Raw genomic sequence first — 57,671 nt, forward strand, 5'->3', positions numbered from 1 at the left:
TTTAGATGTTTAGATGTTTAGATGTTTAGATGTTTAGATGTTTAGATGTTTAGATGTTTAGATGTTTAGATGTTTAGATGTTTAGATGTTTAGATGTTTAGATGTTTAGATGTTTAGATGTTTAGATGTTTAGATGTTTAGATGTTTAGATGTTTAGATGTTTAGATGTTTAGATGTTTAGATGTTTAGATGTTTAGATAAAAAATAATCTTTAAGACACATTTTCGCTATTTTTATTTTAATATTTTTTCTTTTTTTATATTTCAGGCAATAAAAAAGGTCTCAACATAAATACTTATGTTGAGACCTTTAACACTAAATAAAATAAATTATTTAGCGCCTGCTTGAGCTGCGGCTACTTCTTCAGCAAAGCTCATTTCTACTTTTTTCTCAATTCCTTCACCCACTTCAAAGCGAACAAATTCTGCAACAGTAGTACCTGTTGATTTTAAGATTTCTGCAACTTTTTTGTCGTTATCAATCACGTACATTTGACGTTCAAGAACAACTTCATTCAAGTATTTTTCTACAGAACCTGTAACCATTTTTTCAACAATGTTGGCAGGCTTACCAGATTCAATTGCTTTTGCTTCAGCAATTTCTTTTTCTTTTGCAACAAGTTCAGCAGGAACTGCTTCAGCGTTGACTGCAACAGGGTTAAATGCCGCAATATGCATTGCCAAGCCTTTACCTGTATCTGCACTGCCTGTGTAAGACACAACAACACCGATTTTCAAGCCATGCTTATACACAGCAAGATTTTCACCTTCAACGATTTTTGCACGGCGAATTTGAATGTTTTCACCAATTTTTTGAACCAATGCAATACGTGCTTCTTCTACTGTTTGAGCATCATCAAATTGAAGTGTCGCAACTTGAGCAACATCAACTGTACCTGTTGATAAAATAATCTCTGCAACTTTTTTAGAGAAGTTTGCAAAGTTTTCATCTTTTGCAACAAAGTCAGTTTGACAGTTTACTTCTAACAACACAGCTTTATTGCCTTCTTGAGCAATTGTAATTGCGCCGTCTGCTGCAATGTTGCCTGCTTTTTTAGCAGCTTTTGCTTGACCAGATTTACGTAGGTTGTCAATTGCAACTTCGACATCACCATTCGCTTCTGTTAAAGCTTTTTTGCATTCCATCATTGCTAGACCAGTACGGTCACGTAACTCTTTTACCATGCTTGCAGTAATTGCAGTCATGCTATTCTCCTAATTTAAGGTAGAAAATAAATCTGTGAAGAAAAACGGCCCAAAAAAGATATGGGCCGTTTGCTTTTCTTGACGCTCAGTATGCCATCATTAGATGTTACAAAAATGACACGCTTGCGTCATTATTTGCATTAAGCCTCAGAAGTTGCTTCTTTTGCAGCTTCGTCAGTTTTTGCTTGAGCATTCGCTTGAGTTTGTGCATATTCTTTACCAGCAAGAATCGCATTCGCCATTGCAGAAGCATAAAGTGTTACAGCACGGATTGCATCGTCATTACCAGGAATAATGTAATCCACATTATCTGGGTTTGAGTTTGTATCTACGATACCGATCACAGGAATACCAAGATTCTTCGCTTCTTTAATAGCAATCGCTTCATGATCAACGTCAATGATGAATAAAGCATCAGGCAAACCGCCCATGTTCTTTACACCACCTAAAGAGCGTTCAAGTTTATCCATCTCACGGGTACGTTCTAATGCTTCACGCTTAGTTAGCTTCGCAAAAGTACCATCTTGAGATTGAGTTTGAAGGTCTTTCAAACGATTGATTGATTGGCGAAGCGTTTTCCAGTTCGTCAACATACCACCTAACCAACGGTGATCTACATACGGTTGGCCTGCACGTTGTGCTTGCTCACGAATGATATTTGACGCTGCACGCTTAGTACCTACGAACAATACTTTGTTCTTTTTGCTTGCAAGCTGGTTTACAAAATTTAACGCATCGTTTAACGCAGGAACAGTATGCTCCAAGTTAATGATGTGAATTTTGTTACGCGCACCAAAGATGTAATCACGCATTTTTGGATTCCAAAAACGTGTTTGGTGACCGAAGTGTGCGCCTGCTTGAAGAAGGTCACGCATGCCTACGTTGTAATCTGCCATTTTAATACCTTAAAATTTGGGTTAAGCCTCCATATATCCTCATTCTCCACCTTATAAAAGGCACCCAGAGTAATGTGTCGACATATGTGCGGATTTATTTAGAACACGTTTTAAACATAAGCCTGAATGAAACAAAATTTATTCATAAAAGCATTTGATAAAACGGGTGCGTATTTATACCATAGTCAGATATAAATTAGCAAAAGTTTTTCAACATCATGAATAGTACTTATCACGCACCCAAACATCTCATCAAAACACCTGAAGAAATTGAAAAAATGCGAACAGCTGGCCGCTTAGCAGCAGACGTTTTAGAGATGATTAAACCGCATATTCAACCTGGCGTAAGTACTTTAGACATTGATAAAATATGTCATGACTATATTGTTAATGTTCAAGACGCCATTCCTGCATGCTTAGGTTATGGTGCAGCACCGGGGCGCGCAGCATTTCAACATGCAACTTGTACATCTGTAAATCATGTGGTTTGTCACGGGATTCCATCGGAAAATAAAATCTTAAAACAAGGCGATATTTTAAATATTGATGTCACCGTGATTAAAGATGGCTACCACGGCGATACAAATATGATGTACATCGTAGGCGGAGAAACCTCAATTTTAGCCAATCGTTTATGTAAGGTCGCACAAGAAGCCCTATATCGTGGGATTGAAGTCGTTAAACCCGGTGCTTATGTTGGCGATATTGGTGCAATCATTCAAAAATATGTCGAATCTGAACGATTTAGTGTTGTGCGTGAATATTGCGGCCACGGCATCGGTTCTACATTTCACGATGAACCACAAATTTTACACTATGGACAAAAAAATACAGGAATGCGTTTAGAAGCAGGTATGACGTTCACGATTGAACCGATGGTTAATGCAGGTGTTTGGCAAACCAAAACACTTGGTGACAAATGGACAGTAGTGACTAAAGACCACAAACTCTCTGCACAATATGAACACACTCTTTTAGTTACCGATACAGGTGTAGATATTTTAACACCTAGACCCGATGAAGATTTGACACGTTTTATACAATCATAATCAAAAAAAGAAGGGTGATTTTTATCACCCTTCTTTTTTATGAATGAATGAACAGTTCATTACACCATTATGCAAATACTTTAAAACGACTTTCGTCTTCCATAAATTCTTTACTTTGAGCATCTGCTTCAATTGAACCAAATACTAGCTGTGCACGTAGTTTCCAAGATGCAGGTATATCAAAAAGCTTAGCAACTTCTTCATCTGCAATTGGGTTGTAGTGCTGTAATGATGCGCCCACTTTTTGCTCTGACAATGCGGTCCACACTGCAAACTGTGCAATGGCTGTCGAATGTTCAGACCAAATTGGGAAATTTTCAGCATACGTTGCAAATTGTTCTTGTAGACCTTTAACAACATCTTGGTCTTCATAAAACAGTACAGTCCCCTTTCCTGCAGCAAAGCTGTCCATACGTTGTGCAGTAGATTCAAACTTATCTTCAGGAATCATTTTACGTAATGTTTCTTTTACGATTTCCCAAAATTTAAGATGAGATGCATCAAACAAAACCACTGCACGAGAAGATTGTGAATTAAAAGCAGATGGGCTTAAACGTACAGCTTTTTTAATTAATGTTTCTAGTTCACCATTAGATAATTCTGTTGTTTTTCCAAGGGCATAAATACTACGACGTGTTTCGATTTCTTGAATAAATGACATGTTACATCGCTCCGTAATAAATATCATTCTATGATATTAGTGAAATAGTTTTACTGTGACAGTATAAGTAAAGTAATCAATATAAATATATGTCATTTTTTCAACAGATCATTGCATTATTGAAACGATATATTCTGAATATGTAACTTAGATCAAGCAATGTTATAATATGTAAAAGCTGTTTAAAATATCATCTTTTTTGAGATGATTAACAACCTTAGCAATCACAAGTCACCGAAAAACACCTCATTATTTTCAATGCAAAACATATCATTTCCCATGCAGAGGCCTTTATGAAAAAATATCAATGTATTGTATGCGATTTTATTTACAATGAAGCGGAAGGGTGGCCAGAAGAAGGAATTCAAGCAGGTACAGCATGGGAAGATGTGCCCGAAGATTGGACCTGTCCCGATTGTGGTATGACCAAATCATCTTTTGAAATGATAGAAATCTAAACAGCGCAGACACGATTGAACTCAAAGAAAAAGAAATCATATGCTCACAGGACTTCTCACTAAAGATATGTTAATGTGACGAAGATGTACTCTATGATTGATACAAGTGACGTGACTATATAATACAATGAGCCATACGACAGATCATTTACGCCCCTCACCGTATTCAACGATGTTTCAAGAAACATCTGTACAGCTTAAAAATGGTTTAAATATACATTTAGAGGTCGCAGGCAATCCTACACACCCATGTATTGTCCTTATTATGGGATTAGGTTGCCAATTGGTTCATTGGCCCCTGCCTTTTTGTGAATATTTAGTAAAACAAGGCTTTTATGTGGTACGTTTTGATAATCGAGACATTGGATTGTCTTCAAAATTTGAATACTTAGATACTCCTCCAAATATATTACAACTGATGCTTCGTTTTAAATTAGGCTTAAAAAATAAACCATTATGCTACACACTCGTTGATATGGCTGAAGATACAGCCTCCTTATTAGCACATTTAGGCATCGAAAAATATGCTGTACTTGGTGCATCAATGGGCGGTATGATTGCACAAATATTGGCAGCAACATATCCTCAACATGTGCAAAAAGTTGGTTTATTATTTACCAGTAATAACCAAGCATTTTTACCTGCGCCACACCTGAAACAATTACGTGTATTTTTCAGTCGTGCTCAATCCACTCAAAAAGTAGATGTCGTGGCGCATAACATTAAAGTCAATGCAACCATTGGTTCACCACATTATGTGAACACAAAACAGGTGCAAGAAATTTCAGAAATTGCCTATGATCGTTGTTATATGCCTAGTGGCATATTACGACAATTATTCGCTATACTATGTACAGGTTCCTTACGAAAGTGGGATCAAAAAATTACTCAACCAACTCTTGTCGTTCATGGTGACTGTGACAAACTCCTCCCTGCAAGGCATGGAAAGGCCGTCGTGAATGCAATAAAAGGCGCAAAGTTTAAACTCATCTCAGGTATGGGGCACGATATTCCAGATGAATATATTGCACACTTGGGCACTTTGTTTACACAACATTTTAAATCTTAAAAGTAATAATATATTATGGCCGCACTACCTTCACTAAGACAGCTTTCTTATTTAGTTACTCTGTCTGAAACACTGCACTTCACCGAAGCAGCTCGCAGATCTTTCGTGACACAATCCACTTTATCTGGTGGTATTATGGAACTTGAGAGGTTACTAAGTGGGGTTTTAGTTGAACGAGACAGGCAAAATGTCCGCTTAACACCTCTTGGTGAGCAAGTGGTTGCTCGAGCGCGAGTTCTTCTTGCAGATGCACAAGATTTAATGCGTTTAAGCCGTGAGATGAGCGAGCCACTGACCGGTGACTTACACCTTGGAATCATTCCAACGATTGCCCCGTTTATTTTAACGCAACTTTTAGATGAAGTTCATCAACAATTGCCAAAAATTCAGTTGCACTTACATGAAGCTCAAACTGAAAAAATTGTCGAAAAACTTGAACATGGCAGTTTAGACATGATCATTTTGGCACTGCCATTTGACATTCGTGGTTTAAAAGTTGCAGAAATTTTTGAAGAAGAATTGGTACTGACCTACAACAAAGAAGATCAAAAATGTGCCGAAGCAAATAGTTTAGATGATTTAGACAATGCTCGACTCATGCTTTTAGAAGAAGGGCATTGTTTACGTGATCACGTACTCAGCGCATGTCCTATTGGTGATCGAAAAACAGACCACCGTATTAAAGCAAGCTCACTACCAACGTTAGTGGAAATGGTTTCTTCAAACCTAGGTTATACCCTCTTGCCTGAAATTTCTTTACACAAACAGGTATTACAATATAACCGCGAGTTAAAAACCAAACATATTGAAAATGCACCTAACCGTACAATTTCTTTAGTCACACGTAAAAGTACCCCTTTACTTAAAGAGTTTGAAGTACTGACTGAAATTTTGAAAAAAATTACTCAGCGAACAACTTAAAACACATAAAAAAGGAAGCCTAGGCTTCCTTTTTTATGAATGATACTTTGTCATTAATCAGAGACCGTCTGAACATCATCCGTTACAATTTCAGCGTCTAGTTCAAGTACATCATCTTCAATCACTGCCTCCACTGAAACCACTTTCACAAGTGTTTCATCGGTCAAACGAATTAGACGTACACCTTGTGCATTACGACCCGTGGTTGCCACTTCAGATGCGCGTGTACGAACCATTGTTCCAGCATTAGAAATAAGTAACATTTCTTTACTTTCATCAATTGCAACAGCACCGACAAGTTCACCATTACGCTCACTGGTCTTAATGGCAATAATTCCTTTACCACCACGTTTTTTGGTTGGAAAGTCATCTACCGATGTTCGTTTGCCGTACCCATTTTCACAAGCACATAACACTTCACCGTGTTCAGGCACAACAACCAAAGATACAATACGGCTAATAATGTTCAATGCAGAATCATGATCTTCCGTTGGTTCATCTTGTTCAGGTTCTATCTCATCTACATCAATCGCGCCAGATGATGCAAAACTTACGCGCATTCCTCGAACACCACGTGCTGTACGCCCCATTGCACGTACATCTGTTTCTGCAAAACGAATGGCTTTACCTTCGTTAGAAAACAACATAATTTGTTTTTGGCCATCGGTAATCGAAACACCAATTAACGTATCTTCTTCATTTAACTCAATCGCACGTAAACCATTTGAACGCACATTGCTAAACTGAGCAAGTTCTACACGTTTTACCGTACCTGATGCAGTTGCCATAAAGACATAATGATCAGCAGGAAAATCTTTTACAGGTAAAATTGCAGTAATTGTTTCATGTTGCTCTAATGGCAACAAATTAATCATTGGACGACCTTTTGCACCACGTGAGGCTTGAGGCACCTCATAAGCTTTTAGTCGATACACTTTACCTACATTGGTAAAACATAAAACCGTCGCATGATTAGAAGTTACAATTAAGTGCTGAATAATATCATCGCTTTTCATAGAGGTTGCAGATTTACCACGACCACCACGACGCTGTGCTTGATAATCAGACAGTGGTTGTGTTTTTGCATAGCCTGTTTGCGAAACGGTTAGTACTATTTGCTCTTCTGGAATTAAATCTTCACGGCTAAAATCAATACGTGATTCAACAATATCTGTCGAACGTGCATCACCATACTGGTGTAATACTTGCGCCAACTCATCTCGAATCACAGCCATGAGTAAATTAAAGTCATTGAGTATTGCTGTTAATTCTGCGATTTGACTCAGAATATCGCTATATTCCGCATGTAGTTTATCTTGCTCTAAACCAGTTAAGCGATGTAGTCTCAATTCTAAAATTGCATTGACTTGTACAGGCGACAAACGATAGATTTGATTCGAAAGGCCAAAAGGACGTGCAAGGTCTTCACCCTCTATGATTTCTGGGCGAACAGAAACAGAGCCTGCTTTTTCTAGCAAAGAGATTACACCACCACCTGACCATTCGCTTTCAATCAAGCGTTTACGTGCTTCACTTGGATTAGGCGACGTTTTAATGGTTTCGATCACTACATCAATATTTGCTAAAGCAACCGTTAAACCTTCTAAAATATGACCACGCTCACGAGCTTTACGCAACTCAAACATGGTACGGCGCGTTACCACTTCTTGACGATGTCGAATAAATGCCGCAATAATATCCTTCAAATTCATTAATTTAGGTTGACCATTATCTAGGCAAACCATATTAATACTAAATGAATTTTCAAGCTGTGTATTTAAAAATAGGTTGTTTACAATAACTTCAGCATTTTCCCCACGCTTTAAGTCAATCGCAATACGCATACCTTCTTTATCAGATTCATCACGTAATTCAGAGATTCCTTCAAGCTTTTTTTCTTTAACCAATTCTGCAATACGCTCAATCACACGTGCTTTATTGACTTGATATGGAATTTCTGTAAATACAATTGTTGTGCGATGCGTTTTTGCATCTTCTTCAAAGTGGTATTTACCACGAATATGCAATCGGCCTTTACCTGTACGGTAAGCATCGACAATACCCGCTTTTCCGTAAATAATACCGCCTGTTGGAAAGTCTGGCCCACTAATATGTTCCATGAGTCCTTCAATGGAAATATTGGGATTATCTGCATAGGCTAAACACGCATGAACCACTTCGGTCATATTATGCGGTGCCATATTTGTTGCCATACCTACAGCAATACCTGCAGTACCATTAATCAATAGATTAGGGATACGTGTGGGTAGCACTTGAGGAATACGCTCAGAACCGTCGTAGTTGTCTTCCCAATCGACTGTATCTTTTTCAAGGTCTGCTAACAACTCGTGTGCTAAACGTGTCATTCGTACTTCGGTATAACGCATGGCAGCTGCACTATCGCCATCAATAGAACCAAAGTTTCCTTGACCATCAACAAGTCGATAACGCAAACTAAAATCTTGCGCCATGCGTACAATGGTTTCATACACTGCAGAATCACCATGTGGGTGATATTTACCAATCACATCACCCACAACACGAGCAGATTTCTTATAGGCTTTATTATAGTCATTGCCTAACTCATGCATTGCAAACAATACACGGCGGTGAACGGGTTTCAGGCCATCTCTCACATCAGGCAATGCACGAGAAACGATGACACTCATCGCATAGTCTAAATACGAATGCTTGAGTTCGTCCTCAATGGCAATCGGTCTTATTTCCGATACGCTCATGCATACTCCTTATTCTTTGGATTAACCAATTTTACTAATCTTAGACATAACATACAGAATAAATTAGTTGAAAAAAATCAAACTAAAACGAGATAAAATTTAACGTTTTATTATATCACATTTTGCATATTAAACATGTTCTAAGCAGTAAACGATTGCGATTTTTGTGGGTGATCTTCATATCTCACTCAACCTCAAAAAAGTAAATCTTCGATCTTTAAAATAACGCCTACATTTAAAACAGCCCTGAAAACATAAAAAAAACGCCTCTAAAGTTAGAGGCATTTTTGAAGTTCGAAACTTATATTTTAGAGGTCAACTCAGGGATTACAGTATTTAAATCACCAACTAACCAATAGTCTGCGACTGCATTAATTGGTGCTTCTTCATCTTTGTTAATAGCAACGATGACTTTAGAATCTTTCATACCAGCCAAGTGCTGAATTGCACCAGAAATACCCGCGGCAATATACAAGTCTGGCGCAACAATTTTTCCTGTTTGCCCCACTTGCATATCATTTGGTACAAAGCCTGCATCTACAGCAGCACGAGACGCACCTTGCGCTGCACCCAATTTATCAGCCAATGGATCTAATACCGCATGATAGTTCTCTGCTGAACCTACACCACGGCCACCTGAAACCACAACACGAGCAGCTGAAAGTTCTGGACGTGCAGTCTTGATGATCTGTTCAGCCACAAAACGAGATACTTTAGCATCTTCAGCCAATGTAATCGTATCTACAGCTGCAGAACCACCTGTATTTGCAACAGCATCAAATGCAGTTGTACGTACTGTTGCTACAACAATGCGTTCATCTGATTGAACTGTTGCAATGGCATTACCTGCATAAATTGCACGTTTAAATGTGTTTTCAGACACCACAGAAATAATATCTGTCACCATACTTACATCAAGTAAGGCTGCAACACGCGGTAAGATGTTTTTTCCCATCGTGGTTGATGGCGCTAAAACATGACGATAATTTTGTGCAAGCTCGGCCACCAAAGCAGATACATTTTCGGCCAATTGATGCGCATATACAGCATGATCGGCAACCAATACTTTCGCTACACCAGATACATCTTTTGCTTGATCTGCAACTGCAGCGACATGCTCACCTACAACCAACAACGTAATCTCTGCACCAATTTTTTGAGCCGCTGCCACCACATGTAAAGTAGCACTATTTAAAGCCACATTATCATGTTCAGCAAGAACTAAAATACTCATTGATTTTTCCTTTTCGTATCAGATCACTTTAGCTTCATTTTTAAGCTTATCAACCAACTCATCCACCGAAGTCACTTGCACACCTGTTTGACGTTCAGCAGGACTATCTACACGTACAGTTTTCAGTTTTGTACCTGCTGTGATGCCATAATCAGCCAAAGTTTTGACCACTAAAGGTTTTTTGCGTGCTTTCATGATGTCAGGTAGTTTGACATAACGTGGCTCATTTAAACGCAAATCTGCAGTAATTACTGCAGGAAGTGTTAATGCTATTGTTTGCAAACCACCATCAACTTCACGCACGACTTGCACTTGGTTTGATTCGACTTGAATTTCTGACGCAAATGTCGCTTGCCCTGAACCTAGTAGAGCACTTAACATTTGTCCTACTTGATTAGAATCGTCGTCTATGGCTTGCTTACCCAGTAAGATCAGCTCAGGTTGCTCTTCTTGTACAATCGCTTTGAGCACTTTAGCAACTTCTAGTGCACCAATTTCGTCATTTGTTTCAACCAAAATTGAACGATCGCCACCTAGTGCCATAGATGAGCGAAGTTGCTCTTGAGATTCTTTCCCACCTACAGAAACAATCACAATTTCAGAGACAATACCCTTTTCTTTTAAACGTACTGCTTCTTCCACAGCAATTTCGCAAAATGGGTTAATTGACATTTTTACGTTGGTCAAATCAACACCACTATTGTCTTGCTTAATGCGAACCTTCACATTAGCATCTACTACACGTTTGACTGCAACCAGAGCCTTCATGTCGTCCTCGGCTATATGTTTAAATAATACAAAAGGAAAAGCAAAATGCTTTTCAAGTTTATTTTCGGTGCTTATCTTGCATTGATGTGCCCAATTTGGTCAAGCAACAATTATGTATCGATGATGTTTTTTTTATTAAAATATGATCTTAATCTAAGATTTCCATCTCAAAGTCCAATAAAAACCAAGCAAAAAAACAAAATAAGTAAAATAAAAACATAGACCTACATGCGTAAACTCAAAAAAATTTATATAATATTTACTGATATATAACATAAAAAATATTCAGTTTGCTGATATGTTGATTTTTCATATTTTGACCACTTGGTTTTAATATTCACCACCTCAATCCTAGATTAATTTGAAAGCATCCAAGTTGCAGCCAACATAATTAAACCACCTGACCCTAAATCAATCCATTTTTGTTGTTTGGCTTGAATATTTCTTCCTTGCACAAAGCGAGCACACACTACACTCAATACACTATACACAACAAAACACAAGCCAATAAAAATAAAAGAGAGTGTTAAACCTTGTAAAACAGTATTTCCTTGTCGATCGATAAACTGTGGTAAAATTGCAAAGTAAATTAGCATGCCTTTAGGGTTTAAAAGCGCAGTAAAAAAACCTTTTTTAATCGGATGTTTTGTCACCTTACTATTCAAGCTTAAATTATTGCCTTGCGTTAGCGCTGTTCGAAAGAGTGAAAAAGCGAGGAACAATAAATACATAACCCCAATATAACGAATAATTTCAAACAAAATTGGGTACGCCATAATAATGGCAGAAATTCCTAACGCCACTAAAACAGAATGAACCATATATCCCAAACACACTCCAGACGTTGCCATTACGCCTGTTCTAGGCCCCTTACCCATCGCTTGCGATAAAATAAACAACATATCAGGGCCAGGTGTAAAAATCAGTGGAATAATAGTCAACGCAAATATTGTAAAATCAGACACTTGTGGAACACTCTATTTAGATTCATACGATGACAATATTATCTAAATTTTGTCATAAAATTAGCTATCAAATATTTTATAATTACTTTAATTTTTAGAATTTAATTTTAATTTATGAAACTTAATTCATCAGATATTCGAGTAAAGCTCGATAGAATAGATAAAAATATTATTAGACTATTACAAAAAAATGGTCGTATTCAAAATAATGATTTGGCCAAAGAGATTGGACTATCGCCATCTTCTTGTTTACGGCGAGTCAAACTCCTTGAAGATGCTGGCGTGATCGAAAGCTACACTACTTTAGTGAATCCACAAAAAGTGGGACTTCAGTTAATTTTATTTTCAAGAATTTGGCTTATTGGACAAGATGCTGAAACCATTAATATATTTATAGAAGCAATGAAAGAACTTCCTCAAGTCATGGATTGCTACATTATTTTGGGGGAATGCGATGCAATGTTAAAAGTAGTAGTGACAGATTTAGACAGTTATCGTAAATTTCAGTCTAGCCATTTGACTAAAAAAAATGGTATTACTAGCGTGAAGACTGACTTACCTAGTCAAATTATTAAACAAAGTTACCAACTACCATTATAAATGAGAAAAATATGTCTTTTGTACAACCTGTTCAGTTATCAAAACATGGTGTTTTGCTCGAACCACTTACACATGAACATTTGTATGGCCTCACTGCAGCCTGTCAAGATGGAGAACTTTGGAAAATTAGAGTGACATCCACCCCTAAGGCAGATGAAGTAAAACAATATATTAATACTGCATGTAATCAAGGCCTACTTGGGCATCGTTTTGCGTTTGCTGTCATTGAAAAAGATACAGGGCAAGTAATAGGCACCACCAGCTACCACGATATTTTAGCAGATGTAAAACGTGTAGAAATTGGCTATACATGGTATGCACAATCTGTACAACGCACTCATGTAAACACCACCTGTAAATTGTTACTTTTAGAGCATGCATTTGAAACTTTAAATTGTAATACCGTGGCTTTTCGCACCGATATTTTCAACTTTAAAAGCCAACGTGCGATTGAACGTTTAGGTGCCAAAAAAGACGGAATTATTCGGGGGAATGCCTTTAGAAAAGACAACACCATCAGAGATACTGTTATGTATAGTATCAGCTCTAGTGAATGGCCAGATATCAAAGCACACATAACAGATTTATTATCACGGCATGGTTTAAACGCCTGATTTTTTTCGTTATGATGAAATATAGCCAAATGAAAGATTTTTCGCCATGTTTCAGCCGCCACAATATCAAGAAAATGATTTAAAAACATTACAGCAATTCATTCAGCAACATAATTTTGCAACGCTCATGAGTTATAATTCAACTCATGAGCGGATTGAAGCAGATCACTTACCTTTTCTATTCGACCCCAAGCAGGGGCTTTACGGCACACTAACTGCACATATTGCAAAAGAAAATCCACTCTATACGCACATCAAACACGGTCAGTCAGTATTGATTAGCTTTCAAGGCGACCAACACTACATTAGCCCGCATTGGTATCCAAGTAAAAAACAGCATCAACGTACGGTTCCTACATGGAATTATATGGTCGTGCACGTCAGAGGTTACTTACGCTGTATAGATGATAAAAAATCGCTTCTGGCTTTGCTTGGGCGCTTAACACGCCAACATGAATCTACTCAAGCCATGCCTTGGAAAATGAAAGACGCGCCTGCCGAATATATCAATGCTTTACTCAATGACATTGCCGTCATTTCGATTGACATTGAAAGCATGACAGGTCAATTTAAAACGAGCCAAGATCGCCCACAAGAAGATAAAATATCTGTTGCAAAGGCACTTAAAAATACAGCGCCACATATGTCTCAACATATTCAACAACACACAGATTAGTTTTTTTGTGCTCTAGGGTGAGCTTGATCATATACCGTAGCTAAACGCTCAAAATCTAAGTGCGTATAAATTTGCGTTGTTGATAAATTACTGTGTCCCAACATTTCTTGTACTGCTCTTAAATCTCCACTTGCAGACAACATATGACTTGCAAAACAGTGTCGAAGTAAGTGGGGATGTAAGTTAATATTTACCCCTGCTCGGTGTGCCTGAAATTTCACTCGATTTTCAATCTGTCTGTGACTTAAAGCAGATCCTTTTTGAGAAATGAATACGGCATCTGTGGCTTTAAATCCTCCTTGCCATATTCGATATACTTTTAACCACTCAATCAATGCATGTTTTGCTTTTTCACCAAAAGGAATAATACGTTCTTTACTTCCCTTACCCATCACCCTCAATAAGCGTCTATTAAAATCAAGGTCTTGAAAAGATAGTCGCTGTATTTCAGACAAGCGTATGCCACTTGTATATAAAAGCTCTAAAATGGCTTTATCGCGCAGCCAAAGTTGTTGATCTATTGGGTTTTCAGGGGTAGGTTGATCTAAAATTTGTATGATTGTTTCAGCATCGACAAGACCAGGTAGTGCTCTTGCCTGACGCTTAAGATGAAAATCTGCAGAAAAATTTTGGACAATAAGATGGTTTTCAGTGACCCATTTCATAAACTGACGGATTGCACTCAACTGACGTTGTAAACTACTTGAACTCAAACGCCCATGTTCAACCCTAAAAGTCAAATACTCTCGTAAATCTGAGGCCTCAATATCAAGCAATGCCAAATTTTTTTTATCACAAAACTCAACAAAAGCGGTGAGATCTCGTCGATATGCAGCCAAGGTGTGTTCAGATTGATTTTGTCTTTGCCGAACATTCAACCAACTGTCTAGCCAGTACCACGTATCCATGATAGTTACTCAAAAATATGCCAAGCCTGTAAGCAAACACGCTTGGCATAGGCTGTTAATGTTGAAAATAACTTAAATCCAAGCGACCTTCATATACTGTTGCCGTTGGACCTGTCATATAAACCACGCCACCTTCTTGCCATGCAATATGTAGTCGGCCACCTGCAAGCTCAATCTCAACATCATCACCCAACAAGCCACGGCGCATTGCACTTACTGCAGCAGCACATGCCCCTGTACCACATGCTAATGTTTCACCAACACCACGCTCAAATACACGTAAACGCGCCTGTTTTTCATTAAGGATTTGTAAAAACCCTGCATTGACTCGATTAGGAAACTTAACATGTTTCTCAATTTGAGGGCCCAAGCGTGCAACATCGACCTGTAATACATCATGTACAACTGTTACAGCATGGGGATTTCCCATATTCACAACATCAATTTTAATTGTGAGTTGATCTGCAAGCTCCAAGTCATATAAAACATCACTAGGTTGTGCATTAAATGGAATATCATGCGGTAAAAATTTAGGTTGCCCCATATTAACGCGTACCCAACCATTCACGCCAAGTTCAGGCTCAACTACGCCTGATTTTGTTTGTACTTTGATTTTGGTTTTACGCGTTAATTTACGATCATGCACAAATCGAGCAAAACAGCGCACTCCATTACCGCACTGCTCCACCTCAGATCCATCTGCATTAAAAATACGATATTTAAAATCGACATTTGGTAAATCTGGTGGCTCAACAATTAAAAGTTGATCAAACCCAATGCCAAAATGACGATCTGCTAAACGCTGAATTGTCAATGGATCAAAATGAGCTTGTTGGCTAATCAGGTCAACCACCATAAAGTCATTACCCAGGCCATGCATTTTACTAAATTCAAGCAACATGATTATTCCTCAGGTAAAAAATGCTCTTTTTCCCATAATGATGCAATGGTTTCACGATCACGTATAATGTGTGATTGGGTTCCATCCACCATAATTTCAGCTGCACGTGCTCGTGTATTGTAATTTGAACTCATCACAAAACCGTATGCCCCTGCCCCAAAAATAGCTAAAGTATCATTAGGTTGTAAGTTCAAATCACGATCTTTCGCTAAAAAATCACCTGTTTCGCAAATTGCACCAACAACATCCCAAGTTTTCGTTTCACCTTCTAGACGAGGGGTAACAGGCTGTACATTCATCCAGGCTTGATACAACGATGGGCGAATTAAATCATTCATTGCCGCATCAACAATAGCAAAGTTGCGATGATTGGTTGGTTTAAGTAAGTCTACTTTGGTTAATAAAATTCCTGCATTTGCGCTAATACTACGACCCGGCTCCATATATACTGTAAGGCCTAAACGCTCAAGCGATGGGCGTAATGCCTGTGCAAACTGAACAACACTGGGTGGAGTTTCATCTTTATAAACCACACCTAAACCACCACCGATATCAATATGCTGTAGCTCAATACCAATGTCTTTAAGCTCGGTGATCATCAGTTCTAAACGCGCTAAAGCATCTTCAAAAGGCTGTGTTTCAGTCAATTGTGAGCCAATGTGACAGTCTATACCAATCACATTTAAATGCGGTAAACTATGGGCATAACGATAGGTTTCTAAAACAGCATCACTTTGTATACCAAATTTATTTTCTTTTAGACCTGTTGAAATATATGGATGCGTATTGGCATCTACATCTGGATTTACTCGTAGAGAAATAGGAGCTTTCAGGTTGAGTTTTGCAGCAACTTTTTCAATACGATCTAATTCTGCGTACGATTCCACATTAAAACATGCAATGCCAACTTGTAATGCTTTTTCGATATCTGCTTCTGATTTACCCAAACCTGAAAAAACAATCTTTTTTGCATCACCCCCTGCAGCCAATACACGTGCAAGCTCACCACCTGTCACAATGTCAAACCCCGCCCCTATTTTAGATAACAGACGAAGAACAGCCAAGTTAGAGTTTGACTTAACTGCATAACATACCTGATGTGGTATATAAGAAAATGCCTGATCTAATTCAAGAAAATGCTTTTCAAACGTGGCTTTAGAATATACATATAAAGGTGTGCCAAATTGCTGGGCTAATTGTTCTAAATTACATTGTTCTGCATGTAAAATCCCATCTATACGGGTGAAACTCATAAATCATCCTTATCTAGAAATAGATCAAATGTCTTTAATATTACATCATGTCATCGCTTAGTGTTTCGAAGAGACATTTGAATCTTTTTGATCGTTAAGCGTGCTGTCTGATGGATGCCAAAGTAAATACTTAGGGCGAGTATCTAAATCAGGGTCATTGGTCAGTTGTAGTGCACCAGACTGCCCACAACCCACTAGACTACCCAGTAAGATCAACCCGATCATATATTTTACTGTATGCATAGCCTGCTCTTCTTCATTTGTGACTTTGAATTAAGTATAACGTGATGTAGATCACTTGGAAATGAAATAATCAAAGATGTTGGTTTTTTTAAAAGTGACTCTAAAAAAGCTAAGTATCTAAATTATATAAAAATATTCAAAAAATATTATTATGAAACACAATAGCACAATGCACCACAATGGGTACAAAAAAGCACCAAGTCAGAACTTTAATTCAACTAAAGTTCCAACTTGGTGCAAAATACATCAATTTAGCTTCAATAAAAACGATTCATGAATTAAAATTGTTTTTTATCTGACTGTCCTTTTAATCTTGGTTTATAAAAACCATAGTAACCAATTGCCAATACAATCAGCCAAATCGGACTCACAATTAAAGATTTTCGCGTATCATCTTCTAAACTTAAAATACCAATCGTAAATAAGAAGAAAATAATGACCGCATAACACATCGCAATACCACCTGGCATTTTGAATTTTGATTTTGCATGTAATTCTGGACGTAATTTACGATAACGAATATAACAAACTAAAATAATGATCCAAACAGACAAGAATAAAATCGTACATAACGTTCCCGCAAGGGTAAACGCTTCGATAGTATTAGGTACAAAATATTGTAGTAATGAACCACCCATAATACATGCACATGAGAAAATCAAACCGTTTGCAGGTACGCCATTTTTTGTTAAAAAGCTCAAAAGTTTAGGTGCTTGACCATCTTTTGCCAAACCAAACATCATACGACTTGTTGAAAATACACCACTATTCATTGATGACATAACTGAAGACAAGACCACCAAATTCATGATAATCGCTGCAGTTGGAATTCCTGCCATTAAAAATAGCTCAACGAATGGGCTACGATCTGCTTTTACTTCAGTCCATGGTGTCACAGACATTACAACAACAAGTGACAATACATAAAATAAAATGACACGAATTGGAATAGAGTTAATTGCTTTTGGTAAGTTTTTCTCTGGATCTTTTGTTTCAGCCGCTGTGGTACCGACCAACTCAACACCCATAAAAGCAAAGATGGCAATTTGGAATCCTGCTAAAAAGCCATTCATACCATGTGGGAACATACCACCATGATTCCAAATATTACTAAACGATGCTGTTGTTCCATTTGGTGATTGGAAGCTGGTCACTACCATATAGATACCAATCAACACTAAGGCAATAATTGCAACAATCTTAATAATCGCAAACCAAAATTCGACTTCCCCAAACAACTTAACGGTCAGCAAATTAAGAACGAATAAAAATAATACACAACCTGCACTGATCATTGCCTGATCTATAGGAGAAAATGTGGCACCCGGAGGGAGCCAAAATGTTAAATAACTGACGACAGCGGTTAAGTCCGCCATGCCCACAAGTACCCAACCAATCCAATAGGTCCAACCAACATAAAACCCAATGCCAGGACCCAGTAGATCATATGCCATGTCTACAAATGATTTATAATTTAAATTTGAAAGTAATAGCTCACCTAATGCACGCATGAGAAAGAAAATCATGGTACCGATGATCATATAAATAAATAAAATCGATGGACCTGCCAACGAAATTGTTTTTCCCGACCCCATAAACAAACCCGTACCAATTGCACCACCAATGGCAATCAACTGTAAATGACGGTTTGTTAAATTACGTTGTAAATCTGAAGAATGTTCATTTTGTACAGTCATTCAGTGTCTTCCTAAAATATAGTATACATTTTTTATTATAAGCAAAAACCATTCCAATTAAACAGAAAAGTCTCGAGTTATTTCTATATTCGTGCAATAAAAAGCATGAGATAATCTAATTCACTTACACAAATATCGACGTTATGAGTAAAGTAAAGACCGTATATCGTTGTCAACAATGTGGTACAGATCACTCTAAATGGGCAGGACAATGCACTGACTGTGGTGAATGGAATTCTCTTCTTGAAGTACGTTTAGACCATGCAACCACTCACCGTGCCAAACCTAAAATCAATGGCTATGCAGGTCAGATTTCAGATATCACCACACTCAATCAAATTTCTATTTCTCACGAATCTAGATTAAATACAGGTATTGATGAGTTCGACCGTGTTTTAGGTGGTGGACTTGTGACTGGTTCAGTCGTTTTGATTGGTGGTGATCCAGGAATTGGTAAATCGACCATTTTGCTACAAACAGCAACCTATATGGCAAGCCAACAACAAGCTGCATTGTATGTCACAGGTGAAGAATCTTTATCTCAAGTTGCTTTACGTGCACAGCGTTTAGAATTAAATACAGCACATCTTAAAGTCATGGCAGAAACATGTGTGGAACGTATTTGTGAAGCCTTGGCACAACAACGACCTGCTGTTGCTATTTTAGACTCCATTCAAACACTGTATACAGAAACCATTCAATCTGCACCCGGCGGTGTTTCACAAATTCGTGAATCTGCCGCTTTACTCACTCGTTTTGCAAAACACAGTGGTACAGCACTATTTCTTGTTGGACACGTGACCAAAGAAGGTGCGCTAGCAGGGCCTCGTGTTCTTGAACATATGGTCGACTGTGTTTTGTATTTTGAAGGTCAATCTGACTCAAGATACCGTATGATTCGTGCAGTCAAAAACCGTTTTGGTGCAGTCAATGAACTCGGCGTGTTTGGCATGACAGATCGAGGTTTAAAAGAAGTGTCTAATCCGTCTGCGATTTTTTTAAGCCGTTATGATGAACCAATTGCAGGTTCTGTGGTGATGGTCAGTCGAGAAGGTACACGCCCTCTTTTAGTCGAGGTTCAAGCCTTAGTCGATGACGCACACGGACAAGCACGCAGAGTGTCCTTAGGTTTAGATCAAAATAGACTCAATATGCTATTAGCAGTGATGCATCGTCATGGTGGCATTCAAACTACAGGGCAAGATGTGTACGTGAATATTGTTGGTGGATTAAAAATTACCGAAACAGGATCTGATCTCGCTGTATTATTGGCCTGCGCTTCAAGTTTACGTGGTAAAGCCTTTCCACAACAACTCGCTGTTTTCGGAGAAGTTGGCTTATCAGGTGAAATTCGACCTGTACCCAATGGGCAAGAACGATTAAAAGAAGCCGTTAAACATGGTTTTGAATATATTATTTTACCTAGAGCCAATGCACCACAAAAAACCATGAAAGGAATTAAAGTGATTGCTGTTGCTCGCTTACATGAAGCTTTGGCTGAAGCATTACAACTAGAGCAATAATCTGAGACTATTCTTCCGAAAAACCATGGTATTTTGTTATTTTTTACCCCTAGCTATTGAATTTTTGAATATTTACTGCATAAATGTACTCTTAACTTTGTTTAATTTTCATAGGAAAAATTAATGAAATTACGCCAACGTGGCTTAGTTGCTACTATTTTAATGGCAACTTTGGTGGTTTCACCGTTAGTAGAAGCAAAGCGTGCTGGTAATGGCAAAAGCCAAGGTATGCAACGCTCTGTCGCTCCAAGTCAGTCAAGACAGCAACAAGTACCTGCTCAACAACGTGCACCACAGCAAGCACCTGTTACAGCGCCACAGCAAAACACTGGTTCAAATACAGGTAGAATGGTTGCAGCTGGTGTTGCAGGTGCGGCGGTGGGTGCAATTGCAGCCAATGCTTTAGCCGATGACAAAACATCATCACATCAAAATGCAAACAGCCAAGCAACAGCAAGTGCCTCCCAACCTGCTGAAGTGAAACAAGAACCAGTTCAACAAGCTCAACAACCTGAAGAGAAAAAATCAGGTATTCCTTCGTGGATTTGGTTAATTCTTATTGCTGGTGCTGCTTTTTTTATCTTCAGAAAAATGGGGGCAAAAAAAAAATTAGAGGCCAATAAGAGTAATCCATATGCACCAAATAGTGGTGGTACAGCAACACCACCTTTTGGGCAAAATACGGCATCTAACTCAAATAGTAATATTTACGGTCAAAGTGTTGGTGGTTCTACAAACAATCAGCAGCAGGCACCATTTTCAACGAACAATAACAGTACGTTGCCCGATGGTACTGAGCAATCTGCATTTTTACGTGTGGCGCGCCAACGCTTTAACCATATTCAATCCATGAATACAGCAAGCAATATTGAAGAAATTCGTCGTTACTTAACTAACGACCTATATAACTCAATGCATCAAGACATTATGGCAAATCGTGATCAAGATGTGGCAGAGTTTCAAAATCTCAATGCTGAACTTGCAGATGCTGCCACTGAAAATGGTCAATATGTTGCAAGCGTTCGCTTTAGCGGTTTGGTTTCAGAAGACTTAAATAGCACTGCACAACCTTTTACAGAAGTATGGCACTTTGTTAAAGGCACCAATGGCCAACAAGATTGGTTAGTTGCTGGTATTCAAGTTGAACATTAATCTCTTTTAAAAAAAACAGCCTCACATTGAGGCTGTTTTTTTTATCTATTTGGCAAAGGAATATATTCAGACTGACTACGTTTCTTTTGTCTCTCTCCTACGATCACCATCAACGTTAAAGGTTGCATGTTTCTTAATAACTCAAGCTTTACTGTGGTACCTGGTGCTTGAAGAGCAACATAATTAATTAAATGTGATGCTGACGTAATCTCCACACCATTTACACGAAGAATATGGTCGCCCTGACGTACCCCTGCTTGCGCACTTGGGCCAGAAGCAGATACGCTTGCAACTTCAATCCCCTCTTCTTTATTGCCAACCACATCACCACTATATTGCGTAGGCACTAAACTTAGGCCTAACCAACCACGTATGACTTTACCTTGCTTTAAAATAGAGTCGAACACGTGCTGACAAACTTTTGCAGGAATTGCAAAACCAATACCTAAAGAACCACCCGATTGAGAAAATATGGCTGTGTTTAGACCAATTAATTGGCCTTTAACATCAACTAAAGCCCCTCCAGAATTACCAGGGTTAATCGCTGCATCTGTTTGAATAAAGTCTTCATAGGTATTAATCCCAAGATCTGAACGACCCAAAGCTGAAATAATTCCCTGCGTGACCGTTTGCCCTACACCAAACGGATTACCAATCGCGAGCACCACATCACCCACATCATTGCCTTCTGTTTTAAAAGACATGATAGGCAATTGCGTTAAATCGATCTTAATGACAGCCAAATCAGTATCGGGATCTATACCAACCACACTCGCCACTGCACGGCGACCATCTTTGAGTGCCACAATAATTTGATCAGCTTGAGTAATCACATGATTATTGGTTAATATATAACCATCTTCACGCATAATGACCCCTGAACCCAAATTGTTTTCATTCTTATTTTTTAATTCAGGAATTTGATTTCTAAAAAAATCTCTAATGCCATTTTCATTGGACAACACTCTATTTTGATTCTTGATTTTTTGTGTAGTAAAAATATTAACTACAGCAGGTGCTGCTATATTTACAGCCTCACGGTAGGACGTCATCATTGGTGGCACATCATGTTTTACAGATGCTTTATCCTGTGTTTGTGTTACATCAGATGAAGTCACAGATTGAGGTGTTAATTTAGATGTACCTAGCTTTTGTGATTGCCAAAATAAAAAGATCACGATCACCACTATTGCCCATGGCAACCACTTCAATGCTTTACTCACAAAAAATGCCCTCATTGAACGACTTTAAGGTATTGATACCTATTATTTTATCATTTATTTTCAATCTAGATTTTACGAGACCAAATATCTAATCTACCATATTGCGACCATCAACATCATATTTAACCTAACATTACCTTCAAGAGGCGTATAGGCAATGGCACAACTTCACAACATTATCACATGGTGCGACCACACGTTAAAAAGCCATGAGTTTAAAGATTATGCACCGAATGGTTTACAAATTGAAGGATGTAAAGAAACCACATCTATCACCTGTGCAGTCACTGCCTCAATGGACGCTATAGAGGCATGTATCAAAAATGGCTCTAAACTACTTTTAGTACATCATGGGTATTTTTGGAAAGGTGAAGCCTATCCTATTAAAGGCATGCGTGGCAACCGCATAAAAAAACTCATTGAACATCAAATTTCTTTGGTGGCTTACCATTTACCGCTAGATGCTCATCCTACTTTAGGAAATAATGCTGCAATTGCTGACCTTTTAGAGTTAACTGATATTACTGCATTAGACCCAACGCAAAAACATCCGATTGGTAATATTGGAACACTCCCCATTGCACTGACTGCAGAGGAATTTAAAAATAAATTAGCTCAAGTCATTCAACCCAAGATTCTACATTTACCTGCGAATAAAACACATATTAAAAAAGTTGGTTTTTGTACAGGGGCTGCCCAAGACTTCATTGAACATGCTGAAAAACAAGCATGTGACGCCTACTTATCTGGTGAAGTGAGTGAACGAACATTTTATGAAGCCAAAGAACTGAATGTACATTATTATGCATGTGGACATCACTCCACCGAACGTTATGGTGTTCAACGTTTAGGACAAGCCATGTGTAAACAATTTGATTTAGATTATCATTATTTTGAACAAAATAATCCTGTATAAACTCCACAGAACGCTTACTCATCTTTTAATGATCAATACATTTCATATGCCAACATCTTCCATATGATCTCAAGAGACCAAAACCATCAAGTGGTATAAATATTTATACCACTAACCAATGTATACTCGTTCAAAGCATCATTTTATTGACTTTTACACACGCTTTTAGCAGGCACAATCGTATACATAACATCTAAGTGCACAGCGAGTAACATACTCGTACAGAATATATTTTTACTTATTCAATCATTGATCAGATTAAACCACTATCAATGATAGATCAGAATTTCTTCGAACAACCGCCCTGAGATCATTGATCAACCGAAACTTTTAAACATTCTTAAAGTCATCCAACCTAAAAGATTATCAATTTTGTTGATAAAATATGCTTCATTTAAAGTATCAATTGGTTTGTAATCTGATTTTTGATTTAGATTATGTCAATAAAGATTTAATACATATCTACATCGAGTCGATAAAACCCTGACTTAAAAACATTCATTTTAACTCTTGCGAATTTCATCATTTTTTATGAAAAAATGAGATGCAACATAGAAAAAGCCAATATTTTTCAAATTTTGAACATATACCACCTATTCATAGTAGATCGTTCATGCACTATTTCTCTTTTTTATCAGAGTTATCTCTATAAAAACACCACATATTGTTCAAATAAAAACCTACAATATTGATTTTGCTCATAAAAAATACAAACGATGGCTTTAAATTAAATATTTTCTTGACGACTTAACAGATCACCCATAAAATGCGCAACAGATTCTCCAATAGCTCAGTCGGTAGAGCGACGGACTGTTAATCCGCAGGTCCCTGGTTCGAGCCCAGGTTGGAGAGCCAAAACTTATTCTCCCATAGCTCAGTTGGTAGAGCGACGGACTGTTAATCCGCAGGTCCCTGGTTCGAGCCCAGGTGGGAGAGCCAAGATTCTAAAACCCCCTAAAGTATCTTAAAACTTTAGGGGGTTTTTTTATGCTTATTTATAAAAATAATCACCACGGCTGAAACGCTGTAAGATTAAATGATTGGCTTTAGGAAAATTTAATGCATCCATTTTATCAAACGCCACCCAAAACCAAGGTAAGTTTATTTTTTGAGCCTGCATTTTAGAAATCTCAGTAAGATATACATGCAAATTTACAATGACATCGTCATATTCATGATGAATACAATCGACTTGTTGATAATCTATAAGATTGATACCCACCTCTTCTAACACCTCTCGTTGACATGCCTGATCGGGCGTTTCACCTTGTTCTAACTTTCCTCCAGGAAATTCATTCTTATTGCCTTGATGTTGATGTTGCTCTCGTAAACCCACGAGAACAGATTGCTCATGAATAATTAAAGCAATGGCTACGTTTATTTCTGTTTTCAACATACTTCTTCACTCACATCACATTTAGTTTCTTTTATGTATACAAACTTTTTCATAAAAAGATGATTTTCCCATTGACAGCATTATTCGATAATGATTATCATTTATACCGTTAGCTAACGCCACGGAGAAGCAACCACATGAACGCACCTTTTAACTTATTTACACGCAGTACAAACACTGAAAACACACAAACTTTGCCAATGCTACATTCCAATAATCTTTTTGCCTTAGGTCGCGAAATTCGCATTATGCACGCAGGTGAAGAATATCGCTTACGTCTCACTCGTAATAATCGCCTTATCTTAACAAAGTGAAAACATTTAGCTTAACTTAGCCATAATTTTCATAAAAATAAACGTGGACAAAAGTAGTCTCAAAATAGAGACTACTTTTTTACAACGAATTGAATCAATGCATATTCTTTTTCAGTATGTCAAACACCCGTTGATCTAAACAATGCGACACATTAAAACGTATAAATTGATCTGCATTGTCCGATTGACTAAACACACAACCCGTCACCAAAATTAAACCATCATCACGACATTGTTTTGCCAATACATGTGCAGAGATGTGTGTAGGTAGTTTGCACCACAAAAACATCCCAGCTTTAGGAATAATCCAAGGTTCAATTCCAAGAAGTTTCAACTGTTGAACGGTATGCGTTTTTGCATAACTGAGTCGATGTTGCATCGCCTCTAAATGACGGCGATATTGAACATCTTTTAATATATGATGAACCAACACAGCATTTAACTGACTATTATTAAAATTACTTGCGATCTTTATTTTGGCCAATACTGCAATATGTTCGGGTTTTGCAATGATATATCCGCAGCGAAATGATGCAGATAACGACTTTGAAAAACTGCCAATTTGTATAACGTGTTCAAAATTTGATAACAATGCATACCTTGGCGCAGGTACTCTTTCAAAATCACAATATACATCGTCTTCAACAATCAACATGTGGTGCTCTTCAGCAATCTTTAATACTTTATGTGCTGTCCCAATATTAATAGACGCTCCTGTTGGATTATGCACTCCTGAGCTAGTAATATACATTTTGGGAGATTGTTTCATTGCTCGTAAGAATTGCTCTACATCTGGCCCATGTTGAGTAAAAGGTATGCTAATGACATGAATACCATGCAAGTTCATCAAACTAAAAAAATTAAAATAACATGGATCATCGACAAGTACCGTATCGCCTGCTTTAAGCCATACACGGCAAATCATGTCTAATGCCTGTGTTGCACTGTCTGTGAGTAATATGTGGTCATGATGAGTAAACGCACCTAGATCATTGCTCTTTTTGCTCAGAAGCTTTCTTAAGGGAGTATAGCCCAATACAGAGCTATAGCTTAATAAGAGTTCAGAAGAACTCTGTGAAAGCTCTTTCAATGATTTTTTGATGTGTGACTCTGGTAACCAATCCAACGGCAACCACCCACATGATGGGGTTAAACATTCTTTTGTTGCCATGAGCGATTGATGAGCCACCCAAAATGGATCGCTTTCTATGTGTTCAAATGTGGTTGAATGATTTATGGCAATATAAGAAGTATTTTTCACAAAATAACCCGAACCATGACGTACTTCAAGCTGACCATCTGCAAGCATTCTTTCGTAAGCTTCAAGTACCGTAGAAACAGATAGGTTCAACTGTTTTGCTAAAACACGTAAAGATGGCAACTTACTACCGGGGAGTATTTCATACGTCTTTATTTTTTCAGAAATAAACTGAATAACTTGGTTTATCTTTGTTTTTTTGCGATCCATCACAGTTAATATTTTCACTACATAACAGTTTATTTATCATATGCATTTATCTTTATTTTTTCTATGCATTTGTTTTATCAATACAAAAAATTTTATCTTATGAAATATTTAACATAGCAAGCCAGCAGATTGATTTTATAAGCACGTAAAAGCATAAATCTATCTGACAATCTATTCATGTATTTAGTGGTATGCGTTTTTCAATAAGCTTATCTCACGATCTGAAATATGATTGATTTACCGAGGATCACCCTAATGTTTTCATCTGCTTTTGATGCTCTGTTACCACGTGATTCTCTTATTTTCGTTATTTTGCAAAATTTTAGCGCCTATAGTCTTAATTTATATTTATGATCTCTAACATGGCGTAAATATTGTCTATAGAAAAAACCAATCGTATTGAAAATTATATAATATTTAGCCACCTGATGATTCAAGTTTCAAAATCATAGTGCATAAAAAAGACCGATATTAAATCAGTCTTTTTTCATCTATGTTGTCATCTTATTACCACTGTAATGGCTTATCACTTGACCCAGGCGTCATTTCAAAACCAGGCGATGTATCCACCGAGCCTGCATTAGATTTACCTGTTTGTAGTTTCAAACCAATTAAAATATCTTGGTAAAGCTCTTGAGCTACACGATCAGCAGTGGTGTTTTCTTGTCCAGACACTAAGTTCTGTGTAGAAAAACCTGAAAATGTTTTATTTAATGTACCTGCAGCAGCAACTTTGCTGGTATTTGCTTCAATCACACGCCACGTTAAACGTACTTGTTCAGCATTATCATTCAAACCGTACATCGATTGTGATGCTTTACCAATTTGAGTAATTTTACCAACCACTAAATAGTCTACACCAACTTTTTGCCCCAAACGTGCCAATTCTTGCGGTGCGCCATCCCAATTTAAAACATCATTTTCTTGTTGCATTTCACTGAAATATTGACGATCTAATACGCTCAGTTTTCCTGATTGAGTAATATGTGTACCTACTAAATCAGCCACTTCTGCACTAAATTCATCATCATACGATGCACCACGGGTCACGCGAAACGGTAAAATTGCAATTCGACTCATATGTTGATCTTTCACATTTGATTCAAATTTATTCACATATACGCGTACTTTAGCATGATAACTATTCGGTTTACCGGTCAAGCTCAATACTTGATAACGATTGACCGAACCAGATCCTGTCGTGTCTACACTAAACACGGGAGAAACTTGACTTTGGTAGTTCCACTCACTTCGGCTCATGCTTGTTTTGACAGTTGCTTGATAATCTACACGAGATGAAACTGAAGTACCATTTACAGATTGCACTGCTGTCAGTAGAGCTTGAGCAATCGCTTGTTGTTGCGTAGGGCCTGTACCTGAAGTGTCTTTCACCACTTCTTTTAGTCCAGCAAAAGTTGAAGATGTGGCAAAGCCAAAGAGCATTAAAAATGCATAAATATATTTTTTCATAATAAAAAATTTAGGTCGCGTAAAGATGGCATGTACTGATTGCCATCTTTACAAATAAAAATTACAGACCAAACGCAGCGCGTTTAGAAGCCTTACGAATTTCTTTTTCACCTGTCCACTCTACAATACCTGTTTGTAGATTAGTGAGTTTTAAAGTGAATTTATAATATACATCGCTCTTACCACCTGCATTTTTCACAATACTTGATAAGTTACCGTTGAGCATATATTCAGCACCCACTTGACCACCCGTACGTACAGATGTTGCTTGGTTAACCATACCACTTTGTTTTTGATAGGCAATCTGTTGTGCAACAGCACCTACTGATGTCATATCAACAAAACGGAATTTTCCTGAATTAATCAATTTATTTTGAATGGTATCTGTAACAGATTCTGTATCGATATGTTCTTGTGTTTTATTTTTAATACGATCAACAAACATCACTGGACGGCGACTTTGTGTCATTTGAATCACAGGTGGAAATGTCAACAAATCATCGACCATTTTATTGGCAATCATTTGTAAATCTGTAGAACCAAAATCTTTAGTTAATGTTTCTACAGACTGTGCATCGCCATAGCTTACATTTCCCGTTGTTGCACAACCACCGAGTAAAGCTGTCCCTAAAACAAGACCTGTAACGAGTTTCAATTTCATGTTTTTCTCTCAATTATTTCTTTAAATAAACAACAGCATCTACAGCTGATGGATTTGGAGCCAACGATTGAACGTTTTTTATTTCACGCCCTGTGAGTTGAATAGGTTTCCAAATAGCGCCTTCTGGATTAACCTCAATACCTTGAGCATCGACCCAAACAATCTTGTATAAAAAGTTTTTGGTATTGAAGCGTTGATTTTTAATTGCAATGGCAATTTTTTTGAGTGAACCCACCTCAACAATATTAACTCGATCTACCCCAATTTCAGTTAACAATACAGGGTTATTGGTTCGTGTCATGGCTGAGGTCGAGCCTGAGCTATCGGTATGTGTCATAAGTGCATTGGGTGCAGTACATGCACAAAGCACCGATAAAACACATGTTGTAAGTAATGCTTGGTAAAATTTCATACTAACCCTCTATTGATCTATTGCGCATTCGTTGCACTTGCAATCACATTACTTGTTAAAGATATTTTGTTATTAATATCGTAGGCATATACAAATATTGGTTGTGTTGTTCCTGCTGGAATGAGAATAGGTACACTATCACTTGATAAACCTGTCATTTGACTTAATTTCAGCTGATATGTTCCTGGTTTTAAATTTAAGCGAGCAATTTGCGTGTTACTTGGTAACGTTGACCATGAGCGTAAATCTGCATGCTCTGTAGCAACATTCATTAAGTTACCTGCCAATTGCCCCAAAGTACCCAATTGTTGACCAAGCTGTTGCTGAACAGCATATTTTGCAATCACACGTGCCGCTTGGCTTGATACTGTAGAAACCGTTTGCTCTTTCAGTTGTTTTACAGCCAATGCCCCAATATCACTCATCACATAGCTACGCTGTGACACTCGACCATCCACAGACACTTGAATTGGTTTTGGTGTTTGATAGGTAGAAGGATCATACATAGCAAATGCAATGCTCGTTAAGCCATTAGGTACAGGTAACGTAATTTTCTGCTCTATTTTTTGTGGCACTAACCCCTGTTCAATAAAAACAATCACAGGTACGGTTGCCATATTATGTTGTGCGCCCATCTGATCTACACGTTGAATATCTTGACCGATTTGCTGATCAGGTTGTAATTCATAGGCTTTTTTATAATCAACCAAAGCATCATTATACTCACCCATGGCTTCCCAAACATTGGCAGCCATATAAAATGCATAACTATTTTGATACGTATTTTTAATTTTCCCTGCAATTTGATCTAAACCAGATAAAGCATCATTTAGTTGAGATGGTGTTTCTGCACTGTCAAATTCTTCATTATCTGTGGCTTGTTTCTGAGGGTTTTTTGATTTTTCTTTTTCTACTTTTTTCGCCAATTCTTTTTCATGATTTAATTCAATATCACGTTGAAGTTGTTGTGCAACGCGCATTTCTATACCCGCAGCTTGCAAATCATGAATAAAAATATAATTTTTTGCTTGTGAAATATGAGCAAGTACTTGCTCATATGGTGCAACTAAATACGGTACAACTGAATCATTACTCAGCATAGACAGTGCTTTAAACCCCATACGGCTTACACTCACCACCGCACGATTATTTTGCTTGTCTAGCAGCTCAAAGGCTTTTTTGTATGCCTCTATGCTTTCTTGATACTTTTGGTCAACTTGATAAATTCGCGCTTTTTCTAACGTATACAAAACAGCATCTTTGCCTGTTTCTTTGTCTTTTAATTTTGCAGGGAGTGTCTCAGTACTCTCTAAATTCATGACCCCTCGAAAGTGATTACTTTCTTCTGTATATGTTTTAAAAGTACTTGCATGTGTAACTTGTGTCGTTAAGCATAGCAAAATACAGTAAATACCAGCACGTTTTGCATACGTTATTAATGCCATTTTCGTTCATCTTTTTATACTATAAAACGAAATGTATTATAATTGTATAGTTTGTATTTACAAGTGTAAAATATTACAAAATCTCGCTATTTTATAAAAATAATACTTGTGTCACTAAATTTGATTTAAATTAGGGGAACCACACGTAATACTTCATCTAGCGAGGTTAGTCCTTGCATAATTTTACGCGCACCTGCGATTCTAAGTGGTTCTACTCCATCTACTTTCGCCTGATGACGAATACGAGCAAGTGATTCATCTTGACTAATCATCTCTTTAATGGCCAATGATACAGGCATAAACTCATAAATCCCCATACGTCCTTTATACCCAGTATAACGACATGTTTCACACCCTACGGCACAATACGCCTGTGCAGGTACGCTGACGGTATAACCTGCGGTTAACTTCTTCCACGCTTGCTCATCAATTTCATCTCGTCGCTTACATACAGGACATAAAGTACGTAATAATCGCTGTGCCAACACACCAAGTAATGTAGAAGCAGTGAGAAAGGGTTGAACACCTAAATCATGCAATCGAATTAGACTTGAGGGGGCATCATTGGTATGTAGCGTAGAAAGTACCAAGTGTCCTGTCAGTGCTGCTTGAATAGCCATGTCTGCGGTATCTTGATCACGTATTTCCCCCACCATAATCACATCTGGATCTTGACGCATTAAAGCACGAATACCATCTACAAAACCCAAGTCAATGACATTATTCACCTGCATTTGATTAAAACTGGCTTCGATCATCTCAATTGGATCTTCAATGGTACATACGTTTACTTCTTCTGTTGCCAAATGCTTTAATGATGAATATAAAGTGGTGGTTTTTCCTGACCCTGTAGGCCCTGTCACCAAAATAATACCGTGGGTATTTTTGGTCATCTCTTGCCATTTTTGATATAGTTTTCGATCAAATCCTAATTGTTCAAACCCTCTGTCAAGCACCTCTGGATCAAAAATACGCATGACCATTTTCTCACCAAAAGCTGTTGGTAATGTGGCCAATCGGAGCTCTGTTTCTAGTCCTTTTATTGTTCTAGTTTTTAAGCGACCATCTTGTGGCTTACGTTTTTCTGCCACATTCATACGTCCTAATATTTTAATTCGTGCAATGACCGCAGTCATTGTATTGGTTGGCATTTGATAAATCGTATGCAAAATACCATCTATACGAAAACGAATGTTACTTTTGTCTTTACGAGGTTCTAAATGAATGTCACTTGCACCTTGCTCAAAGGCAAACTCTAAAACCCAATCTACGAGTTTAACAATATGCTGATCATTGGCATCAGGTTGATTTGATTGCCCAATTTCAAGTAATGCTTCTACACTATGCGTATCAAAGCGTTGTTGTTTTTTTTCTGACAAATAAACTGCACGACTCACCTGATAATATTCAGCAAGATAACGCTTTAATTGTTCAGGACTTAGTAAAACACGCTCAATCGTTCGTGGTTTAACACTTTGTTCAAGTGTACGCTGCCAATCATTAAAAAAAGGTTGATCCGTTGCAATCGTTACTGTTTCAGCTGTAGTTGCTACAGCCAAGATATTATTTTTAAACGCAAATTCTTGCGACATGACTTGCGTTAAGTTAGCGACATCTGCATTAAGTGGATCTATTGTAAATAAGGCCAAACCACTTTTATCTGACAACCAACTCATCAGTACAGATAAACTTAACTCTTGCTCTTTGTTATGTTGATGTTTTACTTTAAAGGTTGCAATCCATTGTAATGGATGCATGTGCATATTTTTTTTCTGACGTGGTGTGGTTTGTATGAGAATTTTATCGCGCTCACTCATCACGCCATCAGTCACAAGAGTTTGTAAACACCATTGTAAATCAATCAAAAAAGAATATTGAGATTGTTTCATGCGCAAATAACACCCACTAAATATATGACTATTCTATACTATTTTCCACATCAGATCTGTGTAATCTCCATGTATTACAACATATCAACACCTTGTAAATTAATAATAAAAACACCTGTTTCTGCCACTTTAAACTTTACATTTAAATTTGAAAATCTCAGACCATAAATACGTTCAGCGTCTTGTTGATATGCAGGCCGAGGATCAAGTGCCAATAGTTGCTCTAAACAGTATAGCTCTTGATTTGATGTATGGTTTTTACACAATAATTCTGCACGCTGATTGACTGCGTCAGATTGCCAAAAAATAGGTTTTTGCACAGGCGCATCCATAGCATATCCAGATTTTGCCTCAGGTATAGCATCTGAATACGCAATATACGGCTTAATATCTAAAATCGGTGTGCCATCTAATAAGTCACTGCCACTCACACACAAACGAACTGTGCCATTTTGTTGTTCAATCCCGACCAATTTTACGACAGACAACCCAATATTTGCAGGCCGATACATACTACGAGTGGCAAAAACACCCATTTTTTCATTCCCTCCTAAACGAGGTGGGCGTACTTGAGGCTTAAAATTAAGCTGTTTTTTATTGCCATGAAAAACCCATAAAATCCAAATATGGCTAAATTCAATAATCCCATCAAAAGCACAAATGTCATCATACGGCGCCAAAAAATCAACATACGACCGTACATCGACCAAATTAGGCTGTCTAGGTATACCAAATTTTTCTTTAAATGGTGATGTCATGGTGGCAATAATTGGGAAGTTTACAGATTCTTTCATCACTTTTTCTTATAAAGACCATTAAATATATTCAGTTTATAGACATTGAATTTAGATTAAAATAGAAGGTAATATTTATTCTTTGTAATTGGATTTTTGCATGGCTGCTTTTAACGTTGAACGTATTACAGAAGTTCACCACTGGAACGATACTTTATTTAGCTTCAAAACAACGCGTGATCAAGCTTTACGTTATAAAAATGGTCAGTTTGTCATGATTGGTTTAGAAGTTAATGGCAAACCTCTCATGCGCGCCTACTCTATTGCAAGTGCCAATTACGAAGAAGAGCTTGAATTTTTTTCAATTAAAGTACAAGACGGCCCACTTACTTCAATCTTGCAAAAAGTACAAGTAGGTGATGAAATTCTCATTTCTAAAAAACCGACAGGTACGCTTGTACACGATGATTTACTGCCAGGTAAAAATCTATATTTATTGTCTTCAGGTACAGGACTAGCACCATTTTTATCTATTATTCGTGACCCAGAAACTTACGAACGCTTTGAAAAAGTGATTGTTGTTCATGGTACACGTTTTGTCAGTGAATTGGCTTACCAAGATTTGATCTTAAATGAACTACCAAACCACGAATTCTTTGAAGAATTAGGTATTAAAGAAAAATTGGTTTACTACCCAACTGTTACTCGTGAAGAATTTCATACACAAGGTCGTGTAACTACGGCCATTGAAAGTGGTGAAATATTTGAAAAAATTGGTCTACCACGTTTTAATCGTGAAACCGATCGTGCCATGCTATGTGGTAGCCCATCATTTTTGAAAGATGTAGCTGCATTACTAGACCAACATGGTTTAAAAGAGTCACCACGTATGGGTGAAATGGGCGACTATGTGATTGAACGTGCGTTCGTAGAAAAATAATTTTACATCCTTCATATTAGCCGATGCACCTTGCATCGGCTTTTCATTTTCAATGTGAGCTATGTTATGATGGCTTGCGATTTCACGCAATTTTATGCACAATCCTTTCGTTTCACACCAACATTGACTAGCCACATGAGTTTAGACTTCTCCCTCATCCAGCAAATTGATGCCCATCTACCACAAACGCAGTGTGGTTTATGTGGCCATAGAGATGGCTGCTTACCGTATGCCCAAGCCATTAGCCAAGGCGAAGATGCAAACAAATGTATTCCCGGTGGTCAACCCGTTGCAGATGCACTCGCTACACTTTTAAATCGCCCAAAAATCGGTGCCTTAAACAGCGCGTGGCCCATCCAAGCCAATGGACGCCCGCAACGAATGAAAGCGGTTATTCGAGAAGATGAGTGTATTGGTTGTACAAAATGTATTAGTGCTTGCCCTGTAGATGCAATTATTGGCAGTGGTAAACAAATGCATACCATCTTTAGTGATTTATGCACTGGTTGTGAGCTGTGTATTGCCCCTTGTCCTGTTGATTGTATTGACCTGATTCCAGATTCAATGCTACTTAACCCAGACCAACAACAACGTGAACAAGATGATTTACGTGGTCGATATTACGCCCATATTCAACGAGAAGAACAACAACGCTTTGCACGGCGTGGCCCAATTGTAAAAGCAGAAATTAATACCCAGTTATTTGCTGAGTTTTCATCGCATATACAATCTGTCCCACAAATAAAATTACAACAAATTCCAGAAGAAAAACCAACGGCTGACCCACAAACGACCATTCAAATGGCACGCTTACGCACTCAAATTAAAAAATTAGAAAAGCAGCTTAGTGTACGAGAAGATGCTAAAAAGCGTATGCAATTAGAGCAACTTACACACCAAATGACAAATATAGAGACCATGTCATGACACGTAAAAACATGACCAAAAAAGACATTCAAATATTTTTTGAACGTCTTAAAATACAACGTCCCTCTCCAAAAACCGAACTTAACTATCAGTCTCATTTTGAGCTGTTAATTGCTGTTATGCTTTCAGCACAAGCTACAGATGTGAGTGTAAACAAAGCCACTGACAAACTATACCCTATCGCAAACACCCCCGAAGCTATTTATGCTATGGGTGTAGATGGATTAAAAGAATACATTAAAACCATTGGTCTATATAACGCAAAAGCTGAAAATGTCATTAAAACCTGTAAAATTTTAATCGAACAACATCAAAGCCAAGTTCCAAATACTCGAACTGCTCTTGAAGCTTTACCTGGTGTTGGCAGAAAAACAGCAAATGTGGTTCTAAATACAGCCTTTGGGCAACCTGTTATGGCTGTTGATACACATATTTTTCGAGTAGGCAATCGTACGGGCTTAGCCATTGGTAAAGACGTACTTGAAGTGGAACAACGTTTAATCAAAGTCATTCCTAAAGCGTACATACTCGATGCACATCACTGGTTAATTCTACATGGTCGTTACTGCTGTATTGCCCGAAAACCCAAATGTGGTGAATGCATTGTCTCCGATGTGTGTCGTTGGCCAGATCGCTTTGAATTTGGCGCCAATCAAATCACCTAAGTTATTTTTTATCTTTGGTTTTTTGTTGTAATTTTGGGTGTATCTGTCTTTCTCTAGCTTGCTTAGGTCGCTTGTTGTTTTCTTCTACCACTTGTTTTAACATTTTACGACTTTGCCATGCTAAACCTAGCAATAACAAAATACTCAATACAGCAAAAATCAGTAGTAAAACCTTCATACACCTTACTCACTTCACAATAAAAGAGCCTAAAAGGCTCTTTTATAAAAACAGTTTAATCAGACTATTGATCTAAAATTGCAAATAAGTCTGTTTGAACTGCATCAATTGCACGCAAGCCATCTAACTTGTTATAAGATGCGCTATTTTGCAAATGCGTACGTGATTGATAAAACTCAACCAATTGTGCTGTTTCTGCATGATATGCAGTCAAACGCTTACGAATGGTCTCTTCTTGATCATCTGGACGTTGGATCAAATCCTCTCCAGTGACATCATCTTTACCTTCTTGCTTAGGTGGGTTATATACCACATGATACACTCGACCCGATGCAGCATGCTGACGACGACCCGATAAACGTTGTACAATTTCTTCATCAGGTACAGCAATTTCGATCACATGATCAATCGTAATCCCTTCTTTTTCCAAGGCTTCTGCTTGTGGGATTGTACGAGGAAAACCATCAAAAATACAACCATTTACACAATCAGGTTGTGCAATACGTTCTTTGACTAAACCTAAAATAAGCGCATCAGACACAAGACCACCTGCATCCATGACACTCTTTGCTTGTAGACCAAGTTCAGTTCCTTCACGAATTGCAGCACGGAGCATATCACCGGTTGAAATTTGTGGGATATCATAGCGCTTACAGATCAGCTGAGCTTGTGTACCTTTACCTGCTCCAGGTGGTCCGAGTAAGATAATGCGCATTATAAATCCTCATTTAACAATAAATTTTACCAAGATATTCTGCCCAAGTAAGTTTAAAGCAGAACAACATCATATTATAAAAAAGCAACAAACAAATGTATTGTACCTGCAATAAAGCCTGTGACTCCACCAAGTACAATTAAAATCCACTCATCCTCTTGAAATGCAGGACGCAACAAGTTTTGAAACTCGTAGGGAGTAAGATCACGAATACGATCTCTAAACATCGTAAATATTTTACGTGCACGACTTGCATTAAATGCAGGATCGCTTACGGGCACCATCGTAATTTCTATTGAGCGGTCAATCAAGTCTGTTTTCAGCTTTGCGTACTCTTTTGGACCTAAAGATAATTGCAATGTGGTTCTGACAAGAGGTGTATCTGTAATATAGTTAATATGTTTTTTAACAATTTGTCTGGTTTTTTCTTTCTGTCCACCATACATCATTTCGGTCATAATCGTCTTTAAAGTAATGAGCTCTTCAGTAACGACTTTTGCAAACACATCAGACACTTCAAGTTGACGTTTCATAAACGCCCCTTGAATATTATACGTTCCCACACGTGGTCGGACAGGTATAATCCAAGGAAATCCATGATTCTTTGTCCGTTTAAACCACTGTGGATATTTGACATAGTGTGGATGCAACGGATTAAATACCATCCAAACTGCAATCCAATTGGTGAGTAACCCCCAAATCGCTGCCCAAAAAGGAACCGTCCAGTGCCAGGGTACAATAAACCATACCAACATTTGAATAAGACCAAAGAAGCATCCAATCAAGGCACTAATGTGCCAAATAAAATCAATTTCTTTTTGTCCGACTTTTAAAAACATTTTGACCATGAGTTTTCGGTCATTTTCCATTTGATGAACGACCATTTCTCGCATATCGACCAAATCTTCGACATGATCAGTCAAATCAACTACCAAATCATGTAACAACTGTGGCAGTTGTTTATGCGCATGCTCATAAATACGTCTTTTTATTGCAAAAGGTATGTTTTCCCATAATATTGCATTACGTTCGTACATCACCTCATCAATCAGGTGTTCTAGTTCAGCATTGATCTGTTTTCCAATAATCTCTGCCATTTCATCGGGATCCATGGCATCTAAAAACTCAGCCAACGAACCAATCTTTTTTAGCGTATTGTCAGTAATAATGCCTGAAATACGACCCGCTTTTCGAGGTACGATGCCCTGCCAACCGAGAGGAATCGGCCCAATATGAATCCCCCAAAACTTTACAGGATAAAACACCATGCGCAATGCCATCCATACATGCGCCCATGTTACAAAAGCAGTCACAGGAATAATACTTAATACCGCCCAATGATCCGGCCTAAGCCAAAACACATTCCAAAGATGACTGATATAATCCAACATGTATCCACTCTCTAGTCGTTTACTTACAGATTTTTTGATCTGAATTAAAGAACTTTAACTTCAAATACCTAAGTTTGATACATGAAAAGAAATCACCATCAAAACAGTATAAAATCTTATATTACGCATGCATAAACTATACTAACACGCAACTCAACTTCAATCCTAAATAAAAGATGAGTAGAATTTTAGACTTTTTAGCATCTATGTGCATTACACGCCTAAAATAACATCATCTTTATAAGGGTCAGAAAATACAATATTTTCTATTTTACTTAAACTTTAATACTATTTTAATATTTATATTAATTGAGGTACATTGTTGCGACCTCACATGCCTTAGTTCATCATGAACAATTGCATGATTGCGGTAAACACCAATCGTGATCTAAAAAGTAAGGATTTACACCTTGAAATACAATAATCTTCAAGCCTTCTTAAGCACTGTAGAACAGCGTAACCCACATCAACCAGAATTTCTACAAGCTGTAGAAGAAGTGATGGCAAGCTTATGGCCTTTTATTGAGAAAAACCCTCAGTATACTCAACAAGGTTTGTTAGATCGCTTAGTAGAACCTGAGCGTGTGATTCAATTTCGTGTTGCTTGGGTGGATGATCAAGGTGAAACACAAGTCAACCGCGCATTTAGAGTTCAATATAACTCAGCACTTGGCCCATTTAAGGGGGGCATGCGATTTCATCCTTCTGTAAATTTATCGATTTTAAAGTTTTTAGGTTTTGAACAAGTCTTTAAAAACTCACTGACCACCTTACCAATGGGTGGTGGCAAAGGTGGTTCTGATTTTAATCCAAAAGGAAAATCAGAACATGAAATTATGCGATTTTGTCAGGCGCTGATGATTGAACTATATCGCCATTTAGGTGCCAATACAGATATTCCTGCTGGCGATATTGGCGTTGGTGGCCGAGAAGTAGGCTACATGGCTGGCATGATGAAAAAATTAAGCAACGACACTGCGGCTGTTTTTACAGGGAAAGGCATTTCATTTGGTGGTAGCCTCGTTCGACCTGAAGCGACAGGCTATGGTACAGTATACTTTGCACAAGAAATGCTAAAAACGAAACAACAAAGCTTTCAAAATAAAAAAGTTTCTATTTCAGGCTCAGGAAATGTTGCCCAATTTGCCGCTGAAAAAGCCATTGCTTTAGGTGCCACAGTCGTCACGCTTTCAGATTCACAAGGAATGGTTTACATTCCAAATGGCTTGACCCTCGACCTACTTCAAAGTCTCATGAAAATTAAAAATGAGAAGCGTGGGCGTATTGCAGATTTTGCTCAAGAATATCATCTTCAATACTTTGAGAAACAAACACCATGGCATATTCCAGTAGATATTGCACTACCTTGTGCAACTCAAAACGAACTCAGTGGTAAAGACGCTGAAGTATTGATTAAAAATGGTGTCATGTGCATTGCAGAAGGTGCAAATATGCCATGTACTTTAGAAGCAGTAGAAAAGTTTATTTGTGCAAAAGTATTATATGCCCCCGGCAAAGCATCTAATGCAGGGGGTGTGGCAACTTCAGGATTTGAGATGTCACAAAATGCGATACGTTTGTCATGGTCTCATGATGAAGTAGATACTCGCTTAAAGCATGTTATGCATGACATTCATCAAAACTGTGTCAAATACGGTACGAAAGCAGATGGTTTTGTCAATTATGTAGATGGTGCAAATATTGCAGGATTTGTAAAAGTTGCAGATGCTATGTTAGCGCAAGGCGTTTTCTAAGCACGTTTTATGTAATGATCCTCAAACCAATGTCGTTTGAGGATCATTATAAAGCTACGCCATATCACTCAAAAATCAGTAAACATCGCGGATATATCATCATTTTTTCCATGCAGCATACCGCTGATGTGTAAAATATTTACACAATAAACGTATTTTAGTCTTTATTCATCCTAAGCTTCGGTTAAAATAGCACACTTTTCACCTCCCCTTTTGCTGATGTCGTCTATATGAAGCAACACTTTCCGCTCAAAAATGTGCAACAAGAAAGAAAGATTTATCGGAATCGTGTATTTATTGCCGTAGGAATCGTGATATTTTGCTTTGCAATTTTAATTTCACGTTATATCTACTTACAAGTCGTTCATCATAAAGACTTTGTGACAGCATCAGACAACAACCGTATTCGCTTACAACCAATTGCGCCTACTCGTGGTTATATTTACGATCGTAATGGGATTTTGCTTGCAGACAACTACCCCGTATTTACAGCAACCTTGAGTAAAGCAGATGTCGATGATATTGCAGATACTGTTACTCGTTTAACCACTGTACTTAATCTCAATCAAGATGATATTGATAAATTTACTGCACGTATAAAAACAGCCAAAAAAACTGAACGTGTTGCATTAAAATTGAATTTAAATGAAGCCGAGATTGCTCGCTTTAGTGAAGCAAAGTATTTATTCCCAGGTGTGCAAATTGAAACACAAATGACTCGCTATTATCCTTATGGTGAGCTTTTTGCGCATGTAATTGGTTATGTTGGGCGAATTAACGATAAAGAACTTAAAAATATTGATAAAGACCTATACGCAGGCACAAACCTGATTGGTAAAATTGGTGTAGAACGCCAATACGAATCGTTATTACATGGTACACCGGGTAACGAATCTGTCGAGGCAGATGCCCACGGTAATATTTTACGCCATCTTGGACAAAAACAACCCACTCAAGGGGATGACCTTTATTTATCGATTGATTATGGATTACAAGTTGTTGCCTCTGAACAACTGGCAGGGAAACGAGGAGCCATTGTTGCAATTAACCCAAAAACAGGAGAAATCTTGGCTTTGGTGTCGAGTCCAAGCTTCAACCCTAACTTATTTGTTACAGGGATCAGTGGCCCAGACTATGCATCCTTAAGGGACAATCTAGATCAACCTTTATATAACCGTGCCGTGCAAGGTACTTACCCACCCGGTTCAACCATCAAGCCTATGGAAGGTTTAGGTGGTATTCATTTTGGTGTTGTCGATTGGGGGACAGCAATTCATGATCCGGGTTACTTTCAACTCCCAGGCGACTCACATAAATTTAGAGATTGGAAAAAAACAGGCCATGGTGTGGTCAATATGAGTAAAGCCATTCAAGAATCTTGCGATACTTACTTTTATGTTTTATCTAACCAAATGGGTATTGATCGCATGAATGAATGGATGCGTCAGTTTGGTTTTGGTGCTAAAACAGGCTTAGATTTACCCAGCGAAAGTTCAGGTATTTACCCAAACCCCGAGTGGAAACAAAAAGCATATAAGTCAAAATGGCTCAAAGGTGAAACAATTTCGGTCAGTATTGGCCAAGGTGCTTTCACTGCAACACCTGTTCAACTTGCCATGGCAACAGCCATTGTTTCTAATCAGGGCAAACACATTACCCCACATGTTCTATATAATGTAAAAGGCGCTAAACCACATACTGTTTTAAATGAACCAGATGGCGAAGTTAAATTTAATGGCTCGCCCGATGATTGGGTAAAAATGCGAAATGCCATGATTGATGTGATTAATCAAGGGACAGGACGTAGTATTCGTACCAATGCATACCAAATTGCTGGAAAAACAGGAACAGCACAGGTCAAAAGTATTGCACAAGGTAAAAAATATAATGAAGCATTATTAACGCATAGACAATATGACCATGGTTTATTTGTTGGCTTTGCACCTGCCGATGATCCTGAAATTGCCATTGCAGTCATATGGGAAAATGGTCGTCACGGGGGGGCAGCTGCACATATTGCCAAACCAATCTTAGATTATTGGATGGTTCAACGTAAAAACAACCCAATACAACCGACAGCTCAACAGGTTAACGGTGGTCTAATGACCGCAGGCATTCGACCAAGCCAACTGCCGAGTGGTGGACGTATTTTAGAGGCCGACCCAAATGCTCTCCCAAACAACTCAACCGCACGTCGCCCTCAGCGAACAAACACGCCAAACAATAGCCCACCTGCACCAACTGCATCTAATCCAGCCGATGATAGTGATATAAGTGATTAAAGAAAATGAAAAATAAATTACGCATTATTGGTGGTCAGTGGAAACGTCACCAGCTTAGTTTTGCAAGTATTGACGGTCTGCGCCCTACGCCTGATCGTGTGCGAGAAACACTTTTTAATTGGTTAATGTGGGATATTCAACACGCTCGTGTACTTGATGTTTGTACAGGTTCTGGTGCCTTGGCATTTGAAGCACTATCACGCGGTGCTCAATCTGTGTGTATGATTGAACCCAATGTAACTCAAGTAAAGCATCTGCAACAAAATATTGATTTACTCGATGCCAAAGCACAGTGCTCATTACATGTCGGTACAGCTCAGGTTATACTCAATAAAATAACCGATACATTTGATGTTGTGTTCTTGGATCCACCGTATAGTCTTGATTTGTGGCAAACACTTGCAGAACATATCGAACCTAGACTCTCAGAAGGTGCTTTTATTTATATTGAAGCAGATCGTGACTTAAGCACGTTACAACTTCCTCATGATTGGATACAAAAAAAACAGTTAAAAGCAGGTACTATTCGAGCAGGGTTATATCAAAAATCATCGTATTAAATCAGCATCATGTTTTCAATGCATTGGCTCATGTTAAATACGTCTATGTACTACTGTCATCATCACAAGTAGTACATATTTTACTGTAGATATGATTCAAATTATTAGCCAATATTTATAATTAGCAAAATAATCAATCATTTGAGCTTTTTCTAAATAAATTCTCATCGAATTTAAATCTAAAGCGAAGATATGCCCCTTGAAGGGTCGTATCACTTTCTACCAAATCATCGTCTTTATAACCCGAAAAATTATACCCTGCCGAAAGCCATAAATTTGCAGCGAGTAAATATCCAGCTTCGGCACCAAGTAAAATACGTTGGCCCGATGTTACATTCGACCATAATGCACCTGTATGTACACCCGCATCCCAACGATCATTAATATCGTACATCATACGGGCATTTAACATATGTGTGACACCACTAGACTCTAAACTAGAAAAAGTCATATTCACACGTTTAACAGCATATTGACCAGACAGTGTTAATTCTTTTGTTGGATGATAATTAACATGATTCGATAAAATATAAACATGCTTTAGATAAGCATTCGTCAAATCTGTTTGATTATGATCATACCGATATTCAACCTTTGATAAAGCATCAAATCGATTTCGCTCAGTATCTCGGTATGCCCATCCCAATTGAAAACGATTAATTAAACGATCTCCACTGGTCTTCGTTTGACTATCGGTTTGACTCAAAATATTCTTGGCCAAAAATGTAACGTCATCAGAATATTTATACGCTAATCCAAGTGTATTTAAAAAGGTGTTGGCCTGATCTGCTAAACGCCCTTCAATACGCGCCACTGTTTTCCAAAGAGGATTTTTTAAATATTCAATCCCTAATGTTGCAGCTGTACTTTCTGAATTACTGCTATTGGTGGCAGATAAAGCTTTGGTTTGCTCAAAACTTGCATTGGCATAAAAGCCTTTTTCAAGCTCCCAACGATTACGTAAGCCTATGGCTGCCTCCGCCTCACGGGCACTCATGCCGTCACGTACTCGATACTCACTAAATGCCGTACCGTTGTTGTTATATTTACTATCAAGACCAAACACGGTGACATTTTTACGTTCACTGCTATTTAAATCATATAGTCCATTTAAGCTTGAAATCAGTTCATGACGGCCATACGCTCTTAATTTAGAATTGATTTGGTAGTTTGCCCCTAATGCAAAATTTCTACGTGCTGCGTCTGTCGCATCTTGTTCATACTCCACAAACACATTAGACCCTTGCCAAGGCAATTGACTGGTTAATTTGGTTCGTAAAGTTACTCCATGATAAGGTGTGGTTTTTGTCGTACTTGATGAGTCAACCACTTCTGATTTATCGTAATATTTCACACCAAGCTCTAATGCAAGAATTCGATGAATGGCTCGCTCTATACTTGCAGAGATGCCTTGATTGACGCCATTGATTTGATCTTCTGTTCGAATGGCTTCTAATTTTGCAAGACCTACTTTTTTAAATTGAACACGGCCTTTTACACCACTTTCTTTGCGTCCTGCCGTAATCGGTGCAGCCGTATTATAAAATCCACGATCTGCCTGATTATGATACAGTTTTAGATCTACATCTTTATCTGCATAGGTGACTTCAACACGCCCTGCATTGCCTGAAACTTTTCCAGATGCATCAGGCTCAACTTTTGTTTGTGTGGTGCTGATTAAATCACTATAAATATTTTCTGAACGAGCCACTTCGGTAATTAATTTACCTTTTTCATTGGCAAACTTCACCACTGTGTTAACACTTGCCAGTTGATCTTGCGTCAATGGATTATCGCTTTTCACATAAGCTGCGCCTACTTTGGCTTGCTGTGTTACTTTCATTGACGCAGAGGTTCCAGCGACTGTATATGTTTCACCACCTTGGTCAGACTCTACAGTGATTCGTAAATAAACTGGATTTAAGTCTGCATCAACGCTTGCCACAGGTTCTTTTAAGTAAATACTATTACTAAATGAATCCACCTCATAGTCAGTAAAACGATTTAATGTTGTACGTGTAATAATTAACCCAGAGTTATTACGATCACGCGTAATAATTTCCACTTTTTCACTATTATCACGAATATCTTCTACACTCAGCCCGCCTAAACTATAAGGACCTGAAATTCCCATTGCACGTTGTTCATTAACAACCTGTTGGGTATTTGTACGGGCTGCAAACGCGGTCACTTTATATCGATCACTCTCTAAAGCGCCACGAACCCCTGTTAAAGATCGATTATATTGCCCTAAAGCAAGCCCTTCATCATTTTCAGTTCGTGTGACGTAATCGCCATACATTACATACGAACGTCCCTTATCTACACGCACATACAATTTACTGGTCGATTGTGCATCAAAACCTTTGGTTGCAGAATCACCATAGACTGGATAATATTCATCTGGGCGAATATCACGAAACAGGCGCTGATTTTTATCTTTGTCAGAGTCATATGCCAAGGTCAGTAAATATTCACCTTTAACTTGACCTTTTAAAAACAGTGCAGCTCGACCATTAATACTACGCTCGCCGTTGTGAGAAGATGAAATTTCACTCAGCTCTTCTTCAAAACCATCATTTGAATGATTCAACCCCCCATGTTTTGGATCAAATTTTTTAAAGTTGATTGATCCTTCTAACATACCTACAGCAATAATCGGTCTTAAATCGGGTAGAAAACGTATTGGTGTATTCGCATGAAAAATACCACTTTCTACCGACAATACCCCTTCGCCTGCTTCAATCGGAGCAATAATCGGTACAACTAAACGACCACCTTCAACAAAAACTTGTGTACCTGACTGTTTAGGATCTAAATCAACTAAATCAATTTTCCCAATAGAACTGTCTAGAGTAACAGGGGTACGGCTTGAAACTGGTGTGCCATGACGATCCACAATATTTAAAATCACATTAAAACGATCATAACCATTGGCCTGTACAGCCACAGAACTTGGTTCAAGACGTAACTGATCCAATTGGTCAGGCGCAATAACCTCAATTCGTTTTTTTTCTCGAATATTTCCCATCATATCGACTTGACGTGCTTCAATTGTATTACGCCCCACTTGAAGATCGATGCCAATAAAGTCAAGACCTGCCACTTGAAAGCTTGGTAATACCGCTCGTTTACCCACACGTTTTTCTGATACTTTCTGATCATTGACCCATAGCTCTAACTGCGTGCCCGCAGTACCTTTAAGCTGAATAGATGTTTGAGGATATGCAAGCACTTGTCCATCTTTGAGATTCAGAATATCTAACTGATGATTGGTTGCATTTTCTAAAGCAGTCTCTAAATTGACCATTTTAGTCACATCACTCGAACCCTCTCCAACATGCGTGTTTAATTCTGCATCTGTTTTTGATGGATCAGGTTGAAACTGTACTTGTTTTAATTCTTTTGCTTGTTCTTTAGAAAAATCAAGATTACAGTTTGCAGAAAATCCTTGAGTTGCAATACACCCACTAGCAGGTTGGCTACGCACATCAGTCACTTTAGAAAATACAGGATCTAAGGTAAGATCTGAACGTAAAATTTGATCTAAGTTAATATCTTGTTCAACTTTCTTTTTTCGCTCAGTGACTTTTTGTATCAATGATTGCGAACATGTCAAATCACTGTCCACCAAAGCAAAGTCTGCTCGATGTAATTCGCCACGTTTTAAGTCGACAAAGCGACTCTGAGCATCGCCCGCTTGACGATTACTGATTACCAACAACTTAGATGCTGTTGGCAAACTTGTACTGTCGACTTTTAATACATGTGTTTTTGCACTAATGCCATAAAAATCATATTTACCTTCACCATCGGTAATAATATAACTACCATCTTCAAGATAAATACGTACACCAGGTACTCCCATTTCTCCGGGATCTTGAATGCCATTTTTATTACAGTCAGTAAATACTTTACCGACAATAAAACCATCAGATATCATTGCACCAGGCGTGACATCGACTACAGCAAATGCTTCGTTAGATTCTGTGCCTTGTTCATCTTTTGCACGAACACGATTAATTCCGTCACCATTGAGTGCATTTGGCCCAATGTACACTCGATACTGTACTTTTACTTCTTTATTGGGATTAAGTGTTCCTAGCCCAAGTTTAAGATAAGGCCCTTTGCCACCAATAGGGTCAGCAACTTTTGTCCCATCAACACGCATCGACCCTTTCATGTAGACGAATCCTCTTGGCAACGTATCTGTTATCGCAACATTCGTTGAATCTACTGCACCACGATTCGCAACAGTCACTGTATATTCTTCAAACTCACCAATTTCTGCAGTTTTACTTGATGCTGCCTTTTTCACAAACAAAGATGAATTCGTAATTGAAATTTTAGGATCAATCGGAATATCAACATTAAGCGCAGGATCGCCCTCATTTAACGTAAATTGGCCAGCATAAGACCACTTCAAATCTACAGCTTTATCTGCGCCAAAATTCGGATATACCGATCGATCACTGACAAAACTGTACGTTGTATTCCCCGGGATCGTTTGGGTATCAACAGATATACTATACGTACCTGCTTTTAAATGAGGATACGCAAATTCACCTGTACTATTGGTCACCTGTGTTGCAGGAATGGAAATGAGCTCACCCGTTTTTTCATCATTTTTAAATGCAGTATTATCTTTAATCGGTTGACCATTTTGATCTAACAATGTGACCGTTGCACCTGCTACAGGTAAGCCTGTTTTTGCATCAAATACAATACCGTATGGGTCTATTAATACATTGGCACTGACGTTTTCAAAAATTTCAGTGGATTGACCTTGTACGTCTGAACAGTCTGTTAAACGAATATCAACACTGTCTCGCTTCGTTGTTTGTAAAACAAAATCGTGTGCTATGCCCTTATTTGACAGTGCTGTAGGCAAAGTATAGCGAAATATTCCTGTATTTTCGCCCGTTTCAATCCCAAAAACTTCTTCAATATCCCCTGTTTTTTTAGATGTAATTCTAATTTTTACTCGATCCACCGTATCACGATGTACATTACAACTCGAGCTTTTTGCTTCTATATTGAGTGAATTACCAACAACACCTGTTAATACCACATTTTTAAAATCAGTTGAATTGTTGGAAATTTGCGTTAATCCAGATACCACCGTAGATGCGATGTTAGAGCTGACATCTTTAGAGCCATTAGATCCTGCATAAGATACTTTATAGGTATTTTTTACCGTTGTTTTTGCAATGTACGTATCCATGGTCACAACCAAATCAATCAGCTCTGACGTATTTGGAGCAACACGTGGAAATCCAACCACCAGTTGGCTCACTTGGGTTAAATCATTCGGTACAACGCTACTATATGTATTATTAGTTAATTTATATAATATTTTAGCTTGAGGGTTTTGCACACTGGCTGATTTAAACACAGTATTTGGAGGAATATCATCGACCAATAGTACTAATTTTTCGGTTTGGCCATCTACCACTACATCAATAGGTTGCGCTGTTTTTTTGCTTGGATTGGTCAAATTTAACGTATAATTTAAGTCATGGTTTGCTGTTGTCGATGGTGTAAATGTCTTTTGTTGCACATCTATATTTGCCACAAGACTTGCACTATGGTTTATTGCACTGTCTGTAGTTGTAGCAACGACGTTTGAGTCTTCTAACACTTTTGCCTGAATGGGTAAATCGTATTGCTTACCCTCTACTAAATTGGCCTGAGTGGTTGCAACAACCCATAGATTTACACTTTGCCCCATTTGTAAAGGCACATGTGTCGTTATCGCTTGATCTGTTGTATCAAATTGACCATTTTGATTACTATCGATGTAAATTTTAACATCATTAAATTCATTTGTTGTAGCTGCTTCTAACTGAACATTAACAGCGGCATTACTATGGTTTATTAAAGAGTTTGCCCAAATCACACGTGTATTTGGTTCAGTATCAAGTATTGATGATTGCGTCAATGCAATAGCATACAATGCAGATACATTCACCTCTACCGCATTAGAAATAGACTGTTGTGGTTTATTATTGATATCAATAAAATTTGCATAAGCAACATTTTGAATTGTAGTGCCCGCGCTCGGAATGCTCGACGCATGACTATACTGGGCGGACAATATAGATATTGTTAACGTAGATAACATAAAAGATATGTTTTGACATACTTTAATTTTATTCTGTCGTAGCACAGTATTTTACCATTCAACCAAATCATTTAAATAAAAAATTGTATGTGGGCACTTGCTCAGTGCAATTGCCCACAAACCCAATTCATTCATTTTGAACAAGAAAAATTGTTCATTGAATATTAATTATTTACTTTGATTACAAACTCTAATACAGCATTTGAGTTTGGTACAAGCGGGGTTTTTTCCGCAGCTACTGTACCGGTTGAACCATCACCTAACGCCTTTGTTGACGGACTTAAGTCGGCATTGGTTGCTAATGGAGATACACCACTAATCACTTTTAATGTAGTGTATGCAGGGGTTGCATCACTAATCACAACATTAGTGACATTTGCATTACCTTCGTTATATGCGGTGATTTTATATTTCACGCACTCACCCGGTTTCGCAGACACTGTGTTTTGCGTATAGCTAGATGATTTAATAGCACCTGTTGAACAATCTGCCAACACTTGCTCTTTCACCAAACGAACCTGACCACTAGTGACTGTGGTTGAGTCTGTATTCACAAGATCTGCTACTGTTTGACCACCAACAACGGTTGGCTTAATCGTCAATGTTACGCCACTTGTTGTACCTGCAGTTGCACTGGTTGGTGACTGTACTTTAATAAGCAAGTTGACAGACTTACCACGAGCAATACTTCCCGTCACGGCAGCAAGATCATTACCTGTGACTAATTCATTGGCTTGACCCTCTCCATCATTGTTCAAGTCGACAAATAAACTGGTCACCCAACCATTTGCTGCCTGATCATTGACCAACGTGAACGGTAAGCTACCTGCTGTAGCGCCTTCAGTAATGTTACTGTTGTTGGTCAGTGTATGTGTATAAACCACTGTACCACCTTGCGCCACTTGGCCAGTACGGTCATTTTGCAAGCTTATTTTACGTACCGTTTCTACAATAACACGATCAGACATGACATCTGTCAAACCTGTTGCAGGTGATGCCACCTTAAATAAAACTTCTTGATTACCCGCTTCAGCTTGGCTTGGTGGCGTAACCAACGCAACCAATTGCACACTACTACCGCTTGGAATATTACCTGTATTGGTAATTGGCCCGCCTGTTGGATTACCCGAGAGATCTGTTAAGTAATATTGAACTGTCCAACCTTCTGGCAATGCAACAGCGGTCGATAAATTGTAGTTATCTCCGATTGCACCGCTATTTTTTACAGCCAATGGAAAGCTTATAGCTTGGCCTGGTTTCGTTGATTTAGTATCAATATATTGTGCTGTATCTTGACCAGATGCACCTGGTGTTGTTCCTTTACTATCAGTTGAGTCACCATTTGACAAATCGACAGTAGATGCAACAACCTGACTGATCACCAACTTAATGGTATCTGTCGCTGACGCACTACTATTACTTACAGGTGCAGAGGTTAGTACTGCATTAATTGGTGTTGCTGGTGCAGGTGTTGGCGTAAAGTAACTTGAAGGAAGCGTAACTTTAGACACCACTTGATAAGTTGCACCGCTTGCCACAGGCCCTGTATCTAAAACACCATCACCGTTGGTATCGGTTAACGGTGTAACACCATCGGCTTTAAATAGCTCAACAATACTACCTGTAGGTAAAGCATCTTTATTAATTGTAATATTATATGCTTCGGTCACATTACCTGTATTATGAATGACAATTGGTTCACCACTATCATTGGTTAAACCAAAGCTTACAGGAGTGCCTTGTGTCGTTGATCGTGTGATTACATCGGGTGTTGGTGTATTAGTGGCTTGTCCATCGGCAAAGGCATCTGAAAGACTATCGTTCATTGTCCCTTTTTTAACACCAAGCACAGTCACATCATTGGCATTAGATGATGTTTGACCTTCAGGGCCAGATCCATCTGGATCCACATACGCCACGTTTGTAATTTTACCTGCTGAAGTGTTTTGAACAACTTGTACTTTAAATTTCAATACACCTGAGCTGTTTGCAGCAACCGTTGGTAGCACTAATGTTGCTTTACCTGATGCAAAGTTATAACCGTCAGTATCTGTGTTTGAGTCATTCAGCGCAGTGCCATTTAACGTAGCAGATCCTGCAACATAAGTTAAACCTGTTGGCAAGATATCCGTGATCGTCACATCTTTTGCTGTGGTATTACCAGTGTTTTGATACGCTAAACTATATTCTACTTCACGTGATGTTGCGCTTTCTTTAGTTGCATCTACATTTTGTACACTTGCAGATTTAACCAAACTGATCACAGCACCATTGGTAATTTTTACAGTATCTACATTTTTTGCATTAATACTTGTATCAAAACCACTAGTTGCAGAGACGGTCAGTTTACCAAGATCACCTGCAGTCACATTACTGCTCGCTGTTGTGGCTTGTACAATTAAATTAACTGATTCACCCGCTGCAATATTTACACTTGTGATTGGGGTTTGACTGTCTGGAACACCATCTTTATTGGCATCTAGATAGACTTTTAGACCACTAAAATCATAGTTATCTGTTGAATTGTCACGGCCATCATTGTTCGTCACACCCACGGTAAAGGTATCAGAACCATTACCTGTGTTAGTTAAGGTATGCGATAAAGATACCTGACCATTGGCATTGGCTGTTTGTGTTTGATCGGCAGTTAAAGTAAAACTTGCAACTTGTAACACGGTCGTTGTAACCACGTTAGATGTCACAGTTTTACTAGATCCATTACTGTCTGTATAACTTGCAGATGCAATGTTACTAATATTGGTTCCTGCGCTTGGCGCAGCAGCATTTGTGGCTGAAACAAATGCTGTACCACCTGCAATAAATGCAATTGAAGTGGCAAGTTTGGTCAACTTTAAACGTTGTGTTTGACTAAACATTTGGAAATTTCCCCGATTGAAATACTCAATATGTTTAACAAGCGTTCCTGACAAAAACACTTGTTAAAAGTAATACGTTAATACACGATGAACTTACAAAACTAAAATCGCTTTTGACCATATCTGATCAAACATAAATAAACACACATACTCATCCCTTAACCCAAAGTTTAGATCATTTTCATCTGTCATCATTTGGGTTATTTGGCTTGAGGTTTCTCAGTATTCACACGTGTTTGTGCTGACACTGTAATTGATTTACCCGCCGGAAGCACGGCAATTGTCCAGCGTAATGCTCGGTAGTCTTTGAGTGAAACATTAACTACTTGTTCGCCTTCTTTACGTTTTAAAGGCATTGGGGAGAAATTTATACCGTCTATACTTGCTGTTGCATTTTCTGGCTGAGCTTTCGCCAAAAAATGGGTCTCTACAGGTAGTGGCAACGTAGCCACTAAGTTTTTAATATCACCTGATGTATTGTTCATGTAGGTTGCACGATACTCAACCACATCATTTGGCTTAACATTCGTGACTAATTTGGCAGTTTGTTTCCCATCATTACCTGTACTCATAAGATAGGTTTTTAGCTCAACAGAAACAGGCTCTTTTGTCAGCTTTGCTTCAGCAGAAGCATGGCTCACTAAAACCATGCTCACTACACCAATCAGTCCTTTTACCCAATCCTTTTTCGAATGCACCTTATTTGCCCCTAAATTCAATACAAAGCACTTCTTTGCTTGAATAGTTTCTCACATATTATTCAAACAATCACTATATTGTATACATACAATACACTATTGTGTATATTTTTGTTTCAAATTTAACTTTATTTAAAAAACATCTACTGTGGTACAAAAATGTAAATAAAGACAATATATTTTTTAAAATAATGTCATTTAGAAGATTAGGCGCATAAATGACTATAAAGTTTGACATAGATATCTTATTTATACCCAGATCACTTTATTTATGCAGATAGAGCTTTTTATTTTAAGAATAATCTCAATTCAATAAAATAACATATTATTCAAATCAATTCACTTTTACCTTCACATTCAATCAAATACCTCACATGAAAACACATCACTCTTTTTATTTTTATCTATAGTTCTTATTAAAAATATTCAAAATTGATTGACTCAGAAAAATAAAGGCATATACGATGGGATATCTCATACATACTTACACCTAAGTAAACAATACCCCACTCAAACTCACCGATAATCAATGATGCAATCATCACAAGCAGTTACGTTCATTGGGTTCATATCTCTTGATTATTTTTGTGTATAGTCAAACTACTCAAAACCACATACACTTAAAAATCACTAAATACAGCGACATAAGGCTTTAGTGTGATTAGCTGTATGAACAATTAAATGGTTTTCTCTATACACCTCAATATCCTTTTAAGGTGTATATCTCAAATCAATAAAATGTATGGTGGTTATTGTGAAACACAAAACCGCAATGTTCCCGAAGCAGATGGAGGTAAAAGACCCGTTAAAGCCCATTCTAACGCGTCTCCAGCTTGGTTGGTACTACACGTATTTCCATTCGGTGTTACGCCACATTTTATACTGCCAAAGCGTGTTCCTAGAGGTAAACTATCTTTTATTTTCACATTTTGAAGTTTTTTAAGGCTGTTATTTTTATAAGTGATTTCGTACTCTAAATTGTCTTTTTTAGCCGCCTGATTCATTATTGCAAATGTATTTATATCAGATGATGTTGAAGGACAAGTTGCAACCGCACGGACTTTTTTGGTCAATGTTAACCCAGCGCTACCAATAAGCGTCACATCTTGGCGTTTAACGGTTTGACCTGAGACCGTTTCAGTCGGGTTATTTAACACAAATTGATAACTTACTTGCATTTGCCCAATATGTTGAGCACCTGCCACAACATTTGTAGGTACATGTACACGCTGTACTAAACAGATTTCTGTATTGGGTTGCAAGGTAATCGGGCTAGATGTTGTTGGATTAAATATTTTTTCACCTGAATCTAGCTGACCATTGCAATTGGTATCTCGGTAAACCAATGCCTGCCAAGGTTGATCTATCTCTGAATTGGGTTGCTGCATTTGTGTTTGAGTTAACTGATTGAGTTGTACTGGCATTTGTGCGATCAAACGATGAGGATAATCAGTAACATCTCCTGCAATTGCAGTGTGCTGACCGTCTTCATTAAAGACCACATTTGCAATCACATCTCCAAAATTATTACCCATGTAACTTGTTGCATTGGTTTTCTTTAATGTAATTGTATCTGTAGATCTGCTGTATCCTGTCGTTCCACTGACAGAGGTATACTCTGGTAAATTTTGCTGAACAATACAAAAAGATGAAGGTAAAATACTTTGATCAATTACAAAGGCGTAATCCCCATTGGCATTGGTCATCGATGATGCCAACTGGGTTGTACTACAGTTATTTAATCGAATGGTACTATTTGCAATCCCAAGTTCACCTTCCTCTTGAGTTCCATTGTATGCCTGACTTGCATCTAACGTTGTACCACTATTATCAACAAATACGCGACCTGCAATATCTACAAAAATTTGCTTAGTGTTTGTAAAAGTACAGGTAATATTGGCACCCTCTTTAATACGTGCCGCAGGAATAGTCATAGTACTATTCACAAGTGTCCAAAAATTACCCGTATTTCCTGTTGTTGAGCCATTTGCATCTGTACAACTGACCCCTGATAGCATATAACCATCTAGAGCACTTTCAGTAATCGTCACATCTTGACCAAGTGCTTTTGCCCATAGTTGCTGTGCTGATGTTACTGTGGTGCCTGATGTTACTGTCGTAATATTTTCTGTTGTCACATCTGTTGTGCTATTCACCACATTATTTAAATTGATGTAATTAAACGTTGCTGTACCATTGATCGAGTTTTTAGCAATCTTAATTTTTGCCCCATCAATCACCTGAATATTCACAGGAATACCAGCACTTGTAGCTTCATCATATTTTGCTGTTGAACAATCTCCACTTAATGATAAACCGATCGTACCATAAGCACCTATGGCTTGTTCACTACGACCATTATATGTATTTCGGTTCACAATACGGTACGTGATCCGATGATATCCTGCACTTAATACAAATGAATCAGAGATAAATCCCGAGGGGGTATAGCCATTTTGTGCCACTTTACTCACACCATCAACCATAATATAACCACCATCATCAATGCCGACCCCACTTCGACCAACACAAGCAGTGACTGCACCAACATCATTGGGAATATAAACACCCGTCGTAAATTCCCATGCCCTACGATTGTCTCCGTTGCCACTATTTTCTGGGTTAATAAGATTGAGTTGCACTGTTGCATTGGCATCTGTGACCATATTGGTAATGATTCTTTGAATCATTGGTTGAGCAGTTGTACTTGTTGCAGCATAGGTTGAGTTTCTCATTCCACCAAGGCTACTGACCAAATATCCACCTGTGGGACTAATCTGATTCACTGGCCATGCTGCAAGCACACTAGTTTCTTCATCTGCAAAACTACCAACTTTATTCGTTCCCCCTGAACCTGTGTAACCCACCCAAAATGCCCCATTTCTAGTGGTTTCATTTTGCGCATTACTCCCCCACACTTTATATAGTGTTTCTCCTACGCCACTTCCTGGGTTAAATTCATCACTAGACACTTTCACAATGGCTTGCTGTGCATTACCTAAAGACGAATTTGAGGTTGTTGTGTAGCTCACCGCCAATTGTTTAGTGGTACCATTGGCCATTCCCCCCAACGAACACGTCCAATTATTGCCACTCAATGAGCAAGTCGATCCACTCACAACACTTACTGAACTGATAGTCACCCCTGTTTTTGGCGTAACCACATATGTAGCAACGGCATTAGTTGCACTATTTGGGCCTTCGTTTTTAATATTAATCAGTTGAGAGCCAATTCGACCGCGTTCAATCGATGGCGTATTTGAAGTTACACTAAATCGAGCTTCTGAAATGGTTGGGTTGGGGTCTATTGCAAAACTGTTTTGTACCACTACACATAAACTTAAAAATATACAGCATTTGAAATACATATATTTCAACCTATTTTCTTTATACATACAGTGAGTTACTACCTTTTGCATGCTAAGTTTATTGCCCCACATAACGCACTCCAAAACTAAAATCATAACTTTGACGTGCCGCTACACGATTTAAAGTACCTGTAACAACACCAGTACTGCCTAACGCGGGTGCTGTTACAGCATTACACGCGGTACAGCTAGGAGACTGAAATAAAACGGTATAGGCGGGCGTTATATCCCGAAAAGTAAATATTGTTTCCAAACCCGTAGCACTCGGATTAGTCAGGGTAATTTTATATAAAACACATTGTCCTTGCCCATTATCTTGCTGGCCAATACTCAAAGGAGTATTACTATACGCTTCATCTGCCGTACCATCACAATTAAAATCACGTGCTTGTAACTTACTCAGGTTTAATTGGGTTTGATAAACAAAAGTAACATCTGTAACCGATGCTAACACTTGCCCACTGTTCGATGAGCTTAAAGCCACAAGCGTATTATTTGATTGAGTTATATTATTTGTGGCTAAATTCTTCACTTGTAACAGTAAATTGACCTGTTGATGAGCACTTAATTTACCATCAGGTAGATCATTTAAAGTTCTAATGGTTAAATCACCTTCATCGTACACACCATTTTTATTAACATCATAAAAAAGCGTACTTTGAAATGCATTTTGATCATTACTAATGACAAAACTATAATTTCCCACTAAATCTGTGGCTGTATTGTTTTTCAAAAAATGACTATAAATCACTGTACCTAATGGTGACACCTGCCCACGTACACTCGGCATAAGTTCAATTTGCGCTGTTGTATTAACACTTTGAATTGTCATCGCATTTTTAATCATGTCTTGACTCGGGTTACTGGTATTATTTCCACTAACAAAGCTTGTAGAAAGCACACGAAAATAAATAGGTACTGTTGTGTTTTCATTGAGTGGATTGATTGCAACCACTGCACAGACCAGTTGATTGTCACCATCATTTAAATAGCGAGTTTTTCCAATTTCTGTGCCTAAAGTTGTACAGTTTTCACTATTTTTTGACTCATAAAAACGGACTTTACTTACCCCATTGGGTAAAGTTAAACGACTAAAATCGCTGCTTGAGTTGGCACTGAGCAAATATTCTGTTCCAAAGCCTGTATGTACAACATTTAACGGGAAAATCACCTGCCCACCGGCCACGGCATTCACACTTGTTGTTACGGTTAGGTTTTTCCATGGCATGCCTGAATTATCGATATTGCCATTACCAATACCAGTATTTTCTGGACTATTGACCAAATCAACCAATTGTCCTTTGGTGATTGCAGTGAGTGTACCTTCATTTTTAATGGTACTTTTTTTAGTTATATCACCGACTGATTGTGCTTGTGGTGACACTTCAAATGTAGTGTCTGCGGTTACAGCATAGCTACTTGGTAGGCGTACTTTCACAATAATGGGAAGATATGTTCCAGATAATAAGCTACCTGTATCGGCAATTCCATCACCATTCGTGTCGAGCAACGGCGTTACACCATCTATACGGTAAAACTCAAGCTGACTTCCCACGGGAAAAGTATTTGCTGTAAAGGTCAGGTTAAAACGATCTGTGGTGTTACCAATATTCCAAACATAGTTATTGAGTGTAATTTCTCCCCCTTGCGTAGTGGGCGTCGCCATGACTGTATTTGTTTTACTGCTGTCGCTCATGCTTCCATTAATTTTCACAGCATATATAGGTGCAACAT

General features: G+C 38.1%; 45 protein-coding genes, 2 tRNA genes and 1 pseudogene (1 of these 48 running past the window's edge). 19 read left to right on the forward strand and 29 right to left on the reverse strand.

The features are described from left to right. Window positions 1-329: 329 nt before the first annotated feature. On the reverse strand, window positions 330-1,205 hold the full coding sequence (gene tsf, locus I2F17_RS00005) for a translation elongation factor Ts (protein ID WP_211138774.1): 876 nt from the start codon (window positions 1,203-1,205) through the stop codon (window positions 330-332). A 140-nt stretch (window positions 1,206-1,345) separates the two neighbouring features. Further along, on the reverse strand, window positions 1,346-2,101 hold the full coding sequence (gene rpsB / locus I2F17_RS00010) for a 30S ribosomal protein S2 (RefSeq protein WP_196421940.1): 756 nt from the start codon (window positions 2,099-2,101) through the stop codon (window positions 1,346-1,348). Window positions 2,102-2,319: 218 nt separating this feature from the next. Here rpsB and map point away from each other — a divergent pair, with 218 nt between their 5' ends. Beyond that, window positions 2,320-3,150: a type I methionyl aminopeptidase gene (map, locus tag I2F17_RS00015; RefSeq protein ID WP_196421939.1), complete on the forward strand. Its 831-nt coding sequence runs from the start codon at window positions 2,320-2,322 to the stop codon at window positions 3,148-3,150. A gap of 67 nt (window positions 3,151-3,217) precedes the next feature. On the opposite strand, the gene I2F17_RS00020 is transcribed toward map, so the two are convergent. Further along, on the reverse strand, window positions 3,218-3,811 hold the full coding sequence (locus I2F17_RS00020; protein ID WP_196421938.1) for a nitroreductase family protein: 594 nt from the start codon (window positions 3,809-3,811) through the stop codon (window positions 3,218-3,220). Window positions 3,812-4,104: 293 nt separating this feature from the next. Here I2F17_RS00020 and I2F17_RS00025 point away from each other — a divergent pair, with 293 nt between their 5' ends. From I2F17_RS00025 to oxyR, 3 genes are all read left to right on the forward strand, one after another. Next, the gene (locus I2F17_RS00025) at window positions 4,105-4,269 is read left to right on the forward strand and encodes a rubredoxin (protein ID WP_196421937.1); all 165 of its coding nucleotides are present in this window, start codon (window positions 4,105-4,107) and stop codon (window positions 4,267-4,269) included. 127 nt (window positions 4,270-4,396) lie between these two features. Beyond that, on the forward strand, window positions 4,397-5,338 hold the full coding sequence (locus I2F17_RS00030; protein ID WP_211138775.1) for an alpha/beta fold hydrolase: 942 nt from the start codon (window positions 4,397-4,399) through the stop codon (window positions 5,336-5,338). Window positions 5,339-5,353: 15 nt separating this feature from the next. After that, complete coding sequence (gene oxyR / locus I2F17_RS00035; RefSeq protein WP_196421935.1) at window positions 5,354-6,259, forward strand: LysR family transcriptional regulator OxyR; 906 nt, start codon at window positions 5,354-5,356, stop codon at window positions 6,257-6,259. Between the two features lie 53 nt (window positions 6,260-6,312). Here oxyR and gyrA read toward each other — a convergent pair whose 3' ends face one another. The 4 genes from gyrA to I2F17_RS00055 form a co-directional block, all read right to left on the reverse strand. Beyond that, the gene (gene gyrA / locus I2F17_RS00040; protein WP_211138776.1) at window positions 6,313-8,997 is read right to left on the reverse strand and encodes a DNA gyrase subunit A; all 2,685 of its coding nucleotides are present in this window, start codon (window positions 8,995-8,997) and stop codon (window positions 6,313-6,315) included. Between the two features lie 301 nt (window positions 8,998-9,298). Next, window positions 9,299-10,231, reverse strand: a complete 933-nt coding sequence (locus I2F17_RS00045; protein ID WP_196421933.1) for an electron transfer flavoprotein subunit alpha/FixB family protein — start codon at window positions 10,229-10,231, stop codon at window positions 9,299-9,301. 18 nt (window positions 10,232-10,249) lie between these two features. Next, window positions 10,250-10,999 carry an electron transfer flavoprotein subunit beta/FixA family protein gene (locus I2F17_RS00050; RefSeq protein ID WP_196421932.1) on the reverse strand — a complete coding sequence of 250 codons (750 nt, stop codon included), beginning with the start codon at window positions 10,997-10,999 and terminating at the stop codon, window positions 10,250-10,252. A gap of 356 nt (window positions 11,000-11,355) precedes the next feature. Next, on the reverse strand, window positions 11,356-11,964 hold the full coding sequence (locus I2F17_RS00055; RefSeq protein WP_211138777.1) for a LysE family translocator: 609 nt from the start codon (window positions 11,962-11,964) through the stop codon (window positions 11,356-11,358). A 114-nt stretch (window positions 11,965-12,078) separates the two neighbouring features. On the opposite strand from I2F17_RS00055, the gene I2F17_RS00060 reads away from it, so the two are divergent. The 3 genes from I2F17_RS00060 to I2F17_RS00070 are packed head-to-tail and all read left to right on the forward strand — an operon-like array spanning window position 12,079 to window position 13,854. After that, a complete protein-coding gene (locus I2F17_RS00060) occupies window positions 12,079-12,564 on the forward strand; it encodes an Lrp/AsnC family transcriptional regulator (RefSeq protein ID WP_196421930.1) in 486 nt (161 codons plus the stop codon). Window positions 12,565-12,575: 11 nt separating this feature from the next. Then, window positions 12,576-13,178, forward strand: coding sequence for a GNAT family N-acetyltransferase (locus I2F17_RS00065; protein WP_196421929.1), 603 nt, complete (start codon window positions 12,576-12,578; stop codon window positions 13,176-13,178). Between the two features lie 46 nt (window positions 13,179-13,224). Next, window positions 13,225-13,854 (forward strand): FMN-binding negative transcriptional regulator, encoded by a 630-nt coding sequence (locus I2F17_RS00070; RefSeq protein ID WP_211138778.1) that lies wholly within the window; start codon window positions 13,225-13,227, stop codon window positions 13,852-13,854. Here the strand turns inward: I2F17_RS00070 and I2F17_RS00075 are convergent. The 5 genes from I2F17_RS00075 to I2F17_RS00095 form a co-directional block, all read right to left on the reverse strand. Then, a complete protein-coding gene (locus I2F17_RS00075) occupies window positions 13,851-14,762 on the reverse strand; it encodes a tyrosine recombinase XerC (protein WP_211138779.1) in 912 nt (303 codons plus the stop codon). The genes I2F17_RS00070 and I2F17_RS00075 overlap by 4 nt on opposite strands. A 55-nt stretch (window positions 14,763-14,817) precedes the next feature. After that, window positions 14,818-15,663 carry a diaminopimelate epimerase gene (dapF, locus tag I2F17_RS00080; RefSeq protein ID WP_196421926.1) on the reverse strand — a complete coding sequence of 282 codons (846 nt, stop codon included), beginning with the start codon at window positions 15,661-15,663 and terminating at the stop codon, window positions 14,818-14,820. A gap of 2 nt (window positions 15,664-15,665) precedes the next feature. Beyond that, window positions 15,666-16,916: a diaminopimelate decarboxylase gene (gene lysA / locus I2F17_RS00085; protein WP_211138780.1), complete on the reverse strand. Its 1,251-nt coding sequence runs from the start codon at window positions 16,914-16,916 to the stop codon at window positions 15,666-15,668. Between the two features lie 57 nt (window positions 16,917-16,973). After that, window positions 16,974-17,159, reverse strand: coding sequence for a hypothetical protein (locus tag I2F17_RS00090; protein ID WP_196421924.1), 186 nt, complete (start codon window positions 17,157-17,159; stop codon window positions 16,974-16,976). Between the two features lie 278 nt (window positions 17,160-17,437). Then, on the reverse strand, window positions 17,438-18,856 hold the full coding sequence (locus I2F17_RS00095; RefSeq protein ID WP_196421923.1) for an amino acid permease: 1,419 nt from the start codon (window positions 18,854-18,856) through the stop codon (window positions 17,438-17,440). A 143-nt stretch (window positions 18,857-18,999) separates the two neighbouring features. Here I2F17_RS00095 and radA point away from each other — a divergent pair, with 143 nt between their 5' ends. Continuing rightward, a complete protein-coding gene (gene radA / locus I2F17_RS00100; protein ID WP_196421922.1) occupies window positions 19,000-20,379 on the forward strand; it encodes a DNA repair protein RadA in 1,380 nt (459 codons plus the stop codon). Between the two features lie 123 nt (window positions 20,380-20,502). Beyond that, window positions 20,503-21,531: a Tim44 domain-containing protein gene (locus I2F17_RS00105; protein WP_211138781.1), complete on the forward strand. Its 1,029-nt coding sequence runs from the start codon at window positions 20,503-20,505 to the stop codon at window positions 21,529-21,531. A 41-nt stretch (window positions 21,532-21,572) separates the two neighbouring features. On the opposite strand, the gene I2F17_RS00110 is transcribed toward I2F17_RS00105, so the two are convergent. Then, window positions 21,573-22,754 (reverse strand): S1C family serine protease, encoded by a 1,182-nt coding sequence (locus I2F17_RS00110; protein WP_211138782.1) that lies wholly within the window; start codon window positions 22,752-22,754, stop codon window positions 21,573-21,575. Between the two features lie 157 nt (window positions 22,755-22,911). On the opposite strand from I2F17_RS00110, the gene I2F17_RS00115 reads away from it, so the two are divergent. From I2F17_RS00115 to I2F17_RS00125, 3 genes are all read left to right on the forward strand, one after another. Then, entirely contained in the window at window positions 22,912-23,670 is a 759-nt protein-coding gene (locus I2F17_RS00115; protein ID WP_211138783.1) for a Nif3-like dinuclear metal center hexameric protein, read from the forward strand. Window positions 23,671-24,449: 779 nt separating this feature from the next. Further along, window positions 24,450-24,525: transfer RNA gene (locus I2F17_RS00120), tRNA-Asn, on the forward strand. Between the two features lie 8 nt (window positions 24,526-24,533). Then, window positions 24,534-24,609 (forward strand) — tRNA-Asn (locus I2F17_RS00125). Between the two features lie 52 nt (window positions 24,610-24,661). Here I2F17_RS00125 and I2F17_RS00130 read toward each other — a convergent pair. After that, window positions 24,662-25,066: a (deoxy)nucleoside triphosphate pyrophosphohydrolase gene (locus tag I2F17_RS00130; RefSeq protein ID WP_211138784.1), complete on the reverse strand. Its 405-nt coding sequence runs from the start codon at window positions 25,064-25,066 to the stop codon at window positions 24,662-24,664. A gap of 137 nt (window positions 25,067-25,203) precedes the next feature. On the opposite strand from I2F17_RS00130, the gene hemP reads away from it, so the two are divergent. Then, complete coding sequence (hemP, locus tag I2F17_RS00135; RefSeq protein ID WP_195768243.1) at window positions 25,204-25,380, forward strand: hemin uptake protein HemP; 177 nt, start codon at window positions 25,204-25,206, stop codon at window positions 25,378-25,380. A gap of 94 nt (window positions 25,381-25,474) precedes the next feature. Here hemP and I2F17_RS00140 read toward each other — a convergent pair whose 3' ends face one another. From I2F17_RS00140 to tsaA, 7 genes are all read right to left on the reverse strand, one after another. Then, window positions 25,475-26,866 (reverse strand): aminotransferase-like domain-containing protein, encoded by a 1,392-nt coding sequence (locus tag I2F17_RS00140; RefSeq protein ID WP_211138785.1) that lies wholly within the window; start codon window positions 26,864-26,866, stop codon window positions 25,475-25,477. Window positions 26,867-27,355: 489 nt separating this feature from the next. Continuing rightward, entirely contained in the window at window positions 27,356-28,318 is a 963-nt protein-coding gene (locus tag I2F17_RS00145) for a CsgG/HfaB family protein (protein ID WP_196423017.1), read from the reverse strand. A 61-nt stretch (window positions 28,319-28,379) separates the two neighbouring features. Beyond that, window positions 28,380-28,979, reverse strand: coding sequence for a penicillin-binding protein activator LpoB (gene lpoB / locus I2F17_RS00150; RefSeq protein WP_196423016.1), 600 nt, complete (start codon window positions 28,977-28,979; stop codon window positions 28,380-28,382). Window positions 28,980-28,992: 13 nt separating this feature from the next. Further along, window positions 28,993-29,391, reverse strand: coding sequence for a DUF1425 domain-containing protein (locus tag I2F17_RS00155; RefSeq protein ID WP_211138786.1), 399 nt, complete (start codon window positions 29,389-29,391; stop codon window positions 28,993-28,995). Window positions 29,392-29,408: 17 nt separating this feature from the next. Further along, complete coding sequence (locus I2F17_RS00160; protein ID WP_235985103.1) at window positions 29,409-30,836, reverse strand: hypothetical protein; 1,428 nt, start codon at window positions 30,834-30,836, stop codon at window positions 29,409-29,411. Window positions 30,837-30,961: 125 nt separating this feature from the next. Then, window positions 30,962-32,725: a GspE/PulE family protein gene (locus I2F17_RS00165; RefSeq protein WP_211138787.1), complete on the reverse strand. Its 1,764-nt coding sequence runs from the start codon at window positions 32,723-32,725 to the stop codon at window positions 30,962-30,964. Window positions 32,726-32,799: 74 nt separating this feature from the next. Continuing rightward, on the reverse strand, window positions 32,800-33,519 hold the full coding sequence (gene tsaA, locus I2F17_RS00170) for a tRNA (N6-threonylcarbamoyladenosine(37)-N6)-methyltransferase TrmO (RefSeq protein ID WP_211138788.1): 720 nt from the start codon (window positions 33,517-33,519) through the stop codon (window positions 32,800-32,802). Between the two features lie 100 nt (window positions 33,520-33,619). On the opposite strand from tsaA, the gene I2F17_RS00175 reads away from it, so the two are divergent. The 3 genes from I2F17_RS00175 (at window position 33,620) to nth (ending at window position 35,991) form a co-directional block, all read left to right on the forward strand. After that, window positions 33,620-34,399: a ferredoxin--NADP reductase gene (locus I2F17_RS00175; protein WP_196423012.1), complete on the forward strand. Its 780-nt coding sequence runs from the start codon at window positions 33,620-33,622 to the stop codon at window positions 34,397-34,399. A gap of 135 nt (window positions 34,400-34,534) precedes the next feature. Beyond that, a complete protein-coding gene (locus I2F17_RS00180) occupies window positions 34,535-35,326 on the forward strand; it encodes an RnfABCDGE type electron transport complex subunit B (RefSeq protein ID WP_211138849.1) in 792 nt (263 codons plus the stop codon). Further along, window positions 35,323-35,991 carry an endonuclease III gene (nth, locus tag I2F17_RS00185; RefSeq protein ID WP_196423011.1) on the forward strand — a complete coding sequence of 223 codons (669 nt, stop codon included), beginning with the start codon at window positions 35,323-35,325 and terminating at the stop codon, window positions 35,989-35,991. Before I2F17_RS00180 ends, nth begins: the two co-directional genes overlap by 4 nt. Window position 35,992: 1 nt before the next feature. Here the strand turns inward: nth and I2F17_RS00190 are convergent, their stop codons facing one another. From I2F17_RS00190 to I2F17_RS00200, 3 genes are all read right to left on the reverse strand, one after another. After that, window positions 35,993-36,169 (reverse strand): hypothetical protein, encoded by a 177-nt coding sequence (locus I2F17_RS00190; RefSeq protein WP_196423010.1) that lies wholly within the window; start codon window positions 36,167-36,169, stop codon window positions 35,993-35,995. A gap of 64 nt (window positions 36,170-36,233) precedes the next feature. Then, a complete protein-coding gene (gene adk / locus I2F17_RS00195; protein ID WP_211138789.1) occupies window positions 36,234-36,884 on the reverse strand; it encodes an adenylate kinase in 651 nt (216 codons plus the stop codon). Between the two features lie 74 nt (window positions 36,885-36,958). Beyond that, complete coding sequence (locus I2F17_RS00200) at window positions 36,959-38,275, reverse strand: hypothetical protein (RefSeq protein ID WP_196423008.1); 1,317 nt, start codon at window positions 38,273-38,275, stop codon at window positions 36,959-36,961. 410 nt (window positions 38,276-38,685) lie between these two features. Between I2F17_RS00200 and gdhA the strand changes: the two genes are divergently transcribed. From gdhA to rsmD, 3 genes are all read left to right on the forward strand, one after another. After that, a complete protein-coding gene (gene gdhA / locus I2F17_RS00205) occupies window positions 38,686-40,029 on the forward strand; it encodes an NADP-specific glutamate dehydrogenase (protein ID WP_211138790.1) in 1,344 nt (447 codons plus the stop codon). Between the two features lie 230 nt (window positions 40,030-40,259). Then, entirely contained in the window at window positions 40,260-42,311 is a 2,052-nt protein-coding gene (gene mrdA / locus I2F17_RS00210; protein WP_211138791.1) for a penicillin-binding protein 2, read from the forward strand. A gap of 5 nt (window positions 42,312-42,316) precedes the next feature. Continuing rightward, on the forward strand, window positions 42,317-42,871 hold the full coding sequence (gene rsmD, locus I2F17_RS00215; protein WP_211138792.1) for a 16S rRNA (guanine(966)-N(2))-methyltransferase RsmD: 555 nt from the start codon (window positions 42,317-42,319) through the stop codon (window positions 42,869-42,871). 133 nt (window positions 42,872-43,004) lie between these two features. Here the strand turns inward: rsmD and I2F17_RS00220 are convergent, their stop codons facing one another. The 5 genes and pseudogenes from I2F17_RS00220 to I2F17_RS00240 all read right to left on the reverse strand — a co-directional run. After that, window positions 43,005-48,995 (reverse strand): SdrD B-like domain-containing protein, encoded by a 5,991-nt coding sequence (locus I2F17_RS00220; RefSeq protein WP_211138793.1) that lies wholly within the window; start codon window positions 48,993-48,995, stop codon window positions 43,005-43,007. A 164-nt stretch (window positions 48,996-49,159) separates the two neighbouring features. Then, the gene (locus I2F17_RS00225; protein ID WP_211138794.1) at window positions 49,160-51,871 is read right to left on the reverse strand and encodes a beta strand repeat-containing protein; all 2,712 of its coding nucleotides are present in this window, start codon (window positions 51,869-51,871) and stop codon (window positions 49,160-49,162) included. Window positions 51,872-52,071: 200 nt separating this feature from the next. Then, window positions 52,072-52,521, reverse strand: a complete 450-nt coding sequence (locus tag I2F17_RS00230; RefSeq protein WP_213014397.1) for a hypothetical protein — start codon at window positions 52,519-52,521, stop codon at window positions 52,072-52,074. Between the two features lie 797 nt (window positions 52,522-53,318). Next, window positions 53,319-55,889, reverse strand: a pseudogene (locus I2F17_RS00235) (prealbumin-like fold domain-containing protein); the annotation flags it as partial. A 106-nt stretch (window positions 55,890-55,995) separates the two neighbouring features. Next, a protein-coding gene (locus I2F17_RS00240) for a hypothetical protein (protein WP_211138797.1) crosses the window boundary here: on the reverse strand, window positions 55,996-57,671 show its 3' portion. 1,012 nt of this gene lie beyond the right edge of the window; 1,676 of the gene's 2,688 nt are visible here — the last part of the coding sequence; its start codon lies off the right edge, out of view; its stop codon occupies window positions 55,996-55,998.

It is taken from the genome of Acinetobacter baretiae, assembly GCF_015627105.1.
Classification (GTDB): Bacteria; Pseudomonadota; Gammaproteobacteria; order Pseudomonadales; family Moraxellaceae; genus Acinetobacter; species Acinetobacter baretiae.

Excerpts from the sequence above, each read along its gene's own strand:
- I2F17_RS00020 (WP_196421938.1), bottom strand. The coding sequence starts at position 3,811 with ATGTCATTTATTCAAGAAATCGAAACACGTCGTAGTATTTATGCCCTT.
- nth (WP_196423011.1), top strand. The coding sequence starts at position 35,323 with ATGACACGTAAAAACATGACCAAAAAAGACATTCAAATATTTTTTGAA.
- I2F17_RS00075 (WP_211138779.1), bottom strand. The coding sequence starts at position 14,762 with ATGGATACGTGGTACTGGCTAGACAGTTGGTTGAATGTTCGGCAAAGA.
- rpsB (WP_196421940.1), bottom strand. The coding sequence starts at position 2,101 with ATGGCAGATTACAACGTAGGCATGCGTGACCTTCTTCAAGCAGGCGCA.
- I2F17_RS00030 (WP_211138775.1), top strand. The coding sequence starts at position 4,397 with ATGAGCCATACGACAGATCATTTACGCCCCTCACCGTATTCAACGATG.
- dapF (WP_196421926.1), bottom strand. The coding sequence starts at position 15,663 with ATGTTGCTTGAATTTAGTAAAATGCATGGCCTGGGTAATGACTTTATG.
- I2F17_RS00060 (WP_196421930.1), top strand. The coding sequence starts at position 12,079 with ATGAAACTTAATTCATCAGATATTCGAGTAAAGCTCGATAGAATAGAT.
- I2F17_RS00070 (WP_211138778.1), top strand. The coding sequence starts at position 13,225 with ATGTTTCAGCCGCCACAATATCAAGAAAATGATTTAAAAACATTACAG.
- rsmD (WP_211138792.1), top strand. The coding sequence starts at position 42,317 with ATGAAAAATAAATTACGCATTATTGGTGGTCAGTGGAAACGTCACCAG.
- I2F17_RS00095 (WP_196421923.1), bottom strand. The coding sequence starts at position 18,856 with ATGACTGTACAAAATGAACATTCTTCAGATTTACAACGTAATTTAACA.
- I2F17_RS00155 (WP_211138786.1), bottom strand. The coding sequence starts at position 29,391 with ATGAAATTTTACCAAGCATTACTTACAACATGTGTTTTATCGGTGCTT.
- I2F17_RS00045 (WP_196421933.1), bottom strand. The coding sequence starts at position 10,231 with ATGAGTATTTTAGTTCTTGCTGAACATGATAATGTGGCTTTAAATAGT.
- I2F17_RS00145 (WP_196423017.1), bottom strand. The coding sequence starts at position 28,318 with ATGAAAAAATATATTTATGCATTTTTAATGCTCTTTGGCTTTGCCACA.
- hemP (WP_195768243.1), top strand. The coding sequence starts at position 25,204 with ATGAACGCACCTTTTAACTTATTTACACGCAGTACAAACACTGAAAAC.
- I2F17_RS00200 (WP_196423008.1), bottom strand. The coding sequence starts at position 38,275 with ATGTTGGATTATATCAGTCATCTTTGGAATGTGTTTTGGCTTAGGCCG.
- I2F17_RS00225 (WP_211138794.1), bottom strand. The coding sequence starts at position 51,871 with ATGTTTAGTCAAACACAACGTTTAAAGTTGACCAAACTTGCCACTTCA.
- lysA (WP_211138780.1), bottom strand. The coding sequence starts at position 16,916 with ATGAGTTTCACCCGTATAGATGGGATTTTACATGCAGAACAATGTAAT.
- I2F17_RS00175 (WP_196423012.1), top strand. The coding sequence starts at position 33,620 with ATGGCTGCTTTTAACGTTGAACGTATTACAGAAGTTCACCACTGGAAC.
- I2F17_RS00180 (WP_211138849.1), top strand. The coding sequence starts at position 34,535 with ATGAGTTTAGACTTCTCCCTCATCCAGCAAATTGATGCCCATCTACCA.
- I2F17_RS00105 (WP_211138781.1), top strand. The coding sequence starts at position 20,503 with ATGAAATTACGCCAACGTGGCTTAGTTGCTACTATTTTAATGGCAACT.
- I2F17_RS00220 (WP_211138793.1), bottom strand. The coding sequence starts at position 48,995 with ATGTTATCTACGTTAACAATATCTATATTGTCCGCCCAGTATAGTCAT.
- tsaA (WP_211138788.1), bottom strand. The coding sequence starts at position 33,519 with ATGAAAGAATCTGTAAACTTCCCAATTATTGCCACCATGACATCACCA.
- I2F17_RS00115 (WP_211138783.1), top strand. The coding sequence starts at position 22,912 with ATGGCACAACTTCACAACATTATCACATGGTGCGACCACACGTTAAAA.
- I2F17_RS00090 (WP_196421924.1), bottom strand. The coding sequence starts at position 17,159 with ATGCATACAGTAAAATATATGATCGGGTTGATCTTACTGGGTAGTCTA.
- map (WP_196421939.1), top strand. The coding sequence starts at position 2,320 with ATGAATAGTACTTATCACGCACCCAAACATCTCATCAAAACACCTGAA.
- I2F17_RS00160 (WP_235985103.1), bottom strand. The coding sequence starts at position 30,836 with ATGGCATTAATAACGTATGCAAAACGTGCTGGTATTTACTGTATTTTG.
- radA (WP_196421922.1), top strand. The coding sequence starts at position 19,000 with ATGAGTAAAGTAAAGACCGTATATCGTTGTCAACAATGTGGTACAGAT.
- I2F17_RS00050 (WP_196421932.1), bottom strand. The coding sequence starts at position 10,999 with ATGAAGGCTCTGGTTGCAGTCAAACGTGTAGTAGATGCTAATGTGAAG.
- tsf (WP_211138774.1), bottom strand. The coding sequence starts at position 1,205 with ATGACTGCAATTACTGCAAGCATGGTAAAAGAGTTACGTGACCGTACT.
- adk (WP_211138789.1), bottom strand. The coding sequence starts at position 36,884 with ATGCGCATTATCTTACTCGGACCACCTGGAGCAGGTAAAGGTACACAA.
- I2F17_RS00190 (WP_196423010.1), bottom strand. The coding sequence starts at position 36,169 with ATGAAGGTTTTACTACTGATTTTTGCTGTATTGAGTATTTTGTTATTG.
- lpoB (WP_196423016.1), bottom strand. The coding sequence starts at position 28,979 with ATGAAATTGAAACTCGTTACAGGTCTTGTTTTAGGGACAGCTTTACTC.
- oxyR (WP_196421935.1), top strand. The coding sequence starts at position 5,354 with ATGGCCGCACTACCTTCACTAAGACAGCTTTCTTATTTAGTTACTCTG.
- I2F17_RS00130 (WP_211138784.1), bottom strand. The coding sequence starts at position 25,066 with ATGTTGAAAACAGAAATAAACGTAGCCATTGCTTTAATTATTCATGAG.
- I2F17_RS00165 (WP_211138787.1), bottom strand. The coding sequence starts at position 32,725 with ATGAAACAATCTCAATATTCTTTTTTGATTGATTTACAATGGTGTTTA.
- I2F17_RS00065 (WP_196421929.1), top strand. The coding sequence starts at position 12,576 with ATGTCTTTTGTACAACCTGTTCAGTTATCAAAACATGGTGTTTTGCTC.
- I2F17_RS00025 (WP_196421937.1), top strand. The coding sequence starts at position 4,105 with ATGAAAAAATATCAATGTATTGTATGCGATTTTATTTACAATGAAGCG.
- I2F17_RS00230 (WP_213014397.1), bottom strand. The coding sequence starts at position 52,521 with ATGGTTTTAGTGAGCCATGCTTCTGCTGAAGCAAAGCTGACAAAAGAG.
- mrdA (WP_211138791.1), top strand. The coding sequence starts at position 40,260 with ATGAAGCAACACTTTCCGCTCAAAAATGTGCAACAAGAAAGAAAGATT.
- gyrA (WP_211138776.1), bottom strand. The coding sequence starts at position 8,997 with ATGAGCGTATCGGAAATAAGACCGATTGCCATTGAGGACGAACTCAAG.